This is a genomic window from Paenibacillus rhizosphaerae (assembly GCF_014192015.1).
Lineage (GTDB): Bacteria > Bacillota > Bacilli > Paenibacillales > Paenibacillaceae > Paenibacillus_AQ > Paenibacillus_AQ rhizosphaerae.
Genome location: NZ_JACHXJ010000001.1, coordinates 1,901,623 through 1,953,934 on the forward strand (window position 1 = coordinate 1,901,623; position 52,312 = coordinate 1,953,934).

The following is a 52,312-nucleotide window of genomic DNA, read 5'->3' on the forward strand; positions in this document are numbered from 1 at the left end:
CGCGACACTTCAGTATCTATATCATTGATAGTAAGGGATGCCGTGACGATTGAACTCGTGAGGGGCATCCCATAGTCCTATAATTTGAACACTGTTAAAGAGGGTATGGCATTATAAGATGGGTGGGGGGGCAGCAAAATGGAAACGAATACATTTTTTAAACCGGGCCAAATTTGGCCCGACCTGGAAGGCAATCCGATTCGTTCGCACGGTGGCGGTATCCTGAAAGACAATGGCGCGTACTATTGGTTTGGCGAAAAAAGGGACGGATTTATTACCTTCCCGGGTATCAGTTGTTACCGCTCTACCGACTTGCTAAACTGGGAGCGTTTGGATGACGCGCTAAAGCCGGTAGAAGAAGATGGGCATGATCTTCACCCGAATAGGATCGTTGAACGGCCGAAGGTGATCCGGAATCCAAGGACCGGACAATATGTGATGTGGATGCATATTGAGAATAAAGATTATAGTCTCGCTCATGCCGGGGTCGCGGTTAGTGATCGGCCGGAAGGTCCGTACCAGTATATTAGCAGTTGTCGACCTAATGATGAGGAGAGCCGAGATATGACGCTCTATCAGGACGATGACGGGTCGGCGTATCTAATACACGCCTCTGAGAATAACCAGACTCTGCATATCAATTTACTGTCCGATGATTACCTGTCAATGGAAGGCAAATGGACGCAGGCGTGTGAGGGGCTGTACCGAGAAGCGCCGGCGGTCTTTAAGCACCGTGACACCTACTATTTGATAGCCTCAGGATGTACGGGTTTCAGTCCTAATGCTTCCTATTATGCGGTTGCTGATTCGATGTTAGGGGAGTGGAAAATTCAGGGGTCGATTGCTAGAGGAACCGGAGCTGCAAATACATTTTATTCACAACCGACATTTGCGCTTCCTGTTGAAGATAAAAATATTGTGATTTTAATGGGAGACCGGTGGCGCTTTCCAAATTTATCGGACACTCGTCATGTATGGCTTCCCATGATATTCGAGGAGAACGGCCTTGCGATCGAATGGTTCGATGAATGGAACTTTGAAGAGCGAACTCCTGGCGTTTATGTGGATAAGGCGGAAGGTCCCATAAAACCTGTAAATTACTTCTGCGCTGCCCAAAAAAATGATGAAACTGATCAGTTTATGCTAGATCAGGGAGATACTGATGAATTAAAGGTTGTTGCTTCTCTTGGCTGGAGTGAGAATAGTCTTCAGGTCAACCTGCGATTGGAAGGGGAACCGCTGCATTTATATAATTCTAAAGAGCGTATATGGGAACAGGACCACATTTGGATCAGCATTGGCCATTTTCAGTTCAGCTTCGCGCTGCTTCAGGACGGCAGTTGTTATGCCGTACCCGGTACGCATCTTGATCAACTTGGAATGGGAACATTCTTCTCAAGCGAGGCCACCAAGCATATGTGCGGTCATTGGTTGCATACCGAAGGTGGTTTTCAGGTTGTATTATCAATTGGCCGCCAAGCAGCGCCTCTGCCTGAACTTTCAACGGGTACAGAGTTACCAGTGTCCATCGCTGTAGTTCGTCATACCGTTTCTCATAACAAAAAAGCTAGAGTTTTTGCACCGGCGGGATGGGTTTGGGGAGACCCGAGAACGTACTTCAGGGCCGTGCTGCAGTATCATTCTAATACGAAGGAGTGTCTTTTATGTCGTCAGTAAATATATCTAATCCGGTGTTCACGCCGGTGTTTGCAGATCCAACCGTCATCTACGAGTCTGGCGATGGACTGTATGCTTATGCAACCGCGGATGATCGAGGTGATGGTCGCGGGCAACGTCTGATTCCGATTTTGAAAACGGTAAACGGGAGTGATTGGGAGGACGTTGGCGACGCCTTCGAGACTAGACCAGCATGGATTCCGAAGGGAGCTGGAATCTGGGCACCGGATATTTCACGAAAACACGGAAAATATCTCCTCTTCTATTCGATTGCAGTTTGGGGCGACCATGAAATTCCGGCAATTGGTGTGGCTGTCTCCGATAAGCCGGAGGGTCCGTTCGTTGACAAAGGTCCTATCATTCGCAGTATGGATATTGGCGTATACAATTCGATTGACCCCATGCATTTTATCGATGATGACGGTTCCTCGTATTTGATTTGGGGAAGTTTTAATGGAATTTACGGCATTCCGCTAAGCCAGGACGGTCTAAGCAAAATTGGGGAGAAGTTTCTGCTGGCTGGCGACGCTTATGAAGCCGCACATATCATTAAACGGGACGGTTACTACTACTTTTTCGGCTCACGGGGAACCTGCTGCGACGGGGCACTAAGTACCTATCATGTGTGTGTAGGACGTTCTTCCAGCCTGTTTGGGCCTTATCATGATAAAGAAGGAAAGGAGCTAACACAGAATGGTGGAACACTCGTTATCAAAGGCGAATTATCAGAACCTGTAGGGTCAAATGATATTGTTGGACCAGGACACCATTCGGTTTTTACCGATACAACAGGACAAGATTGGATGGTGTACCATGCCATTGAGGCCGTTCAGCCTTACCTGCCGAATGGTGCTCCGAGACGCCCTCTCTTCATGGATCCAATGATTTGGGAGGACGGATGGCCGTTTATTAAAGGATTCAGGCCGAATTTGCACGAACAGCCCGGTCCAGTACTGGACTAAGCCTGCTGGTTAGTCGGATCGCCAAAGCCAGTAAGAAAAACGGTGCGGCCGAATTAACGTTTACGCCGGAATACGGACCTCCAGGCTATCTCCATACCTTGCCGTTCACCAATCAACCGGTCACAGATTTGTGGAAATTTTGCCAATGGACCGTAGAAATGTACCATGAAAGTTTCGAGCAATGTATGGCCTCGGTAGTGAAGTCGACGTAGTGGGACATACTTCAGCATATGTTGAAGCGCTTACCTTGCCTAAATAGCCGAATAGTGGTACAGGAATCTACATAAACCACCATTCTCTTTTCAACCCAATGGAGATATGATGAGCATATTTATCGAAGGTATCCATGATGCACATCCTATGGATGAAAACAAGTGACAACGCAGATAGCCCGCTAATTCATAGCGGGCCTTGGAATCGTCGTTGCAGCGGGGAAGTGATTAAAACCCGTTTTCGCGGAAAAATTCAAGGCAGAGCCTCGCACTTTCCAAAGAGGATGATGCAAACTCTTCTTGCTCGACGATGAAGTACTGAATTCCTGATGCCTCTGCAATATTGAGGACGCTTTTCAAATCGACTGAACCTTTCCCAACTTCGGTATCCTTGTGACCATCTGCGAAATCTTTAAAGTGTGCAAGGGGCACGCGGCCAGCATATTTTTTTACATATTCAGCTGGAGTAAAGCCTGCAAAATGTACCCAGCCGAGATCAAACTCGGCGAACAAGTACTCCGCGGGGACGATTTCCAGCAAGTGATCGATGACTGGTTTGCCACCTACCAACTTGAACTCAAAATCATGGTTGTGATAGCCGAATTTCAGACCGGCATCCGTAACTTGCTTGCCTGTTTGCTCCAAAATATTGGCTAATTGTTTCACGTCGGCTTCTGTTGGAGTATCCGGCAGCGGCGACCAAGGCACCACAATGTATTCCAGACCTATTTCCTTAGCGTATTCAATTTGTTTGTTCAGATCGGCCGACAACTTGTCGTGTTCCCTAAAATTTAAGCCAATATGAGCAGACGGTGCTTTCAAGTTCAGCTCTTCGAGTAAAGCCCTTATCTCCTTTGCAGGTGTTTCGAAAAATCCAGCGAATTCAACGGCCTGATAGCCCATCTCTGCAACTTTTCGAATCGTGCCCAGAAAATCCTTCTCGGTTTGGTCTCTCAACGTATACAATTGAATGCCGACAATGGGTTTGGTCATTTTTATTCCTCCTAAGTGATTAACTACATGTGAACTTTCTAATTTTAGTAGATACGTCGACCGACGTTCATCAGATTTCATTGTAGAGAAGATATAAGGAAAGCTCGATAGCATATCCAACTGATTAATTGACGTATTCGACTAAAATCTTGGAGGTTGAGCGATATTGCTAGTTCTAGGGAGATATGGATTTAAAATAAAGAATGATCTGGGATTTACAATCGATCGGCCGAGGCGGAGCGGAGAATTTTTATTTATTCGCTTTCGCACCCCTGTATATATTCAACTGGCAAACGTGAAGAGTGTGACGGATCCAGGCTCCTGGATATTATTCACGCCGGAGTTTCCACATAGATTTCATTCGCCGGATTCACCGGTCATTACGGATTGGTTTTATTTCTTTGGAAAGGATAATGCTGCAATAAAAAGACTTCTGGAGCGTCTCTCCATACCGCTCAATCAGCTGAATGCATCGCGCAAAGGGAGCGACGTAATGGGAAAGGCTTTTGAAGCGCTATGCCAGAATACACTTCTCAGCGATTTAGAGGGTGAGGTATGGAGAAGCGGATGGCTGCTGCAGTTTTTGGCTAACTTACCAACTTCGGGCGCACATAAAGGGAAGCTGCCAACGAGGATGGTCAACCGCCAGACGTTGGAGCAGCTGCAGTATATCCGTACAGTACTTTACCAAACACCAGAGGCCAAGTGGTCCGTTAGCGAAATGGCCCAAAGAGCCAGTCTCAGCACGTCACGTTTCTCAGCCGTATATAAGGCAGCATTTCGGGTTTCACCCGGCAGAGACCTGATTAAGGCTCGCGTGGAAAAAGCACGGTATTTACTGACGAATCAGTCTCTGTCTGTCAAGCAGGTTGCTGAGATGGCAGGCTATGAAAGCGAGTGCCACTTTATACGCCAATTTAAAACGGAGACAGGAACGACGCCCGGACATTTTGCGCTTGAAACTTAAGGCATAATAATTTATTTTTATAATGGTGTGATACCTATTAATCTATCAAACTTTTATATATCAACATTTTTGCTGGTTTTTCTTTCTATATATTTTTACTTCTTGCATTCCGAAATATTGGCGGTTCTGAACTGTCGCAAAACCGATGCACTTTTAAGATTAAAGTTGACAGATTCGTTGCGTCTATGGTTCAAAATTAGTAATTGATATAAATAAAGTGAGGAAAAAACATGAAATGGGTTGAGTCTATAAAGAATTATACTGCTTGCAATGAACAAGAAAAAAAGGATAAAGCAATAATTTTAAATTGTTTGGAGATATTTGAAGATGTTCTTACTAGAGAAAACGAAATCGCTCATATAACGAGTTCTGCTTTTATAGTAAATAGAGAGAGAAATAAAGCTTTAATGGTACATCATAATATATTTAATTCCTGGTCTTGGACAGGAGGTCATGCAGATGGAGAAGAAGATTTATTACAGGTTGCATTAAAGGAAGCTAAAGAAGAAACAGGAGTACGAAACTTTAGATCTGTTAGTAATGATATTTTATCCATGGATATCTTACCTGTACTTGGACATGAGAAAAGAGGGAAATACGTCGCCCCACATTTACATTTGTCCGTTGCTTATTTATTGGAGTGCGACGAGAATGAGCCACTATTTATAAAAAAGGATGAGAACAGTGGTGTTCAGTGGGTACCGTTCGAAGATATAGAGAAATATTCTAACGAACCCCAAATGAAAGAAATATATAGTAAAATAATATCTAAAATTCTTTGAGACATTTGTGTTAAGGTTATGGGCTAATATTTCACATAGAGGGCGCTTCTAAGCGTCCTCTATGCTTGTCTGGGCTCCCTCACAGAGGCGAGAGAGCCACTTGTGGCTCAGTCAATTGTAAGCGGACCGTGGGGAGCATTGAGGAGTTGGTTGACTCATCGAAGACAATGGGACCTTTGATCTTATGGGCTATGAGAGTGAACTAATTAGCATGCCCAAAAGGTCTGTCTGCGTGGGGGAAGAGGGAAATTGATTCATTTTTACGAGGTAGTAAATGGACAATGCCTGGCCAAAACGACTACGACTCCTGAAGACTATCTTCAGGATTTGGAACTTTTCCAGATGATCATGGACGAGCTCAAATAACAATAATTAGAACGATTTCGTATATAGATCTAATTATGTTCACGGTGAAACACTGATTTATTGATCATTAGCGTTCATTGAATTACCGTGAAAAAGGCCACCGATTACTTCGGTGGCCATCTCTGCTTGTTAGGAGGGTTTTGTAATAGTCATTGAACCGGATTATAAAGCGTTGGCAACCACCCGTTTATTATGAACCCGGGACAAGTTGAACTAATTAAAGGAAATGGTTATTGCCAGTATAAGGGAAATTATCAAAGTCAAATTTCCGTTGGACTAGCTGAATTACCAAACACTTGCATGCTGTCGTATCATCTATATAACCGCAAAACCCGAACCTTTGAGAAACAGGTCGGGGTTTTGCGGTTTATCAGAAAATTGCTTTCTATCACGAACGCTTCCAGGCTGTAATCAGAGCTTGAGCCGCATCCTTTAGCTCTAATCTTATAAGTTGGTCAATATCCCGATCATTCGCATGCTCTACATCCCGAATGAAGGCGTTCATATTATCGAGTGCTTTGTCTTTACGGCCACGAGATAATTCTTGTACCGCTTTCGATAAATCTTCACTCAGCTTGTCATACAGCTTCTTCGACAGCTTTTCAGAAGATTTAGCATCTTGAAGCAGTCCCTCAATATCGGCAGTAGAGATGGCCATTTTAGGGAACCGGACACTCTCGGAGATGATGGTATCCGTCTCTGGATTGCTAACGGCGAACAGTTCGATGTAATTTCCCGCCGTATTGGAAGGAAGAGTCAAAGCTGTTGTGACGGATTGGGATTCGCCAAGCTTAAGTTTCGTCTGAACATAGTACTTGTTCCGGATCACGCCATCCGGCGTTTTCAATGCTACAGCCAACCAGGCATCCAGGGCGTCTTCTGTATTGTTGTTCAAAGTCGTAGTGATCTTCACTCGCTCTCCTGGATTCAGACGTTTGATTGGCTTGCCCTCAAGATTTGAAAAGGCTGTTTCGGATAAAAGAATGCTTTTGTCTGATGTATGAATTTCGACCTTGTTGCTCGCCTCCGACATCTTGCCCGATGCATCCTTCGCTTTGACGTAAATGGAGAGGGTAGAATCTGGCGTAAGTTCAGACAAGGTAAAAGTGGTTGTCGTACCATCAACCTCGCCTATTTTTTGGTCCGTATTTGCATTGTACAAGACATAGCCGGTAACGCCGACATCGTCCCCGGAAGCATCCCATTGAACTGTTGCAGTCGTACGCGTCGCACTTTTTACACGAAGATGTTCCGGTGCGCTAGGAGCCTGCGCATCCGTAGAAGAGAATCGTTGCAGCTTGATATCATAGATGCCCCACCAGGTGCCGCCTGCGTTGCCTATCTGCACAATTTTGACATACCTTGCGGTCTGCTCCCCAGACAACAAAATAGCGGTGCCGTTATTTTGGCTTCCTTGACCGGAAGCAACGGGGTCTCCCCAGTTTGAACCATCTTCGGACACGTATACTTGGTAACCGCGCGGATAATCTCCATTCGTCAATCCATCGTCAAGTACGATCCGGTTAAATGTCTGCGATTTTCCCAGATCTAATTGGAACCATTGGCCATTCGTCTGTCCGGCGCCGGTCGCCCACCGCGTGGTTTTGCTGGCGTCTATCGCGTTGGCAGGAGGCGAGTCCGGCCAGGATGAACTTGCAGTTGCGGTCCAGTTGTCACGAGGCAGTGTTTGGATCAAAGCCGTCGATACCGTGAGGGAAGGGCCGTTCTCCGAGAGATTTCCATAAAAATCCCGGGCTTTTACGCTAAAGTTGTAAGAGGTATCTGGCGTCAGATCGGTTACTTTGAACGAGGTTCCGCTCGTAAATGCGAGCTGGTCCTTGCCGCTGTATACCACATAGCCGGCTACTTTGGTGTCATCCGCTGAAGCATTCCAGGCAAGCTGAATACTGGTGTCGTCTTTACTAGTTACACGGAACCCGGTAGGGGCTGTTGGCGGGTTACCGTCACCTCCGCCTTGAGGTACCGTCAATTGAACGGTTCCAAAGGCGCGAGGGTCGGTAAAAGCGTTGTCTTTTTCCGCATTCCAGGCGATTTTGGTCTCACGTCCGTTGTACCCGTCGTTATCATTTACCTGAACGTCAAATCCCATATAGACGCCACTGCCCGGAGAGCCGCCAAGCGTCGACCATGGAATCTTGATCTCCATCTGATAGCCACTGTCCGTATCTCCTTGCGCAAACGTCACGCCGGTTATCGAACGGTCGGGATGTTTCGATTCATACACTTTCTTATCATTCCAACGGAACGAATACTGGTAGTCATTATCGTCGTAGCTGGCGGCTTTGTCATTGTTCGCATCAATGTAGACCTCCACACTATCGTCCCGCCAGACGGCATCGCTGTTGGCCAGTTTAACGGAATCCTTGACATCGGCAAAGACGTAAAGATTCTGGTCATCCCACATGGCTCGGTAAGAGGCAGACAAATCATCAGGCGAAGAAATATTATCCTGGCCCATAATCACTTTGCCGAGTTTCTCAGAACCTTGATCGTTCCAGGTCTCATCAAGTTTACCGTCGATCACTGGAGCCTTGGCTGTGTAGCTTAGCTTGGTTCCGGCAAAAGCCTGCGTAGACACCTTCAGGACATCGCTGGCTTCGGACAAATTCCCCCGCCGATCCAGCGCCCGAACCGTAAAGGTATACTGCCGATCAGGCAGCAAGTTGCTTACGGTATATTTCAGTACCGAGCCATCAACGCGGGCAATTTCCGTCGAGGAGTTATAGATTGCATACTGGGTCACGCCACGGTTATCGGTCGATGCCTCCCATTGTAAACCAACGGAGGTATCCGTGGCGCTTGTTGATGTTAAGTGCGTTGGTGCCGTTGGAGATTCGGTATCGAGCTCCAGAGTCTTGACCGTGAATGGCACGAATTCTGAGACGTTTCCAAATGCGTCACGGGAGCGAATTTTCAGATGATAGGTCGTATTTGCAGGCAAGTTCCGCATGAGATAAAACGATGCCGTTGTCGTGCCTAGAAATTTGTCGTCCTGATAAACATCATAAGCATAAACGCCAGTATCATCGGTACCCGGCTTCCAGGTCAGACGCAATTCGTTGTCCTGTGCTTCTGCTGAAGGGGTTTGCGGCGGGCCAGGAGGCTCTTTGTCGACTGCGCCGTTTGTTTTCGTATAGACCCGAACGTAATCTACCAGATGATACTGTGGGAAAACCGTCGTTGCATCCGGAGCCCCTGCGAATCCGCCAACTGCCGTATTGATGATGATAAACATATCTTGGTCAGTAACATTAACATTTTCATAAGTACGCCGCAGCACGCCATCGACGTACCACCTTAGTACACCGGGCTCCCATTCCATTCCATATACGTGGAAGTCTTTGCTCAAATCGACGTCGGCATCCCATTGATCGCTGGTATAAGCATTATTGGGGTAGACTCCATAGTGATACGTCATGTAGTTACGATTCGGTTCCTGACCGATCATCTCCATGACGTCCATCTCTGGGGGCCACGATATCTGATTGGCCAGCCAGTGAGTCGGCCAGATTCCTTGTCCGGTAGGAACTTTGGCGCGGAATTCGATTTTGCCGTAATTGAACTGGAATTTGCCATCAGAGTGAATGCGTCCGGACGAGTAATGCATGCCGCCAAATTCCCGCTTCTGGGTCCGTATAACCAAATTGCCGTCCTGCAGATAAACATCCTCGGGAGTATAATACTCCATCTCATTGTTGTAGTCGGCTTTCCAGTCAGCGATGTCCCACTTGGTCCGATCCAGCTCCTTTCCGTCGAACTCGTCATGCCAGACCATCGTCCATGGATCCATTTCTTTCGTTGTGACATCTATCGGATTGCTTTCGTCTGATACGTTGTTATCCGCGTCAACAGCTTTGACGGTGAACCGATAAGTTGTCTGAGGGGTAAGGCCGGTGACAGGAAGGGAGGTTTCGGTTCCAACCGCCGAACCCATCTTTTCAGGAGTCCCGTAAGTGTCTTCCGTTACCGTAGCGCCATAGACATCGTAACGTACAATGCCGGCGAGGTCATCCTCCGATGCCTTCCATTGCAGGGTGACGGCACGATCCTTAATTTCCTGTGCTTCCAGATCGGCAGGTGCAGACGGAGGGGACGTGTCCATCGGGCGATATACGTTTAACTCCCAGATGGCCCACCATGCCCCGTCGTCGGACGTCTTCACAACCCGTATATACCTGGCCGTCTGAAGGGGGAAGGAGGCATCAATGATTTTGCTGCCCGTACCGCTGTAAATCGGATCGCCCCAGGTTGTCCCATCATTTGATACCAGGATGTCATAGGTATTTGGATAGTCTCCGCAGCATGATTTCGACGCATCCAGCGTAATTCGGTCAAAATTACGGACTTGCAGCATGTCAACCTGGAAGTACACTCCTTTCGCTGCGGGTTTTCCGCTTGACCAGCGGCTCTCTGGGTTTCCGTCCAACGCTTTGACCGGAAATTCCTCTGACCATGTAGAGGAATAGGTCGCGCTCGCTGTCCACCCCGTCTTGTCCAAGGCGGTGCTGTCCTTATTTTCTTCGCTGTCAGCCCAGACCGACCCAGGACTGATCAATTGAGCGAAGGAACATGCAGCCAGAAAGATTGCTAAATATAAACTGAACCACCTCTTTTTATTGCTCATCCCATTTGACACGCTCCCCTTTATTATTCGAGGGATTATTGGCCTAAGGTGAGGTCCACCTGATCGGCCAAACCACCTCTCGAACTAACTTTAGCGGAAAGCGGTTTCTTATCAACAGAGGAATAAACAACGAAATTTTATTCAAAAACGACGATCTTGATAATGTAGCACCGGAAAAGTAATCCTTACTGACGTTCCGATACCCAAACGGCTAGAAATCGTCACACCATATTGTTGGCCAAAATGAAGCTTGATTCTTTCGTCGACATTGCGGATACCGCATCCGGCGATTTGTTTTCCTGGTTTCAAAATGCTCTCAGTCGTCTCCGGTCTCATACCGACGCCATTGTCAACGACCGAGAGAACGACGGTGTCATCATGCAATGAACCGCGGATGCAAATATGGATCGTTTCGTCGTACCAGGCATGTTTGAGGACATTCTCCACGAATGGTTGAAGGACAATTTTGACCGTACTAAGTGAAAGAACAGCAGGATCAACATCGTAGGTTACTTCTAGGCGATTTCGATATTTAATCGTTTGGATATCGATGTACGCCGCTACTTGTTGAACCTCTTGAACAATGCTGATGAAAGTATTCCCGTTATTTAGCGTCAATCGGTAGAACTTAGAAAGCCCTGATACCATGCGGCTAAGCCTGTCAACTTCGCCCAGATTAGCCAAGCTATTGATCGATGAGAGGGTATTATATAGAAAATGAGGCTTGATCTGTGTATGAAGCGCTTCCAATTCTGCGTCTTTCTTCTGTAGTTCCGTCACATAGACTTTATTGATCAATTCTTCAATCGTGCCGGCCATCTCGTTGAACGCATGGGCCATCTGTCCGAATTCGTCCGAACCGCCAAACTGGATCCGCTTTCTGAAATCTCCTCCCTGAAAGGCACGGAGCGAGGCGATAATTTTATAGATACGCCGAGAAAAATAACGGGAAACGACCGCCCCGAACAGCCCGAGTACCGCGAAGCTTCCCGCGCATATCACGATCGTCAGGCGTGCGACTTTCCTGGCGCCTTTCTCCAGAACATCATTTGGCACACTGGCGAACAGCTTCCAATCCGTATCGGGTAGCGCTTCCTCGGTTACCTGCTGCTTACTGCTTGGCACAGGGGACCAGCCGGCCTCGGTTCCCTTTGTCCCGTACAGCACGTTGCCTTGCTTGTCGATGACAGCTGCTTGCCCTGCATCTCCCACGGTGAAGGTATCGACAGCATCAAACAAATCGCCCAGCTTGACCGTGATCCGCACAAAGCCAATAGCCGTATATTTATCATAACCGACCAGGTGCTGGACATAAGAGATGTTCCCATAGGCAGCGTCATCGCCGAGCTGTGCCCAGACAGTACTGCCAACGATCCGATCGGCTTCTCCGTATTTTTGTTTGTAGTCGGCGTACCATGGCTCGCTGCTCAACCGATTAATGGAATAGAGATCTATCAGTGTTCCATTCGCCAGCGGGTTACCTTCCAGTACATTGTAGCGTTCTCTCAGGGAGTCGTTCTTGACATAGACGGAGAGGCGCATTTTATGGCTGGACCAGTTAGCTGACGATTCCAGGCGGGGCATGATGTAATCCATCATGGCCTCGTATACGTTATACCCCTGGTACTTCTCCGTGAGCAGCCGCGACAGCGTGACATCCTGGTACAGTTGCTCGGATATTTTACTGACCTCGGCAACATTGCCCATAATGTTTTCACGTATTTGCTGCAGCGTCCGGGCAACGCTGATTTTCGAGTTGGTCCGAATAGAATGGACCGAGTTGGTATAGCTGTAAGATCCAATCAGCACGACCGGGATTAAAACCATCACCAGATAAGAGAGCATCAGTTTATTGGCAAAGGAGAATTTCAATTTCATTATTTCACCTTATGTTTTGTGCGGTATTCGGTTGGGCTCATGCCCAGCGTTTCTTTGAACTGACGATTGAAATAAATGATATTCCGATAGCCAATCTGGCCTGCAACTTCGTAAATTTTCAGTTTGGGATCGAGCAAAAGTCGGCAGGCGGTGTCAAGCTTCTTGCGAATCATGAAGTCGCTGAAATGGGTGCCCGTCGTTTCTTTGAATAAGTAACCGAGATAATTAGGGGAAAATCCGAACGTATGCGCTAGATCGCGTAGGGTGACCTTCTCGCCAATATGTTCATCGACGTATTTCTCGATCTCTTGAACCAGTTTCTGATTTGTGTTCTCGCGCTTGTGTTTCAGCAGCTCAGAGAGCTCAAACATCCGCCGCCGTAACCACGATTTCACATCGCTGATCGTTTCAAACCGGTAAATGACGTCGAGATGCTCGAAATCGACCCCGAGCACATGATACAAATCCTCGTTGATCGAATGGAGTAGGATATCCAGTTTGGACAGAATGCCCATCGCGAAATGATGAACAGAACTCCGGTTGGAAGGTTGTCCGAGATTTTTGAATAAGGCTTCCATGCAGTTGTCGATCCCGACGAGATCGTAAGCAATGACCGATTCAAACATGTCCTCGAGCCATTGGCCCGGCACACCTTCAGATTTTTCTTGACGTTCTTGCCACTGGCCGTAGGAGATCAGACGATTTTTACCCAGAAACAGCTTGCACGCAAGCGCCTCTTTTGCCTGCCGAAAAGAACCGGGGAGGTCACGAATGTCTTCGCACGGTAGTCCGATGCCAATGGAAATCGTAAGGGAGCCCTGAGCGTGAATTGTACGAATCAGTTCCTGAAGCGCGTCTGCAGCTGTAGGCCCATAACCATCCATCAACAAGACATAACGGCTGCTTGCCGGAAGCTTGCACAGCTGGCCTATCGGCCATTCATCGGCAAATTGTTCGATGGTTTGCATTAATCGGGAGTGAGTTTGAGATCGCATGTCTTCAGGAAGCTTCCATTCAAGATCGTCGACCTCAATGATGGCCGCGTTAAACAGGGGGGCCGACAATGTTAATCCGTATAGATTCACAGCATCCGGCTGCAGGATCGTATCTTCGCCAGACAGCCAGCGAAGAAGTAGTTCAACCCGGACGTAAGGGAGGGCAGTCTCCACTGTGACGGCTCTAGATTGATGAATTCTGAATTCATCCAATGTCTGGATCATGGAACGGAGCGAGATGAGCAGTTCATCGGTGTCCACGGGCTTCAGGATATACCCGACCGCTTTCATCTCTATGGCCTGCTTCGCATAACGGAAATCTTCGTGGCCGCTGATAATCAGAACCTGGAGGTTGGGCTGAAGTTCACGGGCCTTGCGGACCAGTTCAAGACCATTCATGATGGGCATCTGAATATCGGTAATCAGCATGTCAAACTTTTCTTCTTGTAGTAACCGAAGCGCCATAAACGCACTGGATGCCTGGGCTTCAAGCCGAAGGCCGAGTGCTACCCAAGGAACGCGCTTTGCGAGCCATTCCAGATCCAGCAGTTCATCATCGACAATCATGACTCTATACACGATTCAAACCTCCTTGGGGTCTTAACTAATCTTCTGTGGAACAGTATAACAAAACAAATTCTGGACAATAAGTACCTTCTTTCATGATAAAGTTAAAAACGAACTCCCAGGTCCTGTAATAGGAGGGAGTCCGCTGAAGATTATTCTATTTATTTACCCAGCTGCTTTACATGTTCTTGCCATTTTTCTGTTTTGTATTTCAGCAGCTTATCGTAACCGGCTTTATTCAAATCGTCCAATCCTTGGCTGAGTATTGCTTCCACATCCTGATCGTCCTTGGCAAAAAGCGCTTTGGACGTGGTCTTGGTGGCAATATCCACCACATTTTGCTGAATCAATCCTTCCGGCGCATCGACAGGCGGATTGATATCAAAGAAGACGGAGGTATCTGCTACCGTGTTATTAACGACATCGCCATAAATATCCTGCTGATCTGCAGATAAGTATTTCGCACGTTCACGGTCCCAAGGCACATAAATAGGCATTGGCTTGTTGGGGTGAGCATCGAGTTTGAGCTTTTGCAGCTCATCAGGCTTCAGCGCAAGGAATTTGTCGTTTGGAATCGGTGCACCATCTTCCGTTGTCTTATCCCAATACAAGCCTTGCGGGCCATAGATCAATGTCCGCGAATTTTCCGGACTGGTCGCGTAGTCATACCACGCAAAGATCCGCTCGGGTTCCTTGGCGCTTTTCGTAATTGAGTTATAGTTCCAGCCCAGCTTGTTGTAGCCGATTACGACGATTTTCCTCTGATCCACACCAGGCTTGACGAACGGCCAGACGATATCGTATCCGTCATTTGGATTTTTGCCGCGCAGCAGTCGATCTGCCTCGGAGGCATCATTTACGACACCGAAGCCGGTATATACAGCGATTTTGCCGGTTTTCAGCTTTTCCTTGATCTGATCCTGCTTCTGGGTAAGTGTATCCTGGGACAGAAGCCGTTCGCGGAACAACTTGCTCACGTATTTCTGAGCTTCTATGTAATCCGGGTTCGCGTATAGCGGCTTCAATTCATTGCCTTCTGGGACAGCAAACACGTGAACGGCCCGGGCGAAGTCTCCAACAATGCCTTCTTTCATGCCGGCCCATACGAGCCCCGTAATGGCGGTCAGCCCTTCGTTGAACTGCTGAGTTGCTACTGGTGTCACATCCGGATACTTGGCCTTCACCATATTAAGGTAGTTATAAAGATCATCAAACGTTACCAGTTTCGGCGAGCCGAGCTCCTTGTAGATCTTTCTATTGATCCACCAGCCCGAGTTGCCTGCTTTAATATCGCCTGTATACCACGACGGAATGCCGTATATATTGCCGTCGGGTGCTTTCAGCAAGTTTAATGTATCTTCGCCGATGGCTTTCTTCAAGTTTGGATATTTGTCATAGTACGCGTTAAGTGGAACGAGCGCGCCTTCCTTCCCCATCTTATTGGCGTCAGAACGCTCGAGGGTGATGACATCGGGAAGATTAGTGGAAGCGATCATTGTACTCAGCTTTTGCTTGGCATTCCCATTCGGAGAGATACCCTGTACTTCGATCATGAGCTGTTCCTTGATATAACGTTGCGTTGGCGAGTTTGGATCGTAAGGTTCAGGGTTCCACCAGTCGTAGTTCGGGAACCAGGAGTACTTCAATGGTTCGATGCCGATTTTCCCGGGATTGTCAGATGGCACTTCAGATGAAGCTCCTCCCTCTGTGGCGGCCGTTGTCTTCGTCGATGGGGAGGGCTCACTGCTATTTCCGCTGTTACTGGAACAAGCAGTGAGCAACAGGCCTGCGGCAAGGATGGCTGCTAGTGCGTTGGCGGTGACTTTGATTTTCATTTAAATGACCCCTTTCTGTTATTTCCTTTATTTAAGTGTGAGAGGGCTCGCGGAGCCATCTCTGATGCCGGGAACGGACGATGTTAGCCTTTAATTGAACCGACGAGCACCCCTTTAACAAAATACTTCTGAACGAAGGGATAAACCATGATGATAGGCATCGTAGCGATGACCAGGGTGGACATTTGCAACGCTTTTGCCGTTATGGTTTGCTGTGACATTTGTTTCATAGCTTCGGAATTTAGAGCCGATGTCATCTGCTCATAGAACAGGCTTGAATTCATCGCATTGATCAAATAAGTCTGCAGAGGGAGAAGGGATTGGTTATTGATATAAATGCTGGCCGTGAACCACTCGTTCCATAGCCCGACGGCGGTAAACAGCGAGATGGTCGCTAGAATCGGTCCGGAAACATGGAGCACAATTCTGAAGAAAATCCCAAAATCCGTACAACCATCGATCTTAGCCGATTCCTCGAGCCCATCCGGAAGTTCAGAGAAGAAGGTTCGAAATATAAGCATATAGTAGACGTTGACCATGCCTGGGAGCACAAGGACCCAGAAACTATCGTACAAATGCAGTTCACGGAACCATAGAAATGTTGGGATCAGCCCGCCACTGAAATACATGGTAATGATCGCAACGATAAAATAAAATTTACGCCCTGCCAAGAACTTCTTCGATAAGCCGTATGCAAATAAAGAAGTAAGAAAAATGGCAAGCGCCGTACCGATTGCAGTGCGAAGCACGCTAATCAAAACCGCCTGGTACATAGATTTGTTTTTCAATATGATCTCATAGTTTTCCAGTGTCCAATGCCTTGGCCAGAAAGTTAGCCCGCCGAGCATGGTATCACTTCCTGTGTTAAATGAGATCACAATCGAATTCCAGAACGGATACAATGTCAGAAACGATAGCGCAGCAACGGCAATGTACGAAAAAACGGACAGGGCGCGATCACTAAAGCTCAGCTTCATAAGTAAGTAAGGCCCCTTTCTCTACCATAAACTTTCTTTTCCCATACGGCGCACCATCCCATTAGCCAAGAGGAGCAGCACGACATTGACCAGGGATTTGAACAACCCTGCGGCAGCGGCATACGAATAGCGCTGACCGCCTATACCAGTTCGCAGTACATAGGTGTCAATGACATCAGCTACATCCAGCAGTATCCCGTTATTGCCATTGTTCGTCAGCACCAGAATATCTTCGAAGCCGGCATTCATGATATTGCCGACAGCCAGAATCAGAAAAACGCTGATGACTGGCATGATGCAGGGCAACGTAATGCGATAGATTTGTTTAAATCTGCTTGCCCCATCCATCGCTGCCGCTTCGTATAGATGCGGATCGATGCCTGTAATCGCCGCAAGGTAAATAATCGAATTGAATCCGATTTCCTTCCAGATGTTTGTGGAAACAAGAATACCCCAGAAATAATGGGGGGTCGACAACCAGTTGACCGGTTCATGAATGAGTCCAAGCTTCTGAAGTAAAATATTTACGCTTCCGTTATCAACTGCGAAAAGTGAGGCTGCGAATCCGCCAATAATGGCCCATGACATGAAATGGGGCAAATACGTCAATGTCTGGGACAGCCTTTTAAAGAATCGGTTTCGAATCTCATTGAACATAAGGGCTAGCACGATCGGAGCCGGAAATCCAATGAAGAGCTTTAAAAGACTGATAACGAAAGTATTCCGCATAACAAGCCAGAACTCATCTGCCTCGAAGAACGCTCGAAATTGATCCAACCCGACCCAAGGACTTGCCCAGAAACCTTTGTAAATATTGTACTCTTGAAAAGCTGACAAGACGCCCCACATCGGAACATAGGCAAATAGGATCAGAAATACGATGGCTGGCAGCACCATAAGCTGCACCTGCCATTGATTGCGTATTACTGAGCTCCAAGGCTTGTTCGATCGGGGTTGAATCTGGGGAGCGGCCTTGGCTAAATTTTGCTTCATATCGTCCTCCTGTTCAATATCTTTTGCACCGGGTGCTGATACGTAGTTTATCTTTGTTTCTTAGGAGTCAGCTAGTAGAGAGACATAACGAAAGCTTATTCAAAATCAACGACTAAATAAGAACGGATATTTCATGGATAATGAATAATAAATCGTTGTTCAATAATCTGTTAAATTTAGGCAGCGCACACTATATTAGTGATTGCACGACGAAATAGGTGGAAACCCTAAACAAATTTTGAAAGGAGCGTAGAATTGATGGCAGTGAGAAGGCTAAGGTGGAGGAATTGGAAGAAACCAGCCCAGATACTTCTTGCAGGGGTACTTGTATTGGGGGGATTGGCTGTTTCAAGTCAGAAGCATGCAAGTGCCGCTCCGTCCGGATCAGGTTGGGAACAAACATTTAGTGATGATTTCGATTCACTTGATTCGACGAAATGGAAAACTGCCTGGTCGTACTGGTGGGATGGATCCATCCGCGAGGATAATCGGACCCGGCAACTTGCGTATTATCCAGACGAGAATGTGTCGATTGTGACAGATACCAGTGCAGGCGGTAACGGCAAGGTAGTTCGCTTGCGAACGGCTAAGGAAGACACATATGTGTCCTGGGAAAACAAAACGTACAACTACACGGCAGGTGTTTTGCAATCGAGTACGCGATTCAAGCAAACATATGGTTACTATGAAGCCAGGATCAAGACGTTTAACTCCTCGGCGAAAGGATATATCACCGATTTTTGGTTGGCACCTTTCGCTAATAAATGGCCACCTGAGCTCGATGTGATGGAAACGGCCGGTTCAGACTCGGCAACGAAAGCGCATTTCTTTGAACACTACAGTGATTCAAACGGTGCTCATCAATATCAAGGCATTGAGAAAGCGCTCGATCCGAGTCAATGGCACACCTACGGGGTTCAGTGGGAACCAGGCAAGCTGACCTGGTTCGTTGATGGGACACAAGTTGGCAGTTCGATTACGACGGGCGTACCTAGCGAGGATATGTTCCTGATTTTATCGACGGAAGTAGGGAACGACGGATATTGGGGTAATCCTGATGCGGGTACATGGCCACAGTATATGGAAGTGGACTATGTCAAGGTGTGGAAAAAGAGCGGCATTACTTCTGGCCAAACCTATGAAATTTCCAGCAAAGTAGACGGGAATAAGGCATTCGATGTCGACAGTATTTCAACAGCAGACGGGGCAGCGGTTCAGGTCTGGGATTATGTAGGAGGCGGCAATCAGAAGTGGAAGGCAGAAGATGTTGGGGGAGGCTTCTACAAGCTGACGGCAACCCATAGCAACAAAGTACTCGACATCTGCAACAATTCTACGGGTCAGTCCTGTTTGAAGCAATCAACATATACCGGAGCGGATAGTCAGTTATGGAAAATCGAAGATCAAGGTAACGGGTACTATCGAATTGTTTCCAAGCTCAGTGGTCTTGTCATTGATCTGCCAAACTCGAATACAACGAATGGAACAGATCTTCAGACTTATTGGTGGAACGGTTCAGATGCTCAGCTGTGGAAGTTGACTTCGCAATAATAGAGGTTATGTGATGATACGAGCAGGCCTTAATCAGGGCCTGCTCTCTTTTTTATCGAGGTTTTTTATTTATAACTAACCGAGTTTCAATGCACTGGTCGACATCAAAGATCTATGATCTACGCATGTTGTCTGTGGTAAGGAAAAATCTCGTGGTAAATTGAAAGTTATTGGAGGATTTTATTTTAACCGAAGATAGAGATAGAAAATGGCCTAAAACGTTCTTCTTAAGAGTTAAATTAAACGGTGCTTTATAGGATCAAACAAAATTGATTGTTCGATATAAGAAAGGGAGTGAAATGCAGATGATAATATTTTATGATCAGACCTTTCCTTATGGTGGTGTGAGACCAGATGAGGCAAGCCTTCAGAAACTCGCTTCTTTTGGGGAAATCGTTGGAGTGGAGGAGTTGGCTGGACGCCTAGACCGAGCCGAGCCTGCGGAAACGATGGTATGGCTGCACGGCCCTTATTTCCCCAAAGCGTCATGGAGTGTAATCGTACGCTTCTTGGAGCGCGGCTGCGGCTTCGTACATATAGGGGGATCCCCTTTCCGGATACCTGTATACTCTTCGGAGAATGGCTGGATAGAAGAGCGTGAACAACCTGCCTACCATCAACGACTTCGAATCCATGAGATCCAGCGAGTTGAGCGTGAGCAGGACTGGTGCTACTCCGGTAGCGGAAAAATCTATCCCCTCTTTGAAGGCATGGAGGTACTTTTCGAACCAGCGGAAACTTGCAGCTTTGTGCTTACCCTTTCCTCTACCCCTGACCATCCTCGGGAGCCTGGCTCCAGCGGACCGATGGATGCAAGGATCCACCCAGTCATGATCGCTAACGACAAAAACGGCAGGGAGAAGGCGGCTCCGGCTGTGCTGATGGAGAACGTCCGTGGCACCTATGCCGGTAGTCGGTGGTTGTTTATCAACCAGGAGATCCGCCATCGGTTTTGGATCTCTGGTGGTCCGGAAGCTGTTGCCCGATGGGCTCAATTCTGCGGTCGAGGAGTTACAGAAGCTTGGCTGAAGACGGGATATGCCAGTTACGAAGTAGGCGAGAATCCTGCATTACTGTTGCAGATGCAAGCCTTGATAGACTCTGCTATTGCAGACTGGAATGTTGAGATTACGGTATCTCAGGCTTCCGCGACTGAAGATTCGGTTATTCATAAAGAACGTTTGGTGCTTTCTGTTGAGCGTGAGATAATCTACGAATGGCTTCCGCTGAAGATGACACTGGAACCTGGGCTATACCGGATGGAAGCAAGAGCTGTTTCATCCAACGGGGAGCGAATGCATTTGTCCCAAGGTTTCTGGTGCAAAGACAATAATCTTTTGACTCAAGGTGAGTCTTTGGCATGCGGTCGTGATTATTTTATGAGGAACGGCAAACCGATGCCCGTCGTGGGTATGACTTATATGGCCAGCGATACCGGAAGAAAGTTTCTCTTCCTTCCGAATCCTGATGTATGGGATCGGGATATGGAAAAAATGAAGCGGGCCGGCATCAACTTGATCCGGACGGGCATCTGGTCAGCTTGGCGGCATATAATGCTCGAGGACGGGCACCCATCTGATAAGGTGCTTCGTTCTATGGATGCGTTCTTGTTAACGGCTGCCCGCCATGGTCTGGAAGTGATTTTTACTTTTTTTGCATTCACCCCGGAGATGTGGGAGGGATCCAATCCATATCTGGATACCCGAAGTGTAGAAGCGCAGAAGCGCTTTATCCGTTCTATCGTAACCCGGCATGCGAATACCACGAATGTCCATTGGGATCTGATTAACGAACCTTCTTTATTTGATCCTTCCCGGATTTTCGACGGGCCACGCAAAGTCGGGGATGTGAGCGAGCGTGTGGCTTTCCGGAATTGGCTCCGTAAGCGTCATGGGAACGATATCAGGGGCCTTCAAGAAAAGTGGGGCATGACGCCAGAGGAATTGCCTGATTTTGAATCCGCTAATCCGCCCGAGAAGGCGGAGATCAACTTTAATCCCACGGAGGGCAAAGCGAAACGAGGCTTGCGGTGGCTTGACTATTGTTTGTTTACTATGGACATGCACAACCGCTGGGTCGGTGAGTTGTCCAACTCGATTAGATCCTCAAGTCCCAAGCAGCTTATTACGGTGGGACAGGATGAGGCAGTTATGGCTCAAAGGCCATCCCCTTTCTTTTATGCAGACAGTGTGGATTATACATCGGTGCATACTTGGTGGCTTAACGACCATCTGTTATGGGATGGCTTAGTCGGTAAGACACCACTAAAGCCTAATCTCGTTCAGGAAACGGGAATGATGTATGTGGAGACGGCATCGGGGATGGCTAAGCGCTCTGAACCGGAGCTCCGCAATATGCTGGAGCGGAAGTATGCGTACGCCTTCGCCGCTGGAGCAGCCGGAGCGGTTCAATGGATATGGAATATCAATCCATATCTGAACAGTGTGAATGAGTCTAATATTGGTGCACTTCGGGCGGATGGGACAGAGAAACCAGAAGTCGGTGTATCTTATGGGTTTGGACAATTTATGGGTGAGATTCATGGTGTATTCGCTGACAGACGTCTTGAGGAAGTTGCTGTAATCTTTCCATATTCTAATAGTTTTTCTAATCGGCACTTTGCCTTCGACGCAACAACCCGTCTATCCCGAGTATTGAGTTATCAGCTCAAGCAGACATTCCGTATCTGGAGCGAGTATCATTTGAGCCCTGAGGAGACCGGATCCGGAGCTAAATTGATGATCGTGCCTTCCGCCCACAATCTTTCCAGCCATGCTCTGGAGCAGCTACTGCAACGCGTAAGGAAGGATGGAAGCACGCTACTACTAACTGGACCACTTTCTCTAGACGAATATTGGAAGTCCTCCGGCCGTTTACAAATGATTACTGGTGACACCAGACTAGTTAATGTCTGCCGAGAAGAGATGCTGGAAGTAGGTGGAGATAAGTTATCCATAGCTTTTGGGCAAAACCGGATCGGAGAGCTTGTGAAGGAAATCCCAGTAGGGATTTTCGACGGAATGAACAAGCTTCATGAATACGACTTAGGCAAGGGCAAGCTTTTGTGGTGTCCTCTTCCTGTGGAATGCAGCGACAGCCCGGAAGCCATGACACACGTTTATCGTTATGTTTTGGATTTGGCGGGGGTCACGAAGGAGCTTCGTTGGATCCGGGGAGGAGAGTTACCCGGAGTCTATGGTCGGAAGCTGGCGTTCCCAGATGGTGCGTTGTATATCTTCGTATCAGAGAGTGGTTACGATGCAGAGATTGCTGTCCAGGATGCGGACACAGGTGTGGACTACTCTTTCGTACTAGAAAGAGACCGGTCCGTCCTGTTTGCGGCGGATCGGAATGGGGACCTGCTGGCTGTATACAGACCAGAAGAGGTTAAGATCTGGCATGGTATAAAGTGTTAAGGTATATGATGACGTAATCGTCCTAGACCTAGAGTTCTGGGATTCCGGATTATGTGAAGAGTAATTCGGGGTGAATATCCCGAAAGGAGCAGAGGATGTAACTCCGTATATACTCACCGACAATGGGGTTCAATTTCCCTTCTTGATCGATCTAGTTCGTAAATTATTTTATTAAGCTATCGGGAGAACGATAGTTCAATAATGAACAAGAAGCCAGCCGATTACTTTGACCGGCTGGCTTTATTCAACTAACGGGCAGTTTAACGCAACAAACTCATTATTATTTGCGTATAAAGGTTGTGTGGTAAAATATGGATTGTAATTATTGAGTTAAGAGTGAGAATCTTTTAGGGAGTGAATAAAGCAAATGGTCCACTCTAAAGGCTTAAAATTATTGATTGGTGCTGTGGTTATCGTTTCTGTCGGAGTGGGTGGTGCAGTAGCTTACCAGAAGGTATATGCAAAAAGTGCAACTACTCAAAGTAGCATTAGTTCGCAAACCTATTCTCTAAATGAAAGTGGACAGACTTACGGTTCTGCTGAAAAAACCACTCCTTATGAAATGCTACCCGATTTAATCCATAGAGGAAGTGTGGATGGCGTTGCAGGATATGTGTTGAAAAGCGATTATCTAAAAGGTGTAAGTGATGTCCCACTATATGATGTTGATGGGAAAACCATACTTGGTTCATTTCATATAAGCGCCAATGTTGTGAACTTTCCGAGAAATGAAAACGGACAGACATACGGTTCTGCTGCGGATGCCGCCTCTTCCGACACGGAACCTGAATTAATCAGTGCTTTTGGTGTGGATGGCACCAAGGGATATGTGATGAAAAAAGATTTAGACGGTGAACAGCCAAAATCACCTAAGGAAGCCCTTGCGTCAATGGAAAGAAATAAGGAAGGACGGGATATTCCCTTGTATGACGTTGATGGTAAAACCGTAATTGGAGTGTTTCATGTTGGAGGAAAGTAAAAAAGTGTATTCTAACGTTAAGCTAACGTGAAACGATAGTTGAATAACCGACAAGGATGAAGCTGCCAATTCTAATCGGCAGCTTCAATAAGCTAACGGGCATTGAACGGAGATGATTATTATTTGATCGCCATTGTTCTATGGGATTTGGATGGAACTATTCAAGATAGCGAGTCACTTGCTAAGGAAGGGACTCGATATGGATTTAAAGAGGTGCTTGGTAGGGAGCCAACGGAAGACGAATTCGCTCAGCTTGTCGGACGTCCTGTTCCAGTAGTTTACAAAGAATGGTTTGATGACGTACTAGCAAAACAGATTCTTGATACGGGAACACACTACTACCAAGAACGGGCAGAACAAATCCCCTGCTACTCAGGTATCCCAGAGTTACTGAAAGAATTGAAGCAAAGAGGTTATCGAATGGGAGTCGTATCTTCTAAACGACGTTTTCATGTTGTGAATGAATTGAAGTCAAAAGCTTTGGACATCTTGTTTGATGTTATCATAGCCCAAGAAGACACCCTACAACATAAACCTCACCCTGATCCCCTATTGCTTGCGGCAAGTCGCCTGAAATGTTCCCCTGAGAATTGTGTATATATAGGAGACCAACCTTCAGACATAAAAGCAGCTGATGCTGCACAAATGAGGAGTATTGCAGCACTTTGGGGAGAGGGTAAATTTGAACGACTTAAGGCGATTGGCCCAACAATGTTGGCCTATACTCCGTTGGACATTTTTGATTTCCTATCAACTTCCGTATGACATTAAGCTAACGTGAAACGATAGTTGAATAACCGACAAGGATGAAGCTACCAATTCTAATCGGCAGCTTCATTAAGCTAACGGGCAGGTTTGTTCCAATATGTGGTTATTTAAATGGGGTAAATTGGTATATCTTTGGTTATAGGAAGTCAACTGCTCCCCCTATACATGACGCAACTTAAAGTGGACCATAGATGCCTAATTAAGAACCCAGTTTAAGGGGGAAAACTGATGCGCTACTTTCTCATGATAAATGCTCTGAGCGCTATCTTTGCATTATTACCATTTATAATGAGTGAAATGTTAGTTAATGTCTATAGAATAAATCGAATTACTGGCGTTGAAATAGCAGTTATAGATAGGGTTAATACAGTTATCGGTCTTCTATGCTTTTCCTTTTCAATCATAACGTTTGTGTTCATGATAAAAAAACGATTTCTCCCCTCTAAAAAGACTAACTTATTTTCCTCCATAACCTGGGTTCCATATTACTGGCTATACATTAGTATTTTTGCATCCCAATTTCCAATAACGAATCCGGCGGATAAAGCTAATCCTGCTTCCGGAGTAATTATCATTGCAGGATTATTACTCTATCCGATCATATTGGCTGGAATGAATGCTATTGCTTTATTGTTAAAGAGTCACAACTCTTTAAGCTAACGGGGAACTTTAGTTCAACGATCCATAAGCAGTTTGCCGCCGCGGCAGCTGCTTCTTTTCATTAAGTAATTGGGCGTTTACGGCAACAAGTGCATGTGTAGAGGCGTCAGTATATTGGGAATCCTTTCTTAAGTAAAGGAGGGTATACTACGGGGTGGCGCTGAAAATTGGTTATTTAATGATGGTCTGCTGGTTAATTTATGTGGTTTATTCAATACAGCATGTGGATGCATGGAATGATGATAACCGAGTTGCAATCGCTATATTTTTAGCCTTCGCAGGATTAGTGATTTTCCCTGTTTATTTTGTCTCAATTTACCTGTTTGGGGAATTAAGAAAAAGGATGCAACGTTAAGCTATCTGGGAACGATAGTTGAACCAATACAGGGAGCAGAACGCCGCGACGCTGCTCCCTGTTCTATTGTAATTGGCAGGATAATTCAATAGGATATTAGTCTTTTATGGTAAGATTATAGAACAAGATAAGTTATAGTCGTCGTTTTTAGAATGAACAGTATGAAATTATAGGGGAGTCCTAAATTGAAAAAGAAAATGAACTATTTAATCTTAATTTTAACGATCATCTTTATGGTTGGTTGTACCAATGTAGAAGATCCGCCTATTACAAATGGAGAAAACGCCATACAAGAAGTAACCAAAGTTGATAAAGAAGCAGAGGGAACTATTACCGAGGCCATTAAGGAACCAAAAGGAGAAGAAAAGGTTGTTGATGAACCGGCAGTCGAGGAAACACCAACCCAACCAAATAACGATCTATTCTCAGGATACGAACGTATTGAAGTGGATGCTTGTGATTTGTCTGGCCATCGTGAACCTAACGTCGTTGTGGATGTTGGTTACGGGAAGCGTGAATACTGGGCATTTACATACGAACACGGGCAACTAGTACGTGTCATTGCTGATAAAATCATTCTACAAGATGACAATAAAGAGCCTGTCTCATCGTCTGGTAGGTATTGTGCTGATGAAGCAAAGGTCCCTGGGGTTGAGAGTGCTGTTTTAGACGAAGGACATGCCATAGCTGATTCTCTTGGCGGTGTATCCAATGCTTATAATATCACCCCACAAGATAGTACGCTCAACCGACATGGTGATCAAGCATATATGGAAGACGCTATACGCAAAGCAGGTGGAGCTACTAATTTTGAAGCAATTATCACCTACCCGAACACGAAAACGCAGATTCCCTCCAGTTATCAATACACCTATACGTTAAAGGGTAACGTGATTGTCGATAAATTTGATAATGTGAATCCTGACGAAGTAAACAAAACCCTTGGTTTAACAGACAGTAAGCCTTCTGATTCAAAAAGTTCTAACACAAAAGCGACTAATCCAAATACAAAAGATGATCTTTCTAGTGTTGATACCAATGGTAACGGGAAGATAACGATAAAAGAAGCGAAAGCAGCCGGTTATAGTATGCCAATAACGAGTGATCATTGGTTAAATATAGGTGATAATACATAGGATAGTTAGTCTATTATGGGGACTAGCTATCCTTTTTTATTTACATAATAGATTAAATAAATAACGGTTGAACTTATAGTTTAGAATGTTTAGTATGGATATATAAACAACGAACGTTTGTTCGTTTTAAGAAGGACGTAGCCTCGGTGCGAGGACAGTCACTCCGCAGAAACGATAGTTTGGAGGACTTTAAAGAAACAACAATTACGGTAAATATTACAAGTAGCAGCACTATCGTAAATTACAATTGGTTGGAGATGCTTTTATGAAGGTAGAACAAATATTGATTGGGAATAGAAAAGTATATATGCTTATTGATTCAAATGGATCGCCCATTGAATCCGTTGCGATGTATATGAAATTTCACTATAACAAGGAGAGTAGTAGCAATACTTTACAGACTTATTGTACGGCTTTGAAATATTACTTTACATACTTAGAACAAAGAGGAATTGATTATCAGCAAGTTAGCTTTCAAATAATATCTGACTTCGTTGCTTGGCTCAGAAATCCATATGAAAGCAATAAAGTAGTACCCCAAAAGGAAGTTAAGGCTAAACGTAGTGAAAGAACAGTAAACACTTACCTCACGGTAGTGACATCATTTTATGATTATCTATACAGAGAAGAATTTGTTGAATCAAATGTTGTTGAAAAGTTGATGAAGAAGATGTTCCAAGGTGCAGGTGGAAATGGATATAAGGATTTTTTATACCATGTAAATAAAGACAAACCACGTTTCAGAAATGTGCTTAAATTAGAAGAACCTAGAGTAAGGGTGAAGATATTTACAAAGGAGCAAGTTAATGAAATCTATCAATCTACTACTAACATTAGGGATAGATTTTTAGTGAGGTTACTTTTTGAAAGTGGATTTCGTGTAGGTGAGGTTCTCTCATTGTTTCTTGAAGACTTTCAATTTGACGCAATACAAAGGAAACACAAAATCCAATTAACAGATAGAGGGGAGCTACCAAACGGGGGAAAGTTAAAGACTGGAGAACGAAAGATTGACATCTCTCAAGGGCTAATGGACTTGTATGATGATTATTTGTTCGAAGTGCTAGATGAATATAATCCTGACCATAACTTTGTATTTGTAAAGGTTTGGGGGAAGAACGCGGGTGAGCCTCTTACATACTCAGATGTTTATGCAACTCTTAAAGAGATAGAAAGGAAAACAGGCATATATATTACTCCTCACCTATTTCGTCATACACATGGAACCATATTTTATCTTCAAACAAAGAACATAAAGGCAGTACAAGAACGTCTAGGTCATGCACAAATACAAACAACCATTGACCTATATGTTCACCCTTCTGAAGAAGATATTCGTAAGGATTGGGAGAAAGCCTCTCATGCCTTTGAAATTGGGCGAGATATAGAGAACAAAGAGGCAATATTTCGATCAGGTATTCCAGACGAGGTAGTTCCTTTTTAGCGGTAAATTAGTATTGTAGGAGGACATACATTGGATAAAATCATACTAAACAATTCAATCCCCAGAAGTGAATACTGGGACTTAATCACTTCTACACTATCCACTTACGAGGTTAATAATATTTCCAACGATGGAAAAGTAACCAGAAGAGTTGTGAATGATAATTACTTTTTAGTCAATGACGTTTGGAATGTACATGAGATTGGTAAAATCCCTAATTTTGAAGACCAATATAACAAGAGAAAAGGAATAGTAAATAACATTTACTTCAACTGTGCAAATCGAAACGTCAACATGGAGATTAAGTTTGTTTACTACAATCAAATTTTCTCAGACCGTTGGGGAATAAGGACTATATTTAAAAGTATATCAGGCTCGCTAAAAAAACTGGCTGAATACTTAAACGAAAGGCACTCAAATCTCACTTCCCTTCTTGATTTAGACATCAATAAAGAGCAAAAGCTTTGGACCTTTTGGTTGAATGGTAAGGGAGAAAAGACGAGTTACAACAAGAAGATGAGAGGGAAAGAACTCGTAGCCCGCACGGAAATAGATGGATTTTTAGCAAGGGTTTATAATACACTTTTCCAATTAACAGATACTCGTGATGAATGGGAGAAGGATCGATGGGATGTACGGGTACTGAATAAAAAATACTTAATAGATTTCAATGAATCAACTAGTGGTCATGGCATTGTTTTTTCAAATATAGAGAATAAAAATTTCCGTATATTATTTAAAGAATATATAAAAGGTCGTCTTATCAGCGGCAAAAACTTTACCTGGGGTACAGCTCGAAGTTATGAATTATACACTACTCCTTTTTTAAACTCTATTGCAAAACAAAATCCTAAGTGGAACGATTTTAAAAAACTTGAAAGAGAGCATATAGAAACGTACATAGAAGAGTTAAATGCGTATACAAGAACCAAATTAAATAAGACAAGTTCCAATCCTAAAAAATATGTTCGTGATTCATTAAAGTTTGTGCGTGCCTTTATAAGAGATCTTCAAATTTTAGGGAAGTTCGAAGATTTTGCACCTGAAGAAATGGTGTTTCGTCTAATATATCCTGAAGACTTTCCTAATCTCCCTAAAAAATCATTGGATGATATTGATTACATACCTGACTATGTATTGGAACAACTGTTCAATAATCTTAATGACCTTCATCCAGATGTACAGCCAATTGTCTGGATTGCTTTCAAAACAGGTCTACGCTTAAGCGATACTTTGGAATTGACGCAGGATTGTTTAGGTAAAATAAACGGAAAATCAAATCTTACAACAGATATTGAAAAGACGTATGTAATAGGTCACAAAATACCCATTGATGATCATCTAGCAGATATAGTTGCAGTTTTAATTGACCATTCTAAGCAAAACAGCAATGATGATAATAATCCTGAAAAATACCTTTTTGTTCGCTACCGAGGTCCCCGTAAGGGAAGGCCCTTTAGTCAAGGTTTTGTTCGAGAAGAACTAAACAAATTAGCGTTTGAAAAAAATATTACTGATGAATCAGGCAAGTTGTTTCGCTTCAGACCTCACCAGTTTCGACATACTTTTGGAGTAAAAATGATAAATGGTGGAGCTGATATTTTAACGGTGCAGGAGTTATTAGCCCATGCATCACCCGAAATGACGTTACAATATGCTCGTCTATTAGATGATACGAAACGTAAAGAGTTCGAGAAGGTTGTGAAACAAGGTGTGTTTACATTTAACATTAATGGGGAAATTGACAAAATCTCAGAAAGGGAAGATGTCCCTAAAGACATTCTTGATATGTTGTGGAAAGACGAGAAGTTAAATGCCTTAGATAACCCTTATGGGACCTGTCGTGCAAGAGTCAATGGGAATTGCCCATTAGCAGCTGAACCCCCTTGTCTTACTGCAAACAATGGAAAACCTTGTTTTGATTTAGCAGTAGGTATGTCAAGTTTTGATGTTAAGAAGTATGAGATTCTCATAGAAACAACTACGAAGTGGATTGAAGCGTCGAAAGAATATGGTCGTGAAGATATGATTAAAGCAAACGAAAAAAACTTGGAAAGGTACCAAAATATTTACGAAACAATCAAAGATGGAAATGTTATTTTTGGCCGATTTGACCGAATGAAGAGACAATTAGAACGTGAGAAAAAGAAAGGTGTTAAACATGGCTAGTTTTGATCGTGAGGAACAATTAAGGCGGTTACATGAAAAGAGAAAGCAAGATACTAAAGAAAAGGTTGAAGAAGCTATTAAACGCCTTATAAAGAGTTCTGAGGCTATTAACTTTAATAGTGTAGCAAAAGAAGCTGGAGTGAGTAAAGCAACCCTATACAATCATACTGAGCTCAAAGAACGTATCGATTTCTTACGAAATCAACAACAAAATGCATTTGTGGATTCGAGGATTAAACGTGACGAGAACAATCAAAATGCAGTAATCGCTTCTCTAAAGAGAAAGATTGAAAAGTTGGAAAAAAATAATAAAGAACTTGAACAAGAAAATAAACGATTACGTGAAAAAGAAAATGAAAAGCTTACTAATTACTTTATGAAGATATAATTCTTATTCAACTAACGGGCAGGATAGTTCCAATATGTGGTATACTTAAGTAATTAACCGTTCTATATGGGAGAGGTGTGGATGTTAAGAGTGATACTGGAGCTATTTCGGGATTATTTTTATTGTTATTATCCTCGAAGCTCTTTTTGGATACATATTAAAAACACTGTACACCAAAGCCGGGTTATACAGTGAAAAATATGAATGGACAATATTGCTTGGAATTTTCTTTCTGATTTTTGTTTTGTATAGGAACAAACTACAATTTAGCGGATGGTACAAAGGGGCAGGAAGAGTAAAGTTACCCAAAAGAGCAACCCAAGTTTTTCTTATTATCTCTACATTATTAATTTTATTACCAGCATTTTTAACATTGTGACATTAAGCTATCGGGGAACGATAGCAGAATACACACCTTGGCGAGGCTGCCGATATATTCGGTAGCTTTACATGTTAAAGGACGTTCATTCTTATTCCCATAAATGTAATAAATGGCACCTCTCAAAATTACTGATTACATCTATGACATAGAACACTCTATACTTAAGAGAATCGGTTTTAAAGTTAGGGGGCAGATAGATGGAGTTTTTATTTATTCGACACGGTCACGGAGAACACCTCAAAGATTATCCCAATCGGTTGAATACTCTACACCCTAGTCTGACAGAATACGGCGAGTTTCAGGTGACACAACTACGAGAGAAAATAAAAATTAACCCTGATGATTTGATGCTTGTAAGTCCAACTAAACGTACAATTGAAACAGCATCTATATTACACAATAGTTTAGACTTCATTATTTCCCCTTTTGTTGGCCCAAGAATGTTCCCTCAAAATCCGGAGTCCCTTTTTCTATCTTGTGACCAGATCCTTTCTAAAAATGAAATTACAAACTTATATGGAGATGTTCAAATTCTTGATTTTGATTTGGACTGTTGGAAAGAAGGTATAAATAGGATCGACCAAGATGTTTTCGAGGGATATGCAAAGCAATTATTAGATTGGATTCCACAAATTTATAAAAGAGTATTTATTATCTCGCATGATGGTACCATAACGAATTATCGGATATTACTTGGGGAAAAAGGATTAACAAGAAATGATTTTCTCGGTGAGGCAGGAGTCTACAGGATAGTAGTATAGCCGTTCTAAGCTAACGGGGAACTTTAGTTAAATGATCCTGGGAGTAGTTTGCCGCCGCAGCAGCTGCTCCTTTTTTGCGTTAAGCTATTTTTACTAATTATCGTATATAATCAAAATGTGATTATTCTTTGTAGGAGGAAAAAATTGATGTGGATTCCTTATACGCAAATAAGAAAACATGAACCTGATTTTAGGGTCAGATATAAATTTTTTTCTCAAGAAGAAGGAGGGAGAAAGACCCTTCCACATCAGGGCTACCGTTCAGATTTCTTCTATGAAGGGGACAATCTAAAAGACGGAATATATATGATACATCCAGAGTTCGAAGATGCTACCGGAAATATTATTTTAGATGATACAACACCTGTTCCCTTAGAAGGGACAGCAAGGATGTGGATTATTTTCCCTGAAATGCGGAAAAGAGTTCACATAAATAAGTTAAGGAATGGAGTCAAAGGGTACTTTATGGAAGGCTCAAGAAAGGTTGCAACAGCTGAGGTAATTGAGATTCTTGAACTTCATTCAAACGCAGAGTCGCTAAGCTAACGGGAAACTTTAGTTGAAGAAAGATAAAATAGTACCATACATATTAGACATATCTAATATGTGTGGTCTTTTTAATTTCAACTGTTTAACTTACCTAACCTAAATATAACATTGGTTATACAAATACATGGATGATCGTGATGGTGACGGTATGGTAGGTGAGTAAGACTAAAATTAAATGAACGGAAGAACAGAACATACTCCTGTTTGCCACAATTCCCTATGGATGGTTATAACTAGAGATGAACATCCTGAATGGTTTCAGAGTATTGAATAATAACTCTTGATAACTCATGGTGGTTGAACTAACGGGAACGATAGCTTAATAAAAACAGCAGCAATCGGTTTAGATCAGCTGCTGTTTTTTATTAATATAATCGGCTGAGTATGGGATCGTGGCAATGTTATCAAGTTCTTGTCATTTATGTTATCAAGTTCTTGCCATCCAACATTTATTGTCGGGTGACAAAAACATAGTAACATTAGAAGCCGCTGATTATGCGGCTTTATATATTTATGTTATCAAGTTCTTGTCAAAACACAATGACAAGAACTTGATAACATTCCCGACTGATGACAAGAACATGGTTACATTCCCGATCTGATCTCATCGACGGCGGCAGACGCCCTTTTATTAAACTAACGGGCAGGATAGTTTAAAAGTTTCGCGAATACCCTAAATATAGAATTATTAACGGAGTTCGTTAATAAGACGTTATGTGAAAAGCATGCAACGGTATAAAATCTAATTCAGAGGAAGATAACTCAATGAAGGCTAATAAACCCCTAAAGAGAAAATCCTTCGGTTTTATCGTACAAACTGATCAAATGGAAAGAAAAAAATTATTAGTTTACTCGAATGAGCCAGGTGTACAGTTCAGGTTACCTGGTGGAAATATTGATCCTGGAGAAGCGGCTGAAGAGGCTTTATATAGAGAGATGTTGGAAGAGTCTGGGTTGACTAATTTACTGATGGCGAATAATCTCGGAGTTCAATATTATTACAAAGCATTTATAGATTCAAATGTGGAACGACATGATTTTCTTGTTATACCTGATAGAAAACTACCAGAAAAGTGGGAATATATTGGGACAGGTGATGGAGGCGATCAAGGGAGCAGATTTAAGTACCAGTGGGTTACTAAAGATGAAATTCATTTAATAGATGAAGAATTTAGAAGAGATATTATAAAGAGCTACTTAGAAGAGCTATTCAGCTAACGTATGACTACAGAAACTTCATTAAGCTAACGGGACACGTTAGTTGAATAAACGACTAAGAAGAAGCTGCCGGTGCTGATCGGTAGCTTCATTACGCTAACGGGCAGGATAGTGCAACTATTACATAATTATTACGTTCTCATTATTGGAAACATTTTCAAAATAGTGCTCCGTAGTTCATGAAGGGGGAATTCACAGTAGTCACAATAGTTTGGATTGGAAGGAAGTTGATCTCCAGTATACTCATGGCAGCAATTCTTTCAATTATTCTTGTCAGATTTCATGGTTATGCCCCGTTTTCAATCTATTTTTTGTATACTGCGATCGGTTACTCAATAATTGGATTACCTTGCTCTGTTATTTCAGACATTGTTGTCTTGAAATTGAAAGGGAAAATGCTCGTGGTTCGCTCAACCAATATTCGGCTAGTAGTGGATGGAACTTGGTAGGTAGTTATACTACCAGTGGATTAATCGACTCTATTGAAATTGACGTTAAGGCAACCACAAGCAGCGGATATAGTACAGGTGCCGACGCTATTGAGGTCGTAACCCCTTAACAAAGGAGTGTTCATTATGAAAAAGAAATTAATCTATTCTGTTTCTGGTATTGCTTTAGTTACTGTAGCTATCGGAGGAACGGTCTTCGCAGCACAACTGAATGATAAGTCCGAAGAGCAGCCTGTAGGTCTTCCGCACGTTTCTTATGAATCTCCAACGACCACTGCTCAAAACGAACCCGCCGCTGTCGTAGCGACGCAAGCGACAATTCAAGAAAAGATGCTTAATAGCGTGGACTACTTCAAGTCTGTCCAAGCGACCTACAGAACAGTTTTGAAGCCAATTGGTGTGGATGAAACGATGAATCTTCAAATCGTTGAGGGAGCTAATGCAAGCAGCTATGTCAAAATTACAGACAATAAAACCAATGCTGTTCAAGAAAATTCGTTTAACGGAGCCATCATTACAACAAAAGATGCTAAGGGGAAAAATTCAAAAAATGTTGCGGGTACAAATGTAGGAAAACCAAAAGGCGAACGCAAGACCAAAACGGCCAAGGGAGAAGCGGTATTTATTAATCGCATTGATCCTTCTTTTTCAGGTCCTGCACAGGATGTTATTCTTCCCCAGTCGTACGCCTTCTGGTTGAATGATGATACAAAGAATTATAAAATTGAGGGCGAGGAATCATTCCTCGGTCGTACAGCTACCGTTATTTCGGGTACTCATGACAAAGATATGGCCATTAAACATGATGCGACTCACTTCACGCTTTGGGTAGACTCTGAAACTGGTGTTCTCCTCAAACTCAGCGAAACCAATGACAAAGGTGAAGAGACCAACCGTATCGAGGCGACTACGATTGAATTCAACAACAGTAGCATCAAGGCAAAAGATCTATCCGCTACCAACTAGGAATATTGGTATACTCTGCAAAGAGTATGCCAATATTTCTTGTTTTTCTACTAGATTAATCCCCGAGCGTTCCGGAAAAACACCGGTTCCTTCGGGGATTTTTGGCAAACTCTGATACGTTTACATTCTGCTCCTCCAGAGTCTTCATCTTAATCCGCCTGCCAATCTCAACTATGAATGGGCGGTTAACCCGTTCGTTGATTCTTTTTCGGTGGATATAGGTACATCATAAAAGTAAAACCGTCACACAAAAGGAAAGTAGCAGCTCTTGGGTTTAAACGAGAGCTGCTTTTGCTGTGCCTAGCATCTGAGCGATTACGCAATTTATGGACTAGTTACTTTTTTTGCCTTTAGGAACACCGTCCAGTCCGTAAACCTCATCATACGCATCAAATATTTTGCGTGCGATCGGAGCCGCACTTTGTGAACCGAATCCACCTTCGGGAATCATCACTGCGATGGCCAAAACCGGATTTTCCTTCGGAGCAAATGCGATGAATACCCCGTTATCGATCAGTTTGCCACCGACGCTTTGGGTCGAGGTTCCTGTCTTACGAGCAAAACTGTAAGGAAAACCTTCAAAGGAAGAAACATCACTCTTCATCCCACGTTTGATTTCATCCCAATATGATTGGTTAAAATTCACAGTGTTCAACACTTCAGGTTTGAATGTTTTGAGAATATTACCATTTTCATCCGTGATTTTGCTTACAAGTTGCGGTTTCATCCGCTTGCCTTCGTTTGCCAGCATGGAGGCGTACTGGGCGAGTTGCAGCGTCGTATATTTCCCCTGCTGCCCAAAGGAAGCGTAGGCCATGGCAGCCTGCGTGGAACCCGCAGCTTTAACATCTAAGTATTCCTTACGGCCTTCCCATTCGCCTGGCAAGCCGCTGCTCGTAGTTACTCCAAGTCCAAAAGAAGTCATGTATTTATCCCAGACATCAATACTTTTCCCTTTATATTTATTATAAATCTTTTTACCGATCTCATCGACCATAAAGGCATTAGAGGACTTTTCAATGGCCCTGGCTGGATCCATTCCACCATAAACGTGCCCTTGAGAGTTCTGAACACGAGTTGGGTGCCCCTCCTTTCCAAAGAAAGCTGCCCCTGTATCATTGTAATACGTGTTTGTTTTAATTAGGCCTTCCTTAAGGCCGATCAGCACGCTGAGAGGTTTTATTGTAGATCCAAGAAGCACGACTGATTCCGGATGACTACCAGATTTTCCTGGGTTGAAGGAACGAATGGTGCCATTTTGGTAAATATTCTGAATTTTATCCCAATTTTCTGGCGATACACTGCCGGTTTTCCACATATTTGTGTCATAATCCGGCATACTGGCCATGGTCACAATATTACCAGTCTTAACCTCCATGGCTACTGCAAATCCCGTTGTTGCGTTGGGATGAAGCCTTCCAGATACCGGATGAGTGTGAAGCCAACTAAGCTGGTCGGTAATTGCCTGTTCGGTCTGGAGTTGGACTTCTTTATTGATCGTTGAATAGATGTTATGTCCCTTTTCTGGAGGAACAATATCCTCTACACCTTCTGGCATGTTACGTGGGTCGATGGGGACCTTTTTGTACCCGTTTTTCCCACGTAATTCATCTTGGTACATTAACTCGAGGCCATCAAAGCCAACGTATTCCGGTTCTGTATAAAGTAATCCTGGATCCTTCTGAGTATCGCCATTACGCTGATCTTCATCAATTTTCTTGTATTTGTCCAAGCTTTTAGAACCTTTGAATGTACGGATATAACCGATTGTCTGTACCGCGACAGTGTCCGGATCATAATGACGGATGCTGTCCTCTTCAATGGAAATACCGGGAAAATCTGATTTGTGTTCTGAGAAATAGGCAATCTCGTCATCCGTAAGATCGGTCTTGATTCGACGTGGGGTGTAACCCGCATACTGTTTATAATCCAGGTCCATCGCATCTATAATGTCTTGCTTGGTCATCTTCTCACCAGTTGAATCTCCATACGTAGTGAACACTGCAAGCAATTTATCCGCCATTTTTTCGGCTTCGGGGCGGTTTTTCATACCGTTTTTCTTACTGTAGTCCTTCATTAAAGTAATGTATAAGGATTGTGTAGGTGTCGAATAGGCCAGTTTCACCCCGGAGGCGTCATAGATTGTTCCCCGAATAGGTGGAAGGGGGACATCCTTCACGATGTTACTGGATTCTTTTTCAGTAAGTGTAGGACCCTCTACAAACTGAAGGATGGCGAGCCTGATAATAATGACGCAGAAGATAATAAAGGTACTGAAAAAGAACAAGTTGATTCTTAAATTAAAACCACCTTTGTTCCTCTTAGGATCCTTCTGGTTGTAATCGCTCACCGGCATGCTCCTTTCTGAAGTAATCTTTGATGTAAAAATAATATTATTTATTTTAACATAAAAAGTCAGGTTCTGAATTTAATATTGGACGTGACGAAAATAGAAAGCGCCTATTAGATTGCCGAGTGGCTGTTTAAATTGGGGGCTTTCTTTTTTCGTTGCAAAAAAGGGATTGTAATGGATAAGAGTGGGTAATTCAGCAGATTTACTAATAGGAATTGTGATTCTTATTGAACCAACGGAGAACGATATTCCAAGCTGAATGACCGGCTGCTTTCTTTAAGCTGATATGAACGAGGCGGTCGTTAGCACATGGCCGAGTATCGGCCAAATATCAGAATCCGGAACGGTAGCTAATCAAGTTTCGGGCGCTCGGGATTGAGGAGCGGTTTTGTATTGATGAAAATGGTCATTACTGCATCAGTACTCCTTGGTTTCTTACATATCTTTAAGCAGCAGGAGATGTGCGGTAGCGACCGTCCGATTTAAAGGAGGGACAAAATTCTACAGATAAGTCGAAACGCTAATGCACCTGCAATTGCACAAGCAGGTTTTGCGTTTGAACCTCTGGTAAGTTCAGTAAACCCTCATCATTATTTGGGGTATAGACCATCAGGAGGAGTTATCAAGAAGCTAGATTAGCTTCCGGATCTGCTAAAGGCGCTGGAGTTACTTATACAGTCAAAAAAGAAAATGGCTATTGGAAGGGGTATTACAATGGAAACCCGATTGGTTCCACTACAGCAAGTGTTTCTCCAATAAAAGTTGAGTATTTAAATGAAACGTACGATGATGGAGAGACGTGGATGGGAACAAGTATCTCGAACCCATTGAAGTTCTCTTTGGTGCAATATTGGGACGGTAGTGCGAGTTCTACTGATTCATCCAAATGGGTCTGGAAGAAACCCACTTTAAACTTCATAAATGAGGGTTCGTCCGGTATTAATTCAGGTAATTATAATTCATCTGGATTTTGGACATCGTATGATTTAGGAGGTGTGTAATAATGAAGAAAAAAAATATTATTATGACAGTGGTAATACTTTCAGCTCTTGCTATACCCTCGTTTTCAGCAGTAAATGCCGGCCGATACTCCCCCTAAGAACACGACACCTGCAGTGGAAGATACAATTCAAGCAGCACCTCCAGTCTTGGAGACAGCTGAGACTTCGATCGATCAAAATGCCCTTGGTCGATTTAATATGAAGCTCAACAAACCAAATGGTATTGCCGCACAAGCGGTTACAATATCGGAAAGTGATGCAATTAAGGCAGCATCAGATTATTTCCCTTTGTCGTCATCTGCAAAGAGTATTAAGACGGAATATCAACTTTTAACTGCCCCGGACATTCAACAGTTTTCAGAAGATGCAATTCGTAAAAACGGGAAGCTAAAGGAAAACGGGTTGAATGGAACCCCTGTTTATATTGTCACATTCAAAGGTGTTTCCTTCCCCTCGGCTGGAGGAAATATTAAAGATGGTAAAACAGAACATGTAATGTTTACTGAAAATCATGTTGTTGTTGACGCTTCTTCTGGAGAAGTACTATTATCTTTTAGTTACCAATAATTTATTTAGTGCTTACTTTATAGCCCGAGCCCATCTTAGATGAGTTCGGCTTTTTTTATTTGATAAATACCCATGCTTAAGTAGAAGCGAAAGTTCATTGAAGGCGGAACTTCGTTCGTCATATTATCTATATAAAATATGACGAAAATTGATATAATGGGATCAACCAATCCGCATAGCACCGTTTGCTAAGGGCTGAAAATCTCGTCATATTCTATAATCAGAAAAATGGTGATTGATATGTTTGAAGAATTTCTCTTCTATTTAAAAGGTAAAGGGGTATCCGATCTGACGATCCGAAATTATGTGACCAGCTGGCAGCGATTTGTAAGATGGATCCAACAAGAGCAATCCCAGTACATGATCGAGGTAAATCCAGTTTTTGCGACGCAGAAGGATATATCCGATTTCAAAAAATATCTTACCCAGGAGGGCGGAGGACGTGATGGCCAACCGGCAAAACCGGGGACGCTTCAGATCACGTTTGTTCATCTGAATGCCATTTTTCGTTTTTTCGCTGAAAAGGGATACATACCGAATAATCCGGTGCAGCCTGTTAAAAAGCCGCCTGCCGCACGGCGTATGCCGAAGTGGCTTATGCGAACCGAACAAAATGCGCTTTTGCGGGAAGTGCGAAATGCTGGAGGCAAAAGGGATAACGCTATTATTCTTACGCTGCTGAGAGTGGGGCTACGGGTTCAGGAGCTGTGCGATCTGAAAAAGGCTGACTTGGAAATGAGTGAACGAAAAGGGATGGCCTATATTCGGGCGAAAGGAGATAAGGATCGGGAGGTCCCTTTAAATGCAGAGGTTCGTGCCTCCCTTCAAGCTTATTTGGATGAACGTGACGACAGCAGCCCGTATGTATTTGTCAGCCAGCGATCGGAGAAATGTACGACACGAGCAATTCAGCACTTGATCGAAAAATACCGAGCTCGTACACAGATCAAACATCTGACGTGTCATGCCCTGAGACATACGTTTGGGCACGACCTGGTAACTTCAGATCCGCCGGTTCCTTTAGATGTGGTCGCTATGCTCATGGGGCATTTCAAGGAAGACGGAACCCCCAATATTGAAATGACCATGATTTACACCACACCAAGCTATGATGATTTAAAAAGGGCTGTTGAATCGATCAGTTGGAACTAAATTGCTTTTCTCTTACACGATGTATCAGGAACACTTCATGTTTTTATTCAGGGGGTAATTATTTATACAACATTGTATAGATTGCCTACGTCCAATAAGAAGACTGGAGCTGCTTTACCGATTTTCTTACTGAGGGGGATCTGTAATGGCCTTATTAAAAAATAGTCCCGAACTAGAAGAAATAAAGGAACAATACCATCAGCTATGGAACAGTTTTCTGGAACGAGAAGACGAGCAGGTGAGGGGAATCTTAACCAGGGCAGAATTTGAGCTGATGTCAGAGAAGGGGAAACTTCTTCACGCCCTAAGACCCTTTAAAACTCATTTGCTTTGGATCATTCCTATCAGTGTTATTGTCGTCATTCTGGTACTGTATTTCTTGTTCCTCTGGGTATCCTTATTAGTTGAATAACTTTTTTTCACTCAGATCATAGTGATTGAATTTAGAACGGTAATAGGGAAGTAGGTGCGATGATGAAGAATATCGGAATGGTTCGGCAGGTGGATGAGCTGGGACGGATTGTCATTCCTATCGAATTGCGACGTGTTCTAGGGGTGGACGAAAAAGACGCGGTTGAGTTTTTTATCGATGAAGAGGCTAAGTATTTGATGTTCCGTAAGTTAGTTTCGGGGTGCTTGTTTTGCGGATCCATTGAAGCGTTAAGTTACTTCAAGGGGCAGCTCATCTGTTCGTCTTGTATGCGGGATATCAGGTGCCCCAAACCGCATTTAGCCGAGTTTGAAAGTGCTGTTGCATTAGAAAGCGAAATTATGCTGCAGGAGAAGAAAATGGGAGAAGAGTTACGAAATATCAATACACCCACAGCACAATGGGTCAAGCCTGGCAGCGGCGTCGTTTTGGAAAATGAAGTGAAACTGCAGGAAGAAAAGAAGCGAAGGGGAAAACAAGAGGATACTCGGAAACGTTTGGCTGAGGTCATGCGAGCGCACCCCAATGCTACGCAAGTCGAATTAGCTGGAATGCTTGGGGTCACCCAAAGTTATGTCAGTTATTTAATCCGAAGTTCGAAAAAAGCCAACTCGGAGGAATGAGTTGGTTCTTAATTGGGGGCTTTGGTCTCCGTTTTCGAACTAGACTATCTCAAAAAAGTGCTGCAAACGGAAATAGATTATAATGCTGGCCACTCGAACAAAGTAATGGCCGTGAATCCGGAATTCGAGGTGATTCATCATGTCAAAGAAGAACGGGATCATTGAGGAGCTTATCTCATTGGCTCAGGTATTGCCTGAACCGATCCAATCTAAGTTTATGGTACATATTAACGACTTTAGTCAAGATAGGATCAGCTCGGAGGCCTTTGACTCCGCGGTTTACGAATTGTCTTCAACGCATTTTGTCGGTGAGCTCCATTTGTTTTTCCTGAGTGAAGTGGAACGAATTAAGCCAAGAAAACCACAGGGGCTTATGTTTAGCCGCTGGAATTATTAAATTTACCGGTTGGGGCGTGAATTGGATGAAAAGCATCGGTATTGTCCGGCTGGTAGATGAACTCGGCCGGATCGTGATTCCCATGGAATTGCGGCGCGTAATGGGGATCAATGAAGGAGATCCGCTCGAGATTTTTGTGGATGATGAGAAAAACCAATTAATGTTGCGTCAGTATAACACCGGTTGTTTGTTTTGCGAGTCGATGGAGTCGTTAAGCTATTTCCGGGGCCGGTATGTCTGCCAGTCCTGTAAACGGGAAATGGAGTTAGAAACCCTAGGCCGGCTTGAAAGTGCTGTCACTTTAGAAAGCGTAGAGAAGTCGTCTGAAAAGCCATCAGAGACGCCGTCAGAGGAAACAGGAAAAAGGACAAGAAGAAAAAAAGAGGAAGTTTTGAGGCAATTGGCCGATGTTATGCGGACCTACCCTCAGGCTTCTCAAAGTGAATGGGCAAGGATGATCGGGGTTACCCCAGGTTATGTAAGCCAGTTAGTTCGAATCATTAATGAAGAAGACCAACTCTAATCATGAGTTGGTCTTTTCTTGGTAGAACAGTTTTGGGATCTGCCGCATGGCTTCCGGAATATTCCGATCAACATGTGTTGTTTAACGCCCCAGTAACGGCCGTCGCCTCTAACGAAATGAATGAGCCTTGGGTGTCTCTCGTCATTCATTGTGTCGTCATGTAACTTGATCCCAGTAGTCACCTAACTGCCTTTCGAAGTCCGTCAGTCTTGATCAGCCCAATTAGTTGGACTTACTTATCTTTTACTGTGTCGATGGATACGATTTTATGGATGTTATCCCAACTTACCGCTGCTCCAACGGATTCACTAATGAAACGCAAGTTAACATACAGCGTGCTCGTCTCGGGGTCAATAAAAGGGCCCTGCGTTAATTCAATTTCCTTGCCATTCAAAGTAGCCGTCCATTTACTAGCTGAGACTTGGTATTGAATGACAGTATCCCCATTCTTCCCAGTTACCGTTTGGGTCTTTTCATCCGTCTTAACCCAATCGATTGTCAGTCCCAGTGCTGTGAAGAGTTGCCTAAATGGAACCATAACGCTGCCATTAATTACAATCGGCTTGGGATCCATTTTAAGTTCCTTACCATCAATTATAACCGAGCCGTGAACAGCTACCTGGGCTGCTTGTACCGTGCTTGGTGAGAAAACGGCTAGAAGAAATACAGCCAACATAACAGACAACCAACACGATTGCTTCCACTTAAATTTCAACCTTCATCACTCCAAACCACAAGTAATTTTCGAACTAAAACCTAAATAATTAAAGTTTATATGTGTTAGAGTCCACATCAATTGTAACATTATTATTGGTACGCGTTATCAATGCGTGATCCTGTTCAGGGGCTGAAAATGAACTGCTGGGAACGGCTGTTCCGTTTATATTGATGTTAGAAAATATCCCTTTGTTTCTCCCTGTATTGTCCGTTGACACTACAGTTGAAAGTACCTTCCAATGGGTAATTGAAGTCGCTGCATTGGATCCTAAATCAGGAGAGTCGGCTATTGCAATTAACGAAGTGTCATTTGGGTTATTGCAAGCGTGGTCTGCACAGGTGGCCTTGCCCGTGATCTTTAAGCGAATGGTGTGAGTCGTTATGCTATTAACAGTCTGCGCATAATTATACCATGCCACCAGTGTGACTGATGAATTGGAGAGAAATGCATTTTTATCCCACATTTCATTATAACCAGACTCATAACTCGAAGTCAGTTTGGAGCCGTTGTGTTTAGCATTAAAAGCGAGTCTCCAGCCTTTTTCGTTACTACTTGGACCTGCTGCTGTCACGAAAACCGTTCCCAAGTCAGCTTCATACTGGGAATTAGTAAACCCGATGTAATTATAAGCCGCAGTTTTAGGAACAACATAGGAATCAACCGGCAACTGCAGTGAACTCATCAAATATGAGCTAGATGAACCGGATGGTGCTATATAATTCCTTCCCCCAACACCATCGGAAATAAAATCCGTTTGACCCGAAGCTAATGGAGCTAATTGTTGTTCTGCGTTTTGGGTGTTATCGAACAAAACTAATTGAGGTGTGCCACCACTGGGTTCTTCGTACAGATAGCTGTTATTGGGGTCTAAAGAATAATATGCATAGGAAGGAGGACTGCTTGTTTGTTGATCTGAATTGCTACTCTGTAACGTTATTGCCCTCTCTTTCTCTAGTACATTTTTTGCGTGTGCAACCATGGAATTTAGAGTCTCATTCGAATAATCTTTCTCCCCATAGTTAGAGAGAACAACGTTAGGCATGGAACTCACTGATTGGTCAGGGATATTTTCAGTCTGTGTTGTTGTTTGCGCAGATGTAACAGTAGGAATTGCAAGAATAAGAGCAAAAGTCGCCGAAAATACTAGTTTTTTCACAAAGACCACCATCCACTTTCCTGATTTTGTTATTGGTTCGTTAAAGACGAAATAACTATTTCCTTACCACCTCACTTTATTCTTAACTAGGTACAGTCCTGACCGGAATACTCCCCTCTCTATAAACGAATAGATGCTAGGGAAGTTTGGTAACAGTTAAAAGTTTTTTTGTTTTTGAACCTCGATGGGTTCTGCTTGAATAGTGCCCAGGCAATAAATTTGTGAATGAATACGAGATTGCAGCAGACTGCACGCTTAGAGGGCTGGGATTTTCGGACGGAAGTAGGGACGCTTCAATTGCATTCTTCGAATTATCCTCCATTTCCGCCGTTATTGGTTGCTGCGGAGCGAACGTGAGACGGTTGACGACCTTGATCGTCGCCTACATTCACCTGATTACCGTAAGAGTCGAAAATGGCCTTTTGGGCATTTGCCTCCATTTCTGGGGTGATCAGTTGCTGAGCACTAAAGGCAGTAGACTGCATTTCAGCGCTTTTTACAACGTGGTCATTCTCCAGTGCGCCATAAGAAGTAACCTTATCTGCACTGGCTGGCAAATTCATATAAAAAGGCTAGAACCAAAACTCACAGCAATAGTCGCTGCTACAACCGTCCCTTTTAGTTTTATAATCAATCCTCCTCATGGTTAAAATTACTTTTATTTCAAAAAAAAGATAGGAACATCCTTGGAAAATATAACATGTTCTTTTAGCTTTCGTAAATGATTTTTATGTAAGTATTTTCATATTATTTGTTTTTTACTTTTTGGGGTAGAGACAGCAAAACGCGAAAATCGTACGCTAACAATTGTGTTGCATTGTGATTCAGCCGTAAACGGCTAAATTATTTGCGTTAGATGGTGTGGGCTTGAATCCCCGAACAATACAACACAATTGACTTTGTGCTGCATTCCTTAGTGTACGGAAAATCGGTGTGTTTACTGGATTTCTTTCCTTAGCGTACGTTTTTCCCGTTTGTTGGCAGTACCCCTTAATGAAGAAGACCAACTCTAATCATGAGTTGGTCTTTTCTTGGTAAAACAGTTTGGGGACCTGCCGCATCGCTTCCGGAATATTCCGATCGACAATTGTTTCGATATTCAACCCCAGAAACAGCCGCCTCAGCACGGTCGCCTCTGCTGAGATGAATGTCCAAAGCATGGACATTTCCTTATGGTATCCCCGGCACAGGTATTTCGCTTCTACGCCTTTTCGTGTTTTTCTCTCGTCATACACTTTGATGCCATGTTCTTTAAAGGCCCGTCGTACGTAAGTTAATTCTTTTGTGGCCTGCTCCATAGCCTTGTCGATTAAATCCGTGTAAAGCGTGGGGGACTTGAGCAATCCGGATTCGATGATTTGTTTATCGCGTTCAAACGCGTCCAGGATCATGGGGACGATCAGATAACGTTTAACCAGAGCGGTATCCTCTGCCGTGATGGGTCCACGCTTTTCCATTACATCACCTCTGCATAGGAAACGGCTGCCCTCCGGGTAATGGAGGACAGCCGTTTGATGTACATGCTTTGTTACAGGTGTTTATCAATAACTCATCTAAGGGTTACTTTTAAATTAACATTTCTCTGAAATAGGGTCAATAAAAAGGCAAAGGCTCCGTTGTGGAGATTTCAACCAACCAGAGCCCCTGGTGCATCCATTGGCTGTTTAACGACCTGACGCCATAGAAGGTGATTCCCGGATATCGTATCACCCATTACTGGGGGGGTCAAGGTTCCGAAGGCTGTTTATTTTGCTGTGTATGATGGGTCCTTTTTCTGTACAGGACGATAAGATTGGTCAGTGCAACCAAAAGCGGAAACACTGTATTCACTCGGACTCGGTTATTGATCTCTACATAAACGGTTCCCGTTAAGGTAAAGTGGAATAGGGTCCAGTAGATGAGGATCCATTGAACCGCGATGTGGCAATTAACCCATTTCTCTTTTGTTTTGGTTTCCATAGAACAGTGTACGATCGCTCCTTTGTTGGACCTTGGATGACCAGAAGAAGCAGATGGAGCAGTATCTCAAAAATCACGATGAACATTTGATGATATTACTACGAGAGCTCCAGGAACAACGAAGTGCCAAAAAGAAAAAGCGATTCCTCTTTTTTTAAAAGAATCGGCAATTTTTGAAAAAACTCCGGATTTCTTAAGGTAACGGATGCAAGGGTTAAAGTGAAAGCAAGAACGTGCGCCTTCATACGGTTTATGTGTCCCTAGTCCACGCACCATGACTTGGCCTGTCATGGCGCATCACAGAACGTCAAGTTTTACCATGGCTCAACACGGACAGCCATCGTGGACCATATCATGTCGCCCCCCATTTTACCATATAATCCGTAGTCGTTCGGAAAGCATCCGGCGGCTTTTTTGTTTCGTTTTTGAGCCTCTGCAGGTGGATTGGCCACGCAGCCAAATTTCTGGAATCGAGCGAAGCGAGAACCCCATCGCTGGCAGAGCAGGGGTTTAAATGGGCCCTCTCAACGCTCTCACTTTGTTTTCGTGATTTGCGATTTTCAAAATGCCGTAAGCTACAAAAAAACGGCCTCTGTTCGCATCGATCGCGATTGGGCCGTTTTTTCGTGTTTCTTGGCTCGTGAACCAGCGGGCGCAGACACGGTTCATCAAATGAAATATTTTGTACATATGTTTATTGCTTTGATCTTAAAATTCGACTATATCCACCATATTTTTTGAAATATTTTCAATAAAATGGGTAATTTTAACTATTCAATAAGTTGATCCATAATGATAGTTTTATAGATGAAAGAATTACATATTCGGAATAAGGTGGGGGCTGTAAATGAAAAAAGTGAAAAGAACGGTATTTTCTTTAGCTCTTATTGCTCTAATGTCCTTAACTTCAGTTAGTGCGTATGCTGATTCAAGCAACTATTGCACCCGAGACAAGTGAAAGTACGAGTAATATAGGAGATATGGTTGTTCCATTTGCCGCTAAAATGAGCTATACCTTCCATGATTTATACCCGAATGAATCCATTGATACAGACGCATTTACGATTTCATCTACTCAAGATATAAAGCTTACTCTTGTGCAATATCCTGTGAGTGGGAGTGGAGGTACCGCAAATGTTCGCTATAATTTAATGAGAAATGGGAATATAGTAGCTACCCTTTCTGTTAATAAAAACTATACAAGTACAAATACAACATTAACTTTTACAAATGCGCCTGCTGGAACATATTATTTCCGAATAGTAAATCAAGGTATTCCAGATGTAGATGGTAACGGATACGTCAATTAAAAAAATGAGGAAGCAATGTAAAATCGCTTCCTCATTTTTTTATAAAAACTCCATAGTCAAAGACCAATTCTTTAGTTTTTGAATTAATCTCTTCAAAGGAACGTGCGATTTCCTTTTCTTTAAAATCACCCTTTTTTTTAACTCGAACAAATTCACCAAAGTCTGTATAGATTGCTTGTGTTGCAAGTTGTTGTTGAAAGTTTTCTTCTGGGCCTATATATCTGTGTTCAGAAACACCATATTCGCCAGGATTTGCCGAACCTGTAGATACTAATAGGCATGAGATTGCTGTTCCTAGAGAAATTAGTGAAGATATTTTTTTGAACATTTGATTTATTTACCACCTTTCATGAATGTAATTGTTTCCCAACAAATAATTTTTATTCCTCGGTTGATTGTTTAATTGGAGAATCAAACAAAGCCCCCTTGAATAAGGGGCTTTGTTTAGTAATTTTCGTTAACCTTCACCTTGGACGGTAACCGAGCATTTCAGCAAGGTGAGAATATCCAGCGCATCGCGTAGCGATTCGCCTTTTAGGTCCGGTACCGTCATCTTATCGGTTTCCTCCGTGAGCAGATAGATGCGCTGCCCCGGAATCATCGGGGTTCCCGCTGCCGGGAACTGCCGGATGACCGAGGTGCCCTTGCCGATCGTCTCGAAGTCGATGCCCACGTTAAGCAGCTTCTGCTTCGCATCCTTGACGGCCAGCTTCGTAAGCGTCGGAGCGGCTGGGCGATCCACTGTCGTTTTGCCGTCCGCCGTTTTCTTCGTGGTGGCCTTCGGCACACCCATGTACGGCAGGGCCTGGGATACGATTTTTTTGAAAATCGGAGCAGCCACCTTGCCGCCGCCGGCCTTCGGGTCGTTCGGCTGGTCCACGATGACGATGAGGGCGATCTTCGGATCGTTTACCGGAGCAAAGCCGATAAAGGAGACGACGGATTTCGAATAATCCGGATTTTTGTCGGGACCGTATTTGACCGCGGTACCTGTTTTACCTGCGACGCGGTAGCCATCGATATAGGCTTCTCGTCCGGTACCGATCACCTGGTCCGCCACGACCTGCTCCAGATAGCTGCTCGTTTCCTTGGCGGCCTCCGGAGAGATGACCTGTCGGACGACGTCTGTCTTTGAGGATTGGGTTACTTTCCCGGTATCCGGGTCCGTGACTTCTTTAATAATATGAGGTTTCAACAGCTTACCGCCGTTTGCCACCGCGCTGATCGCCGCCAGCTGCTGGATCGGCGTCACGGACACGCCGTGTCCGTAGGACGCGGTCGCCACTTCGACCGGACCCGGCAGATTGATCATGGTGGAGACTTCACCGGGCAACTCAATGCCTGTCTTCTGGCCGAAACCAAAATCCTTAATATATTTCAGCAGCCGGTCTTTCCCGAGCATTTCCGAGCCCAGTTTGACGAAGGCGACGTTACTGGAGCGTTTCACGCCTTCCAGGTACGTGATCTGCCCCCAACCTGAGCGGACAATGTCATGAAGCGGCGTATGAGTCCCTTTGACATAGATTTGTCCGGACTGGTAAGTGGCGTTCGGGTTAAACAACTTCTCTTGCACCGCCCCGGCGAGCGTCACGATCTTGAACGTCGAACCCGGCTCATACGTAGCCTTGACGGCATAGTTGAAGAAGTCCTTCTGTTCATTCGCGGGGTCCCAATACGTATTCGGGTCGAACGTCGGCAGGTTGGCCATCCCGAGAATATCCATTGTCTTCGGATCGGCTGCGATGACCGTCATGCTGATTGGCTTGTACTTCTCGTACGTCTCTTTCATCGCGTCTTCGATAAAATACTGGATCGTGTCGTCGATCGTCAGCTTTAAATTTTTACCATTAACAGCCGGCTTGTACACCATATTCGCTTGGGGAAGTTGGTCCCCTTGCCTGTCGCTTTCGTATTTCATGAGTCCTGAGGTGCCTTTGAGGTAACTATCTTCGCTTGCCTCAAGTCCGGCAACAGCCTCGCCATCCCGGTTGATATAACCCAAAATATGAGCCGCCAGCGTCCCTTTCGGATAATACCGTTTCTGCTCCTTGATCATGTCCAGCCCGGTTTCGAGCACCTTCTTCTCTTTGTTAAGCTGCACCTTCAACTCATTGTTGAGTTCATCGATCTGGGCCTTCTTCGTTTCGTCAATTTTCCACCCTTCGTTCCGGACCTCCCGGTTTGTCCGGTAATTTCCATCTTTGTCTTTGGCTGTCACGAGGGCTTTAAGCTCGCCTTCAGCCTTGCCCAAAATTTTGTGCAAACCCTCTACAATCTCGTCCCCCAGCCCGTTCTCGTGGATAACAGCGGGATTGACGATTACTGTATAGGCCGGCACGTCGGATGCGAGAATATCGTCATTCCTGTCCGTGATCATACCGCGGGAAGCCGGAATCGGGACTGTTTTCGTCCATAGGGCCACCGCACGAACATGCCACTCATCCCCATTGATAACTTGCAGTAAAAATACACGAATTAACAGAACAACAAAGATGATGGTGATGAATCCTCCTAGGAGCAGTGTGCGAAATTTTATTCTTTTAATCATACTCGACCCTCACAAGCTCTAAATCCTCAATATAATCTTTTTGTGCCTTGTTCATCTGATTTCTAAAATTTATTTTAACTCTTTTTAATTTGATCATAACATCACCCCAGAACAAGTTTAATACAAAAGACCATAAATGGCGATGCTTGGAAATCACATTTCAGCAAAGACGACGGAGTTCCAAAACTAAACTGGATTCGGACATTAAGCTAACGGGAAGGATAGTTCAAAAGTTTTCGCGAATACCCTACATATGGAATTATTTACGAAAATCGTGAGTAAGATGCCATACGTAAATTGCCCAAAAACTATAAACAAAAGGAGAAAGTTCATGAATATTGAAAAGCAATTATTTAAAGCAGCAGTAGAATTAATTGAAAATAGATATCCTGAAGGATGGGGAGGAGCAGTTGCAATGCTGACTGATCATGGAACAATATTGACAAGTATTGCTCCAGGAGTGATTAATGATTCGACTGAATTATGTATGGAGACAGGAGCAATCTGCGAAGCACACAAAATAAACGAAAAAATAACTCATTCAATTTGTGTTGTACGGGATGATGAGAAGTCTCACTATAAAGTGCTTACTCCATGCGGTATATGTCAAGAAAGACTTTTTTACTTTGGAGGAGAAGTTAAAGCTGCAATTTTCACAAATGACGGAAGTATAATATTTAAAAAGTTAAAAGAAATACAGCCTTTCCATTGGTCTCAAGCGTATTCGGAATAATAGTTGTAGGTAATTGCAAGAAATAGAAACTACGTATAACAACATGTTAACGCTACGAGCATTTGCCCCTCGAACCAGCAAGAAGCTAGAATAGATTTCGGAGAGCCATTTCAGAGTCGGGGAAGCTAGATCAGCCGGACACATCCGCACCGACTAAGCGGTGGGGAAGGATGTGGCGCATTCCTTAAAAGGACCTTCGTCATTTGTCTAGCGGGGAACAATACTTCAAAACAACAAATAGCAGCCGGCTAGTAATGGCTGCTGTTTTTGTTGAACTAACGGGCAGGATTACTCAAGAGTTTTCGCGAAAACCCTACATATGGATTATTTACGAAGTTCGTGAATAAGACGTTATCTGCAATTGCCCAAATACCTTTTGAATAAAACCATTTAAAGGAGAACCAGAGATGCTAAGATTTATTTCTGAACTTCCCGTAGATTATCCGATAGCTGGTGTACATTGTATACCTGTATTTGATAATGGAAATCTAATGATGGTCTGGGATCGAGATGAGAGAGTTCTAACTACAATAGGTGGGAGATTAGAAACGAATGAAACTTTACAAGATGGTCTGGATCGGGAAGTGCTTGAAGAAGCTGGTATAGAAATAATGGATAGAAGAATTCCATTTGCCTGTTGGTTTTGGGAAGAAACAAAAACGTATACAGCCTATTTTTTAACTCAAGTCAAAAGGTTTACTGATATTCCCGTAGGATTTGAGAAGACTGGTTATATAATTACAAATTTTGAAACAGCAATAGATATGATAAAGACTATTGAAGGAAGAGAAGAACGGATTGAAATAATAAAAAGAGCTGGTATATTAGCGGGTCAACTCGAAGAAGCGGGCAACAACAGATGAAACCATATTCACTCATCAGGCCATTCGGCCTATGATCCGTCAGGGGCATTTCGAAGAGGATCATCCGGACAACCTTGCACCCGGCTAACCGAGCAGCGCAGCAAACGACTATCTTGCTTTAAGCGAGGCAAAACCAGCATGATGTCATTCAACTAACGGGAAACGTTAGCTCAATGAAGTCATTTTAAGGCAACCGGCTTTTTAGTCTGTTGCCTTTTTTCTCAACTAACGGGCAGGATAGTTCAATGATATTTTTTTCCAACACTCTAATAAAGGCTGTGTTATATTATTCTAAAAGTGGGGAAACGATCATGGGAATAACACTTAAGGCTGTTGATATAGAAAACAAAGACGTCCTCTATAATCTTTATCAATATTACCAATATGATTTTAGTCCGTATTCCGAAGAAGATTTAGGCCTTGAAGGGCGCTTTGAAATTGACTTGGAACATTATTGGGAAGATCCACGGTGGAATCCTTTTTTGATATGGAGTGAAAAGCGGATTATAGGTTTTTTAATTATCCTCTTTGAAAATTTCGATACTGACCCTGATCCAACACATGTTATTTATGATTTTTTGATCTTAAGTAAATACCGAAGAAGAGGATTAGGAAAGTTGGCGGCAGTACAAGCATTTAATCTATACCGTGCTAATTGGAAAGTAGTCCAGATGAAAACAAATGTACCATCAATACATTTTTGGCGGGACGTAGTAAACCACTATACCGCTGGCCAGTATACTGAAGTGTTTCGAGAAGATCTAAACAAATATGTACAATCTTTTACGAATAGGAATTTTGATTCTTATTGAAGAACGCGTCATGACCACTGCTCCGATTGCAAGAGGGGATCAGACGCCTCTGTCCTGTTTTGACCAGGAATTGTTCATTCCTCCTTTCGGAAGCTGGACAACCGCGCAAATTGCCGAAGACAAACGG

41 protein-coding genes and 2 pseudogenes are annotated in these 52,312 nt (G+C 43.8%); 29 read left to right on the forward strand and 14 right to left on the reverse strand.

Features of this window, described 5'->3' with window-relative positions; genetic code table 11:
* Positions 1–138: 138 nt before the first annotated feature.
* Positions 139–1,677, forward strand: coding sequence for a glycoside hydrolase family 43 protein (locus tag FHS19_RS08210; protein WP_183581189.1), 1,539 nt, complete (start codon positions 139–141; stop codon positions 1,675–1,677).
* Positions 1,665–2,639, forward strand: a complete 975-nt coding sequence (locus FHS19_RS08215; protein WP_183581193.1) for a family 43 glycosylhydrolase — start codon at positions 1,665–1,667, stop codon at positions 2,637–2,639. Before FHS19_RS08210 ends, FHS19_RS08215 begins: the two co-directional genes overlap by 13 nt.
* A 440-nt stretch (positions 2,640–3,079) precedes the next feature.
* Here FHS19_RS08215 and FHS19_RS08220 read toward each other — a convergent pair whose 3' ends face one another.
* The gene (locus tag FHS19_RS08220) at positions 3,080–3,844 is read right to left on the reverse strand and encodes a sugar phosphate isomerase/epimerase family protein (RefSeq protein WP_183581196.1); all 765 of its coding nucleotides are present in this window, start codon (positions 3,842–3,844) and stop codon (positions 3,080–3,082) included.
* Positions 3,845–4,010: 166 nt separating this feature from the next.
* On the opposite strand from FHS19_RS08220, the gene FHS19_RS08225 reads away from it, so the two are divergent.
* Both FHS19_RS08225 and FHS19_RS08230 read left to right on the forward strand, forming a co-directional pair.
* Positions 4,011–4,811 carry a helix-turn-helix domain-containing protein gene (locus FHS19_RS08225; RefSeq protein ID WP_183581199.1) on the forward strand — a complete coding sequence of 267 codons (801 nt, stop codon included), beginning with the start codon at positions 4,011–4,013 and terminating at the stop codon, positions 4,809–4,811.
* Positions 4,812–5,041: 230 nt separating this feature from the next.
* Positions 5,042–5,593, forward strand: coding sequence for an NUDIX hydrolase (locus FHS19_RS08230; protein WP_183581201.1), 552 nt, complete (start codon positions 5,042–5,044; stop codon positions 5,591–5,593).
* Between the two features lie 754 nt (positions 5,594–6,347).
* On the opposite strand, the gene FHS19_RS08235 is transcribed toward FHS19_RS08230, so the two are convergent.
* The 6 genes from FHS19_RS08235 to FHS19_RS08260 form a co-directional block, all read right to left on the reverse strand.
* The gene (locus tag FHS19_RS08235; protein ID WP_183581204.1) at positions 6,348–10,604 is read right to left on the reverse strand and encodes a sugar-binding protein; all 4,257 of its coding nucleotides are present in this window, start codon (positions 10,602–10,604) and stop codon (positions 6,348–6,350) included.
* A gap of 141 nt (positions 10,605–10,745) precedes the next feature.
* Positions 10,746–12,482 (reverse strand): sensor histidine kinase, encoded by a 1,737-nt coding sequence (locus tag FHS19_RS08240; protein ID WP_183581206.1) that lies wholly within the window; start codon positions 12,480–12,482, stop codon positions 10,746–10,748.
* A complete protein-coding gene (locus FHS19_RS08245; RefSeq protein ID WP_183581208.1) occupies positions 12,482–14,056 on the reverse strand; it encodes a response regulator in 1,575 nt (524 codons plus the stop codon). Before FHS19_RS08245 ends, FHS19_RS08240 begins: the two co-directional genes overlap by 1 nt.
* Positions 14,057–14,205: 149 nt before the next feature.
* Positions 14,206–15,879, reverse strand: coding sequence for an extracellular solute-binding protein (locus FHS19_RS08250; RefSeq protein ID WP_183581211.1), 1,674 nt, complete (start codon positions 15,877–15,879; stop codon positions 14,206–14,208).
* Positions 15,880–15,962: 83 nt separating this feature from the next.
* Entirely contained in the window at positions 15,963–16,856 is an 894-nt protein-coding gene (locus FHS19_RS08255) for a carbohydrate ABC transporter permease (RefSeq protein ID WP_183581213.1), read from the reverse strand.
* 21 nt (positions 16,857–16,877) lie between these two features.
* Entirely contained in the window at positions 16,878–17,753 is an 876-nt protein-coding gene (locus FHS19_RS08260) for an ABC transporter permease (protein WP_246426529.1), read from the reverse strand.
* Between the two features lie 354 nt (positions 17,754–18,107).
* Between FHS19_RS08260 and FHS19_RS08265 the strand changes: the two genes are divergently transcribed.
* From FHS19_RS08265 to FHS19_RS08330, 14 genes are all read left to right on the forward strand, one after another.
* On the forward strand, positions 18,108–19,400 hold the full coding sequence (locus FHS19_RS08265) for an RICIN domain-containing protein (RefSeq protein ID WP_183581217.1): 1,293 nt from the start codon (positions 18,108–18,110) through the stop codon (positions 19,398–19,400).
* A 305-nt stretch (positions 19,401–19,705) separates the two neighbouring features.
* Positions 19,706–22,816, forward strand: coding sequence for a beta-galactosidase (locus FHS19_RS08270; RefSeq protein ID WP_246426457.1), 3,111 nt, complete (start codon positions 19,706–19,708; stop codon positions 22,814–22,816).
* Between the two features lie 367 nt (positions 22,817–23,183).
* Positions 23,184–23,795 (forward strand): hypothetical protein, encoded by a 612-nt coding sequence (locus tag FHS19_RS08275; RefSeq protein WP_183581221.1) that lies wholly within the window; start codon positions 23,184–23,186, stop codon positions 23,793–23,795.
* 123 nt (positions 23,796–23,918) lie between these two features.
* Positions 23,919–24,560, forward strand: coding sequence for an HAD family hydrolase (locus FHS19_RS08280; protein ID WP_183581222.1), 642 nt, complete (start codon positions 23,919–23,921; stop codon positions 24,558–24,560).
* A gap of 231 nt (positions 24,561–24,791) precedes the next feature.
* Complete coding sequence (locus tag FHS19_RS08285; protein ID WP_183581224.1) at positions 24,792–25,223, forward strand: hypothetical protein; 432 nt, start codon at positions 24,792–24,794, stop codon at positions 25,221–25,223.
* A gap of 154 nt (positions 25,224–25,377) precedes the next feature.
* Complete coding sequence (locus FHS19_RS08290) at positions 25,378–25,578, forward strand: hypothetical protein (protein WP_183581226.1); 201 nt, start codon at positions 25,378–25,380, stop codon at positions 25,576–25,578.
* Between the two features lie 185 nt (positions 25,579–25,763).
* On the forward strand, positions 25,764–26,714 hold the full coding sequence (locus FHS19_RS08295) for a DNA/RNA non-specific endonuclease (RefSeq protein WP_183581228.1): 951 nt from the start codon (positions 25,764–25,766) through the stop codon (positions 26,712–26,714).
* Positions 26,715–26,979: 265 nt separating this feature from the next.
* Positions 26,980–28,158, forward strand: a complete 1,179-nt coding sequence (locus tag FHS19_RS08300; protein ID WP_183581230.1) for a tyrosine-type recombinase/integrase — start codon at positions 26,980–26,982, stop codon at positions 28,156–28,158.
* Positions 28,159–28,188: 30 nt separating this feature from the next.
* Positions 28,189–30,327 (forward strand): site-specific integrase, encoded by a 2,139-nt coding sequence (locus FHS19_RS08305; RefSeq protein ID WP_183581232.1) that lies wholly within the window; start codon positions 28,189–28,191, stop codon positions 30,325–30,327.
* Complete coding sequence (locus tag FHS19_RS08310; RefSeq protein ID WP_183581234.1) at positions 30,320–30,715, forward strand: DUF6262 family protein; 396 nt, start codon at positions 30,320–30,322, stop codon at positions 30,713–30,715. Before FHS19_RS08305 ends, FHS19_RS08310 begins: the two co-directional genes overlap by 8 nt.
* Before the next feature lie 579 nt (positions 30,716–31,294).
* A complete protein-coding gene (locus tag FHS19_RS08315) occupies positions 31,295–31,858 on the forward strand; it encodes a histidine phosphatase family protein (RefSeq protein WP_183581236.1) in 564 nt (187 codons plus the stop codon).
* Between the two features lie 147 nt (positions 31,859–32,005).
* On the forward strand, positions 32,006–32,404 hold the full coding sequence (locus tag FHS19_RS08320) for a hypothetical protein (protein ID WP_183581238.1): 399 nt from the start codon (positions 32,006–32,008) through the stop codon (positions 32,402–32,404).
* Positions 32,405–33,172: 768 nt separating this feature from the next.
* Positions 33,173–33,625 (forward strand): NUDIX domain-containing protein, encoded by a 453-nt coding sequence (locus tag FHS19_RS08325; RefSeq protein ID WP_183581240.1) that lies wholly within the window; start codon positions 33,173–33,175, stop codon positions 33,623–33,625.
* A 575-nt stretch (positions 33,626–34,200) separates the two neighbouring features.
* Positions 34,201–35,040, forward strand: a complete 840-nt coding sequence (locus FHS19_RS08330) for a hypothetical protein (protein WP_183581242.1) — start codon at positions 34,201–34,203, stop codon at positions 35,038–35,040.
* A 331-nt stretch (positions 35,041–35,371) separates the two neighbouring features.
* Here the strand turns inward: FHS19_RS08330 and FHS19_RS08335 are convergent, their stop codons facing one another.
* A complete protein-coding gene (locus FHS19_RS08335) occupies positions 35,372–37,390 on the reverse strand; it encodes a peptidoglycan D,D-transpeptidase FtsI family protein (RefSeq protein ID WP_312887161.1) in 2,019 nt (672 codons plus the stop codon).
* A 1,118-nt stretch (positions 37,391–38,508) separates the two neighbouring features.
* Here FHS19_RS08335 and FHS19_RS08340 point away from each other — a divergent pair.
* From FHS19_RS08340 to FHS19_RS35260, 6 genes and pseudogenes are all read left to right on the forward strand, one after another.
* Positions 38,509–38,961: a hypothetical protein gene (locus FHS19_RS08340; protein WP_183581246.1), complete on the forward strand. Its 453-nt coding sequence runs from the start codon at positions 38,509–38,511 to the stop codon at positions 38,959–38,961.
* 240 nt (positions 38,962–39,201) lie between these two features.
* Positions 39,202–40,113 (forward strand): tyrosine-type recombinase/integrase, encoded by a 912-nt coding sequence (locus FHS19_RS08345; protein ID WP_183581248.1) that lies wholly within the window; start codon positions 39,202–39,204, stop codon positions 40,111–40,113.
* A gap of 145 nt (positions 40,114–40,258) precedes the next feature.
* Complete coding sequence (locus tag FHS19_RS08350; protein WP_183581250.1) at positions 40,259–40,525, forward strand: hypothetical protein; 267 nt, start codon at positions 40,259–40,261, stop codon at positions 40,523–40,525.
* Between the two features lie 59 nt (positions 40,526–40,584).
* A pseudogene (locus FHS19_RS35470) lies at positions 40,585–40,833 on the forward strand (AbrB/MazE/SpoVT family DNA-binding domain-containing protein); the annotation flags it as partial.
* Between the two features lie 472 nt (positions 40,834–41,305).
* Complete coding sequence (locus tag FHS19_RS08360; protein ID WP_183581252.1) at positions 41,306–41,563, forward strand: hypothetical protein; 258 nt, start codon at positions 41,306–41,308, stop codon at positions 41,561–41,563.
* Positions 41,564–41,588: 25 nt separating this feature from the next.
* Positions 41,589–42,086: an AbrB/MazE/SpoVT family DNA-binding domain-containing protein gene (locus FHS19_RS35260; protein WP_183581254.1), complete on the forward strand. Its 498-nt coding sequence runs from the start codon at positions 41,589–41,591 to the stop codon at positions 42,084–42,086.
* Between the two features lie 232 nt (positions 42,087–42,318).
* On the opposite strand, the gene FHS19_RS08370 is transcribed toward FHS19_RS35260, so the two are convergent.
* From FHS19_RS08370 to FHS19_RS08385, 4 genes are all read right to left on the reverse strand, one after another.
* Positions 42,319–42,801 carry a copper amine oxidase N-terminal domain-containing protein gene (locus tag FHS19_RS08370; protein ID WP_183581256.1) on the reverse strand — a complete coding sequence of 161 codons (483 nt, stop codon included), beginning with the start codon at positions 42,799–42,801 and terminating at the stop codon, positions 42,319–42,321.
* Between the two features lie 49 nt (positions 42,802–42,850).
* The gene (locus FHS19_RS08375) at positions 42,851–43,960 is read right to left on the reverse strand and encodes a YrpD family protein (protein WP_183581258.1); all 1,110 of its coding nucleotides are present in this window, start codon (positions 43,958–43,960) and stop codon (positions 42,851–42,853) included.
* Positions 43,961–44,271: 311 nt separating this feature from the next.
* Positions 44,272–44,523: a hypothetical protein gene (locus FHS19_RS08380; protein ID WP_183581260.1), complete on the reverse strand. Its 252-nt coding sequence runs from the start codon at positions 44,521–44,523 to the stop codon at positions 44,272–44,274.
* 450 nt (positions 44,524–44,973) lie between these two features.
* Positions 44,974–45,417 (reverse strand): YhjD family protein, encoded by a 444-nt coding sequence (locus FHS19_RS08385; RefSeq protein ID WP_183581262.1) that lies wholly within the window; start codon positions 45,415–45,417, stop codon positions 44,974–44,976.
* A 1,482-nt stretch (positions 45,418–46,899) separates the two neighbouring features.
* On the opposite strand from FHS19_RS08385, the gene FHS19_RS08390 reads away from it, so the two are divergent.
* Positions 46,900–47,229, forward strand: a complete 330-nt coding sequence (locus tag FHS19_RS08390; protein WP_183581264.1) for a hypothetical protein — start codon at positions 46,900–46,902, stop codon at positions 47,227–47,229.
* A 31-nt stretch (positions 47,230–47,260) separates the two neighbouring features.
* Here FHS19_RS08390 and FHS19_RS08395 read toward each other — a convergent pair whose 3' ends face one another.
* Both FHS19_RS08395 and FHS19_RS08400 read right to left on the reverse strand, forming a co-directional pair.
* Positions 47,261–47,557: a hypothetical protein gene (locus tag FHS19_RS08395; protein WP_183581266.1), complete on the reverse strand. Its 297-nt coding sequence runs from the start codon at positions 47,555–47,557 to the stop codon at positions 47,261–47,263.
* 129 nt (positions 47,558–47,686) lie between these two features.
* Positions 47,687–49,777, reverse strand: coding sequence for a penicillin-binding transpeptidase domain-containing protein (locus FHS19_RS08400; protein WP_183581268.1), 2,091 nt, complete (start codon positions 49,775–49,777; stop codon positions 47,687–47,689).
* Between the two features lie 331 nt (positions 49,778–50,108).
* On the opposite strand from FHS19_RS08400, the gene FHS19_RS08405 reads away from it, so the two are divergent.
* From FHS19_RS08405 to FHS19_RS08420, 4 genes and pseudogenes are all read left to right on the forward strand, one after another.
* Positions 50,109–50,510, forward strand: a complete 402-nt coding sequence (locus FHS19_RS08405) for a cytidine deaminase (RefSeq protein WP_183581270.1) — start codon at positions 50,109–50,111, stop codon at positions 50,508–50,510.
* A 407-nt stretch (positions 50,511–50,917) separates the two neighbouring features.
* Positions 50,918–51,373, forward strand: a complete 456-nt coding sequence (locus tag FHS19_RS08410) for an NUDIX hydrolase (protein ID WP_183581272.1) — start codon at positions 50,918–50,920, stop codon at positions 51,371–51,373.
* A 311-nt stretch (positions 51,374–51,684) separates the two neighbouring features.
* On the forward strand, positions 51,685–52,185 hold the full coding sequence (locus FHS19_RS08415; protein ID WP_183581274.1) for a GNAT family N-acetyltransferase: 501 nt from the start codon (positions 51,685–51,687) through the stop codon (positions 52,183–52,185).
* 1 nt (position 52,186) lies between these two features.
* A pseudogene (locus FHS19_RS08420) lies at positions 52,187–52,312 on the forward strand (DinB family protein); the annotation flags it as partial.

Coding starts and splice junctions, on each gene's coding strand:
- FHS19_RS08415 (WP_183581274.1), top strand. CDS start 51,685: ATGGGAATAACACTTAAGGCTGTTGATATAGAAAACAAAGACGTCCTC.
- FHS19_RS08210 (WP_183581189.1), top strand. CDS start 139: ATGGAAACGAATACATTTTTTAAACCGGGCCAAATTTGGCCCGACCTG.
- FHS19_RS08235 (WP_183581204.1), bottom strand. CDS start 10,604: ATGAGCAATAAAAAGAGGTGGTTCAGTTTATATTTAGCAATCTTTCTG.
- FHS19_RS08240 (WP_183581206.1), bottom strand. CDS start 12,482: ATGAAATTGAAATTCTCCTTTGCCAATAAACTGATGCTCTCTTATCTG.
- FHS19_RS08410 (WP_183581272.1), top strand. CDS start 50,918: ATGCTAAGATTTATTTCTGAACTTCCCGTAGATTATCCGATAGCTGGT.
- FHS19_RS08395 (WP_183581266.1), bottom strand. CDS start 47,557: ATGTTCAAAAAAATATCTTCACTAATTTCTCTAGGAACAGCAATCTCA.
- FHS19_RS08360 (WP_183581252.1), top strand. CDS start 41,306: ATGTCAAAGAAGAACGGGATCATTGAGGAGCTTATCTCATTGGCTCAG.
- FHS19_RS08400 (WP_183581268.1), bottom strand. CDS start 49,777: ATGATTAAAAGAATAAAATTTCGCACACTGCTCCTAGGAGGATTCATC.
- FHS19_RS08405 (WP_183581270.1), top strand. CDS start 50,109: ATGAATATTGAAAAGCAATTATTTAAAGCAGCAGTAGAATTAATTGAA.
- FHS19_RS08300 (WP_183581230.1), top strand. CDS start 26,980: ATGAAGGTAGAACAAATATTGATTGGGAATAGAAAAGTATATATGCTT.
- FHS19_RS08250 (WP_183581211.1), bottom strand. CDS start 15,879: ATGAAAATCAAAGTCACCGCCAACGCACTAGCAGCCATCCTTGCCGCA.
- FHS19_RS08230 (WP_183581201.1), top strand. CDS start 5,042: ATGAAATGGGTTGAGTCTATAAAGAATTATACTGCTTGCAATGAACAA.
- FHS19_RS08345 (WP_183581248.1), top strand. CDS start 39,202: ATGTTTGAAGAATTTCTCTTCTATTTAAAAGGTAAAGGGGTATCCGAT.
- FHS19_RS08220 (WP_183581196.1), bottom strand. CDS start 3,844: ATGACCAAACCCATTGTCGGCATTCAATTGTATACGTTGAGAGACCAA.
- FHS19_RS08390 (WP_183581264.1), top strand. CDS start 46,900: ATGGTTGTTCCATTTGCCGCTAAAATGAGCTATACCTTCCATGATTTA.
- FHS19_RS08265 (WP_183581217.1), top strand. CDS start 18,108: ATGGCAGTGAGAAGGCTAAGGTGGAGGAATTGGAAGAAACCAGCCCAG.
- FHS19_RS08320 (WP_183581238.1), top strand. CDS start 32,006: ATGTGGATTCCTTATACGCAAATAAGAAAACATGAACCTGATTTTAGG.
- FHS19_RS08270 (WP_246426457.1), top strand. CDS start 19,706: ATGATAATATTTTATGATCAGACCTTTCCTTATGGTGGTGTGAGACCA.
- FHS19_RS35260 (WP_183581254.1), top strand. CDS start 41,589: ATGAAAAGCATCGGTATTGTCCGGCTGGTAGATGAACTCGGCCGGATC.
- FHS19_RS08215 (WP_183581193.1), top strand. CDS start 1,665: ATGTCGTCAGTAAATATATCTAATCCGGTGTTCACGCCGGTGTTTGCA.
- FHS19_RS08315 (WP_183581236.1), top strand. CDS start 31,295: ATGGAGTTTTTATTTATTCGACACGGTCACGGAGAACACCTCAAAGAT.
- FHS19_RS08380 (WP_183581260.1), bottom strand. CDS start 44,523: ATGAATTTGCCAGCCAGTGCAGATAAGGTTACTTCTTATGGCGCACTG.
- FHS19_RS08275 (WP_183581221.1), top strand. CDS start 23,184: ATGGTCCACTCTAAAGGCTTAAAATTATTGATTGGTGCTGTGGTTATC.
- FHS19_RS08385 (WP_183581262.1), bottom strand. CDS start 45,417: ATGGAAAAGCGTGGACCCATCACGGCAGAGGATACCGCTCTGGTTAAA.
- FHS19_RS08255 (WP_183581213.1), bottom strand. CDS start 16,856: ATGAAGCTGAGCTTTAGTGATCGCGCCCTGTCCGTTTTTTCGTACATT.
- FHS19_RS08310 (WP_183581234.1), top strand. CDS start 30,320: ATGGCTAGTTTTGATCGTGAGGAACAATTAAGGCGGTTACATGAAAAG.
- FHS19_RS08325 (WP_183581240.1), top strand. CDS start 33,173: ATGAAGGCTAATAAACCCCTAAAGAGAAAATCCTTCGGTTTTATCGTA.
- FHS19_RS08330 (WP_183581242.1), top strand. CDS start 34,201: ATGAAAAAGAAATTAATCTATTCTGTTTCTGGTATTGCTTTAGTTACT.
- FHS19_RS08285 (WP_183581224.1), top strand. CDS start 24,792: ATGCGCTACTTTCTCATGATAAATGCTCTGAGCGCTATCTTTGCATTA.
- FHS19_RS08350 (WP_183581250.1), top strand. CDS start 40,259: ATGGCCTTATTAAAAAATAGTCCCGAACTAGAAGAAATAAAGGAACAA.
- FHS19_RS08260 (WP_246426529.1), bottom strand. CDS start 17,753: ATGGTGCTGCCAGCCATCGTATTTCTGATCCTATTTGCCTATGTTCCG.